General features: G+C 60.5%; 54 protein-coding genes, 1 pseudogene and 1 riboswitch (1 of these 56 cut by a window edge). Of the genes and pseudogenes, 18 read left to right on the top strand and 37 right to left on the bottom strand.

Annotated elements, in window-relative coordinates; translation table 11 throughout:
• The 7 genes from rseP to C4334_RS04715 form a co-directional block, all read right to left on the bottom strand.
• On the bottom strand, positions 1-163 hold the 5' end (the start) of the coding sequence (gene rseP / locus C4334_RS04745) for an RIP metalloprotease RseP (RefSeq protein ID WP_352430937.1). The gene continues 1232 nt to the left of window position 1, outside the view; 163 of the gene's 1395 nt are visible here — the first part of the coding sequence; it begins with the start codon at positions 161-163; the stop codon falls past the left edge of the window.
• Between the two features lie 94 nt (positions 164-257).
• Positions 258-1454 carry a 1-deoxy-D-xylulose-5-phosphate reductoisomerase gene (locus C4334_RS04740; RefSeq protein WP_352430936.1) on the bottom strand — a complete coding sequence of 399 codons (1197 nt, stop codon included), beginning with the start codon at positions 1452-1454 and terminating at the stop codon, positions 258-260.
• A gap of 194 nt (positions 1455-1648) precedes the next feature.
• A complete protein-coding gene (speB, locus tag C4334_RS04735; protein ID WP_352430935.1) occupies positions 1649-2545 on the bottom strand; it encodes an agmatinase in 897 nt (298 codons plus the stop codon).
• A 7-nt stretch (positions 2546-2552) separates the two neighbouring features.
• Positions 2553-3623, bottom strand: a complete 1071-nt coding sequence (locus C4334_RS04730) for a deoxyhypusine synthase family protein (RefSeq protein WP_352430934.1) — start codon at positions 3621-3623, stop codon at positions 2553-2555.
• Between the two features lie 93 nt (positions 3624-3716).
• A complete protein-coding gene (speA, locus tag C4334_RS04725) occupies positions 3717-5654 on the bottom strand; it encodes a biosynthetic arginine decarboxylase (protein ID WP_352430933.1) in 1938 nt (645 codons plus the stop codon).
• 196 nt (positions 5655-5850) lie between these two features.
• A complete protein-coding gene (locus C4334_RS04720) occupies positions 5851-7044 on the bottom strand; it encodes a DUF790 family protein (RefSeq protein ID WP_352430932.1) in 1194 nt (397 codons plus the stop codon).
• Positions 7045-7499: 455 nt separating this feature from the next.
• Entirely contained in the window at positions 7500-8927 is a 1428-nt protein-coding gene (locus C4334_RS04715) for a DEAD/DEAH box helicase (protein ID WP_352430931.1), read from the bottom strand.
• 218 nt (positions 8928-9145) lie between these two features.
• Between C4334_RS04715 and C4334_RS04710 the strand changes: the two genes are divergently transcribed.
• Positions 9146-10183 carry a DUF481 domain-containing protein gene (locus C4334_RS04710; protein WP_352430930.1) on the top strand — a complete coding sequence of 346 codons (1038 nt, stop codon included), beginning with the start codon at positions 9146-9148 and terminating at the stop codon, positions 10181-10183.
• A gap of 21 nt (positions 10184-10204) precedes the next feature.
• Here C4334_RS04710 and C4334_RS04705 read toward each other — a convergent pair whose 3' ends face one another.
• Positions 10205-10942, bottom strand: coding sequence for a DUF4159 domain-containing protein (locus tag C4334_RS04705; protein ID WP_352430929.1), 738 nt, complete (start codon positions 10940-10942; stop codon positions 10205-10207).
• 151 nt (positions 10943-11093) lie between these two features.
• On the opposite strand from C4334_RS04705, the gene C4334_RS04700 reads away from it, so the two are divergent.
• The 4 genes from C4334_RS04700 to C4334_RS04685 all read left to right on the top strand — a co-directional run bounded on the left by C4334_RS04700 (position 11094) and on the right by C4334_RS04685 (position 15372).
• Positions 11094-11348, top strand: coding sequence for a hypothetical protein (locus C4334_RS04700; RefSeq protein ID WP_352430928.1), 255 nt, complete (start codon positions 11094-11096; stop codon positions 11346-11348).
• Positions 11349-11982: 634 nt separating this feature from the next.
• Positions 11983-12543 (top strand): hypoxanthine phosphoribosyltransferase, encoded by a 561-nt coding sequence (hpt, locus tag C4334_RS04695; RefSeq protein ID WP_352430927.1) that lies wholly within the window; start codon positions 11983-11985, stop codon positions 12541-12543.
• Positions 12544-12591: 48 nt separating this feature from the next.
• A riboswitch (SAM riboswitch) is annotated at positions 12592-12667 on the top strand.
• 100 nt (positions 12668-12767) lie between these two features.
• Positions 12768-14663, top strand: coding sequence for a bifunctional homocysteine S-methyltransferase/methylenetetrahydrofolate reductase (locus C4334_RS04690; RefSeq protein WP_352430943.1), 1896 nt, complete (start codon positions 12768-12770; stop codon positions 14661-14663).
• A gap of 196 nt (positions 14664-14859) precedes the next feature.
• Complete coding sequence (locus tag C4334_RS04685) at positions 14860-15372, top strand: DinB family protein (RefSeq protein ID WP_352430926.1); 513 nt, start codon at positions 14860-14862, stop codon at positions 15370-15372.
• A gap of 211 nt (positions 15373-15583) precedes the next feature.
• Here C4334_RS04685 and C4334_RS04680 read toward each other — a convergent pair whose 3' ends face one another.
• The 9 genes from C4334_RS04680 to C4334_RS04640 form a co-directional block, all read right to left on the bottom strand.
• Entirely contained in the window at positions 15584-16504 is a 921-nt protein-coding gene (locus tag C4334_RS04680) for a bactofilin family protein (RefSeq protein ID WP_352430925.1), read from the bottom strand.
• On the bottom strand, positions 16501-17091 hold the full coding sequence (locus tag C4334_RS04675; RefSeq protein WP_352430924.1) for an anti-sigma factor family protein: 591 nt from the start codon (positions 17089-17091) through the stop codon (positions 16501-16503). The genes C4334_RS04680 and C4334_RS04675 overlap by 4 nt, the downstream gene beginning before the upstream one ends.
• 14 nt (positions 17092-17105) lie before the next feature.
• Positions 17106-17690, bottom strand: a complete 585-nt coding sequence (locus C4334_RS04670) for an RNA polymerase sigma factor (RefSeq protein ID WP_352430923.1) — start codon at positions 17688-17690, stop codon at positions 17106-17108.
• A gap of 291 nt (positions 17691-17981) precedes the next feature.
• Positions 17982-18929: a hypothetical protein gene (locus C4334_RS04665; RefSeq protein WP_352430922.1), complete on the bottom strand. Its 948-nt coding sequence runs from the start codon at positions 18927-18929 to the stop codon at positions 17982-17984.
• A 358-nt stretch (positions 18930-19287) separates the two neighbouring features.
• Entirely contained in the window at positions 19288-19701 is a 414-nt protein-coding gene (locus C4334_RS04660) for a type IV pilin protein (protein WP_352430921.1), read from the bottom strand.
• Between the two features lie 153 nt (positions 19702-19854).
• A complete protein-coding gene (locus C4334_RS04655) occupies positions 19855-20478 on the bottom strand; it encodes a pilus assembly FimT family protein (RefSeq protein WP_352430920.1) in 624 nt (207 codons plus the stop codon).
• Between the two features lie 8 nt (positions 20479-20486).
• Positions 20487-22973, bottom strand: a complete 2487-nt coding sequence (locus C4334_RS04650) for a secretin GspD/PilQ domain-containing protein (RefSeq protein ID WP_352430919.1) — start codon at positions 22971-22973, stop codon at positions 20487-20489.
• Between the two features lie 71 nt (positions 22974-23044).
• Complete coding sequence (locus tag C4334_RS04645; protein ID WP_352430942.1) at positions 23045-24676, bottom strand: GspE/PulE family protein; 1632 nt, start codon at positions 24674-24676, stop codon at positions 23045-23047.
• A 144-nt stretch (positions 24677-24820) separates the two neighbouring features.
• Entirely contained in the window at positions 24821-26050 is a 1230-nt protein-coding gene (locus tag C4334_RS04640; protein ID WP_352430918.1) for a type II secretion system F family protein, read from the bottom strand.
• Between the two features lie 688 nt (positions 26051-26738).
• Between C4334_RS04640 and C4334_RS04635 the strand changes: the two genes are divergently transcribed.
• Entirely contained in the window at positions 26739-27722 is a 984-nt protein-coding gene (locus C4334_RS04635; protein WP_352430917.1) for a VWA domain-containing protein, read from the top strand.
• A gap of 193 nt (positions 27723-27915) precedes the next feature.
• Positions 27916-29118 carry a VWA domain-containing protein gene (locus C4334_RS04630; RefSeq protein ID WP_352430916.1) on the top strand — a complete coding sequence of 401 codons (1203 nt, stop codon included), beginning with the start codon at positions 27916-27918 and terminating at the stop codon, positions 29116-29118.
• Between the two features lie 146 nt (positions 29119-29264).
• Here the strand turns inward: C4334_RS04630 and C4334_RS04625 are convergent, their stop codons facing one another.
• The 7 genes and pseudogenes from C4334_RS04625 to C4334_RS04595 form a co-directional block, all read right to left on the bottom strand.
• Positions 29265-29603, bottom strand: coding sequence for a BMC domain-containing protein (locus tag C4334_RS04625; RefSeq protein ID WP_352430915.1), 339 nt, complete (start codon positions 29601-29603; stop codon positions 29265-29267).
• Positions 29604-29790: 187 nt separating this feature from the next.
• Positions 29791-31152 (bottom strand): PFL family protein, encoded by a 1362-nt coding sequence (locus C4334_RS04620; RefSeq protein WP_352430914.1) that lies wholly within the window; start codon positions 31150-31152, stop codon positions 29791-29793.
• Between the two features lie 9 nt (positions 31153-31161).
• Complete coding sequence (locus C4334_RS04615; RefSeq protein ID WP_352430913.1) at positions 31162-31488, bottom strand: zinc-ribbon domain-containing protein; 327 nt, start codon at positions 31486-31488, stop codon at positions 31162-31164.
• Positions 31489-31605: 117 nt separating this feature from the next.
• On the bottom strand, positions 31606-32049 hold the full coding sequence (locus tag C4334_RS04610; RefSeq protein ID WP_352430912.1) for an ACT domain-containing protein: 444 nt from the start codon (positions 32047-32049) through the stop codon (positions 31606-31608).
• A 17-nt stretch (positions 32050-32066) separates the two neighbouring features.
• Positions 32067-32402 carry a EutN/CcmL family microcompartment protein gene (locus C4334_RS04605; RefSeq protein WP_352430911.1) on the bottom strand — a complete coding sequence of 112 codons (336 nt, stop codon included), beginning with the start codon at positions 32400-32402 and terminating at the stop codon, positions 32067-32069.
• A 188-nt stretch (positions 32403-32590) separates the two neighbouring features.
• On the bottom strand, positions 32591-34342 hold the full coding sequence (locus tag C4334_RS04600) for an aldehyde dehydrogenase family protein (protein ID WP_352430910.1): 1752 nt from the start codon (positions 34340-34342) through the stop codon (positions 32591-32593).
• 402 nt (positions 34343-34744) lie between these two features.
• Positions 34745-35014: pseudogene (locus C4334_RS04595) on the bottom strand (BMC domain-containing protein); the annotation flags it as partial.
• Between the two features lie 238 nt (positions 35015-35252).
• Between C4334_RS04595 and C4334_RS04590 the strand changes: the two are divergent.
• The 10 genes from C4334_RS04590 to C4334_RS04545 all read left to right on the top strand — a co-directional run bounded on the left by C4334_RS04590 (position 35253) and on the right by C4334_RS04545 (position 47603).
• Positions 35253-36050 carry a helix-turn-helix domain-containing protein gene (locus C4334_RS04590; protein WP_352430909.1) on the top strand — a complete coding sequence of 266 codons (798 nt, stop codon included), beginning with the start codon at positions 35253-35255 and terminating at the stop codon, positions 36048-36050.
• A 126-nt stretch (positions 36051-36176) separates the two neighbouring features.
• Positions 36177-37646, top strand: a complete 1470-nt coding sequence (guaB, locus tag C4334_RS04585; RefSeq protein ID WP_352430908.1) for an IMP dehydrogenase — start codon at positions 36177-36179, stop codon at positions 37644-37646.
• A 42-nt stretch (positions 37647-37688) separates the two neighbouring features.
• A complete protein-coding gene (locus C4334_RS04580; RefSeq protein WP_352430907.1) occupies positions 37689-38609 on the top strand; it encodes a diacylglycerol/lipid kinase family protein in 921 nt (306 codons plus the stop codon).
• A gap of 148 nt (positions 38610-38757) precedes the next feature.
• Entirely contained in the window at positions 38758-39981 is a 1224-nt protein-coding gene (locus C4334_RS04575) for an alanyl-tRNA editing protein (protein ID WP_352430906.1), read from the top strand.
• A gap of 308 nt (positions 39982-40289) precedes the next feature.
• Positions 40290-41963, top strand: coding sequence for an NAD(P)H-hydrate dehydratase (locus tag C4334_RS04570; protein WP_352430905.1), 1674 nt, complete (start codon positions 40290-40292; stop codon positions 41961-41963).
• 135 nt (positions 41964-42098) lie between these two features.
• Complete coding sequence (pabB, locus tag C4334_RS04565; RefSeq protein WP_352430904.1) at positions 42099-43835, top strand: aminodeoxychorismate synthase component I; 1737 nt, start codon at positions 42099-42101, stop codon at positions 43833-43835.
• A gap of 313 nt (positions 43836-44148) precedes the next feature.
• Positions 44149-44631 (top strand): tRNA (adenosine(37)-N6)-threonylcarbamoyltransferase complex ATPase subunit type 1 TsaE, encoded by a 483-nt coding sequence (gene tsaE, locus C4334_RS04560; RefSeq protein WP_352430903.1) that lies wholly within the window; start codon positions 44149-44151, stop codon positions 44629-44631.
• Positions 44632-44719: 88 nt separating this feature from the next.
• Positions 44720-45874, top strand: coding sequence for a DmpA family aminopeptidase (locus C4334_RS04555; protein WP_352430941.1), 1155 nt, complete (start codon positions 44720-44722; stop codon positions 45872-45874).
• 253 nt (positions 45875-46127) lie between these two features.
• Positions 46128-46766, top strand: a complete 639-nt coding sequence (locus tag C4334_RS04550; protein WP_352430902.1) for a class I SAM-dependent methyltransferase — start codon at positions 46128-46130, stop codon at positions 46764-46766.
• Between the two features lie 3 nt (positions 46767-46769).
• The gene (locus C4334_RS04545; RefSeq protein ID WP_352430901.1) at positions 46770-47603 is read left to right on the top strand and encodes a DUF72 domain-containing protein; all 834 of its coding nucleotides are present in this window, start codon (positions 46770-46772) and stop codon (positions 47601-47603) included.
• Positions 47604-47701: 98 nt separating this feature from the next.
• On the opposite strand, the gene C4334_RS04540 is transcribed toward C4334_RS04545, so the two are convergent.
• The 13 genes from C4334_RS04540 to C4334_RS04480 form a co-directional block, all read right to left on the bottom strand.
• Positions 47702-47998, bottom strand: coding sequence for a hypothetical protein (locus C4334_RS04540; RefSeq protein ID WP_352430900.1), 297 nt, complete (start codon positions 47996-47998; stop codon positions 47702-47704).
• A gap of 65 nt (positions 47999-48063) precedes the next feature.
• The gene (gene ygfZ, locus C4334_RS04535) at positions 48064-49200 is read right to left on the bottom strand and encodes a CAF17-like 4Fe-4S cluster assembly/insertion protein YgfZ (protein WP_352430899.1); all 1137 of its coding nucleotides are present in this window, start codon (positions 49198-49200) and stop codon (positions 48064-48066) included.
• Positions 49197-49580, bottom strand: a complete 384-nt coding sequence (locus C4334_RS04530) for an arsenate reductase family protein (RefSeq protein WP_352430898.1) — start codon at positions 49578-49580, stop codon at positions 49197-49199. Before C4334_RS04530 ends, ygfZ begins: the two co-directional genes overlap by 4 nt.
• Before the next feature lie 85 nt (positions 49581-49665).
• Positions 49666-50268 carry a redoxin domain-containing protein gene (locus C4334_RS04525; protein WP_352430897.1) on the bottom strand — a complete coding sequence of 201 codons (603 nt, stop codon included), beginning with the start codon at positions 50266-50268 and terminating at the stop codon, positions 49666-49668.
• A gap of 23 nt (positions 50269-50291) precedes the next feature.
• Positions 50292-50915, bottom strand: a complete 624-nt coding sequence (locus C4334_RS04520; RefSeq protein ID WP_352430896.1) for a uracil-DNA glycosylase — start codon at positions 50913-50915, stop codon at positions 50292-50294.
• A gap of 15 nt (positions 50916-50930) precedes the next feature.
• Complete coding sequence (locus C4334_RS04515) at positions 50931-51086, bottom strand: hypothetical protein (protein ID WP_352430895.1); 156 nt, start codon at positions 51084-51086, stop codon at positions 50931-50933.
• A gap of 73 nt (positions 51087-51159) precedes the next feature.
• Positions 51160-51906, bottom strand: a complete 747-nt coding sequence (locus C4334_RS04510; RefSeq protein ID WP_352430894.1) for a superoxide dismutase — start codon at positions 51904-51906, stop codon at positions 51160-51162.
• Positions 51907-52025: 119 nt separating this feature from the next.
• Positions 52026-52637 carry a superoxide dismutase gene (locus C4334_RS04505; RefSeq protein ID WP_352430893.1) on the bottom strand — a complete coding sequence of 204 codons (612 nt, stop codon included), beginning with the start codon at positions 52635-52637 and terminating at the stop codon, positions 52026-52028.
• Between the two features lie 82 nt (positions 52638-52719).
• Positions 52720-53046 (bottom strand): TMEM14 family protein, encoded by a 327-nt coding sequence (locus C4334_RS04500; protein WP_352430892.1) that lies wholly within the window; start codon positions 53044-53046, stop codon positions 52720-52722.
• Positions 53047-53172: 126 nt separating this feature from the next.
• Entirely contained in the window at positions 53173-53505 is a 333-nt protein-coding gene (locus C4334_RS04495; RefSeq protein WP_352430891.1) for a 2Fe-2S iron-sulfur cluster-binding protein, read from the bottom strand.
• A gap of 127 nt (positions 53506-53632) precedes the next feature.
• Positions 53633-53989, bottom strand: coding sequence for an iron-sulfur cluster insertion protein ErpA (gene erpA / locus C4334_RS04490; protein WP_352430890.1), 357 nt, complete (start codon positions 53987-53989; stop codon positions 53633-53635).
• A 76-nt stretch (positions 53990-54065) separates the two neighbouring features.
• Complete coding sequence (locus tag C4334_RS04485; RefSeq protein WP_352430889.1) at positions 54066-55148, bottom strand: Mrp/NBP35 family ATP-binding protein; 1083 nt, start codon at positions 55146-55148, stop codon at positions 54066-54068.
• 36 nt (positions 55149-55184) lie between these two features.
• Positions 55185-55394, bottom strand: coding sequence for a hypothetical protein (locus C4334_RS04480; RefSeq protein WP_352430888.1), 210 nt, complete (start codon positions 55392-55394; stop codon positions 55185-55187).
• 358 nt (positions 55395-55752) lie between these two features.
• On the opposite strand from C4334_RS04480, the gene C4334_RS04475 reads away from it, so the two are divergent.
• Positions 55753-56749, top strand: a 997-nt coding sequence (locus C4334_RS04475; RefSeq protein WP_352430887.1) for a HEAT repeat domain-containing protein, incomplete at its 3' end; no start/stop codon positions are given.

Below are 56749 nucleotides of genomic sequence, written 5' to 3'. Positions count from 1 at the left end.
TGGTGCCCCAACGCCAACCGAAAAGGCGCGGGCCGAATCCGAACGAGAAGATTTCGGCGCGGATGCCGAGCAGCTTGGCGACGATGAAATGGCCGAATTCGTGAATGATAACGGCTGCGCCGAGGATGAAGATGAAGGCCAAAGCGCCGATCAAAAAGCTCATTTCGCTCTCTCTTTCTTGCTTCGTGTGCGAACCACTGTTAGCGTTCGGTTGGCAGCGTTCACCATTTGAGTTTACGCGCCGCGCGTGCGATGCGTCAAACCGGTGCGCTCGCGTTGCATCCCAAAGCGCCTATCTCTTCGGTTGCTCGCCGGCGCGCCCAGGCGTCGGCGGCGAGGATTTCGTCGAGCGAGGAGGCCGCGCGCGCGGCGTGCCGTTCCATAACGCGCGCGACAATGCGCGCGATCTCGGTCAACTTGAGGCGTCCTTGGAGAAAAGCGTTGACGGCTTCCTCATTGGCAGCGTTCATCACGGCGGGCATAGTCCCGCCCGTGCGTAGCGCGCGGTAAGCGAGCGTCAGAGACGGAAAACGCTCGACATCCGGGCGCTCGAAACGCAACATCCCGATGCGCGTTAGATCCAACCGCGGCAGCGTGCAGGCAAGGCGTTGCGGGTAGGTGAGCGCGTATTGAATCGCGTGGCGCATGTCTGTGATACCCATTTGCGCGATCACCGAGCCGTCGATGAGTTCGATCATCGAGTGGACCACCGATTCCGGGTGAATGAGAACGTCTATCTGATCGGCATCGAAACCGAAGAGCCAATGGGCTTCGATCACTTCGAGCCCTTTGTTCATCAGCGTCGCCGAATCGATGGTCACTTTGGTTCCCATGTTCCACGTCGGGTGGCGCATCGCTTCTTCGACGGTCGCGCGCTCCATGGCCTCGCGGTCGCAAGCGCGAAACGGTCCGCCCGACGCCGTGAGGATCAATCTTCGCACTTCGGCGCGGTCTTCGCCGCGCAAACACTGGTGTAGAGCGTTGTGCTCGGAATCGATGGGCAGTAGTTCGGCGCCGCTGCGGCGCGCCGTGCGCGTGACGAGTTCCCCAGCCATGACAAGCGTCTCTTTGTTTGCCAGGGCGACGCGCTTGCCCGCTTCGAGCGCGCGCAGAGTCGGCACCAAACCGACGGCGCCGACGGTCGCCGCCACGACGCAGCTCGCCTCTTCGTGCGTAGCGACTTCGATCAGCCCTTGTTCGCCGATGAGCAAGCGCGGCTCGACAGTGGATCCGAGCACACGAAGGCATGCCCTCAATTCTTCGGCGCAACGCTCGTCTTCGACCGAGACCAACAGCGGGCGGTGGCGCACGATCTGTTCGGATAGTTTGGCGACGTTGCGCCGGGCTGCCAGCGCGACGATGCGAAAGGGTTCGCCGAGCGCTTCAACCACGCGTAGCGTGTTGCACCCGATGGAACCGGTCGAACCGAGAACCGCAATCCCTTTGACGCGCATCCGCCACAGATTTTTACCTCATCAGCGTGAAGTTTGTCACGCGCCGTCGCAAGCTTGAAAGCGGAGTCAATCGGTTGATGGTCGGAACTCGGCTTTGCGATGCTGTGGGCGCTGAGGGTGCGGAGAGAGCCGCGTACGATGGGGTTTCGAGCGTGCGCCCCGTTTCATTACGAAAGGCCGGTCAGAAGGCGTGATCAGATCGGCGGGAGCGAATCGGCGAAGATATAGCCGAGCGTTTTGTAGATGAGTTTGGCGCAGAGGAAGGCGGAAGCGCGATAGTCGCCCGAAGGCGCGTATTCGACCAGATCCATGCCGACGATGCGGCGACTTGTAGCGAGCGCGCGCAACAACCCAAGCGTTTCGTACCAACCGAGTCCGCCCGGTTCTGGCGTTCCTGTATGGGGTACGAGCGACGGGTCGAGTCCGTCGATGTCAATGGTCAAATAGACGTGTTCCGTGAGCGTCGAGATGGCTTCGCCCCAGCTTTGTGGTCTTCCGACGACATCTTTGGCCCAGAAGATGCGCGTCGGCAAGCGTTCCTTGATCCGTGCCTCTTCTGCCGAGAGCGAGCGGATGCCGAATTGCACGATGGGAACCCTTAGATCTTCCGCAATGCGTCGCATCACGCAGGCGTGCGAGTGCGGCGTATCGTCGTAGGTTGCGCGCAAGTCAGCATGGGCATCTATCTGGAAAACGGAGAGGCGCGCGTAGCGTTCGGCGTGAGCGCGAACAATGGGTGCCGTGATCGAATGTTCGCCGCCGAGCGAGACGAGGAACTTCTCTATGGAAAGGAGTCGGCGCGCTTCGTCGTAGATATTTTGTTGCATCTGTTCGGGCGTCGGCGCGGGCGGCAAGGTGGGAAGCGTGTGGATGCCTATGCGGTAGGTTTCGCGGTCGAGTTCTTCGTCGTAAAGCTCCATGTTGCGCGAGGCGTCGATGATCGCTTCCGCGCCGCGGCCCGTGCCCGCGCCGTAAGAGACGGTCGCTTCATACGAGATGGGCCAGACGAGAACACGAGCAGCGGTCAGCGAAGAGAAGCGCTCTTCGCTGATGCCGCCGAAGTTCATCGGAAGGTGAGCCGATTCGGACATGGCGTCTTTACGGCACCTCGATCGTCAATTCGCGCGCCAGCGTGAAGTTCGGACGTTTACGCCCTTTCATGTACTTGGCGCCTGTTTGCGACAGGGCCGTGATCAAGATCGGCAGCGCAATGGTCGGATCACAGTTGACGTAGCTTGTGCTTGCGCCGCGTGCGAGTTTGCCGTAGATGAAGGTTTCGTCGTTGATGCTCAAGCCGGAGCGTCCGCCCGTCGGCAAGACTTCAGTGCCGATTTGCACGGCGTATTTGTGGCCGCTGCGCGCCGGCGCTTTGACTACGTCCATGGAGTTTTGCGCTTGTTGGAGAAAGGTGCGTGGCGCCCCGCCGCCGATCTGAATCGTGCCCGTGGCGCGCGCGCGGGCGAAGATCTGCGCGATATCGAGCGCATCTTGCGCGAGATCGAATTGAAAGTTGTTCTTCTTCTCAAAGCGCGCCGTGGCGATACCGGTGACGATCAAGCTATCGGCGACGTCTGGGCAGAAGACGGGGACGCGCGATTTGAAGGCCGCGGTCAAGACGCCGTCGTCCGTGGAGATTTCGGATAGCTCGCGTCCGAGCAGGTGGAGCAATTCGCGCACTGAGTAGGCGCGCGTCTGATCCAGCTGATTGACGAAACCGCTGACCCATTCGGCGGCTTCGCGGTACTCTTCTTCGCTCGCCAGCACGTCCAGCGTGCGCGTGATTTGTGCGGCCTCCAATTCGGCGTCGGGCATGCTCGGATGAGCTTGGTAATGCTGTCGTCCGAGCGTTTCGTGCAGATCGTGGAAGATGAGCGCGCCCGAAAGCACGAGCACATCGACGAATCGATTCTTGACGACGTAGGCGAGCAGACGTCGCATTCCAGCCGGAATGAGCGGCCCCGAGGCGGCGACGAAGATCACCGTGTTATCGCCGAGCATATCGAGCCAGATGCGATGCGCCTCGGCCAATTGGCGCGCGCCGAAACCGGCCCCTTCCATCTTCTCCAGCAACCCGGCGATGGATCGGTCACGGTCCACTTGAATCGGGCGGGTTGGCGTGGTGAGATAGCGCGATGGTCGCGCTTTGCGTTGTGTAACCATAGACGTCATCGTGACCCTCTTTTCTTCTCTTTGGAATCCTCAAACCGTCTTTATCGCACGTGTTAGGTTCGCTGCGGCGAACCCGTCTTTAATCGTTTTCGATCAATCCCGATGATGACGGCGGTTCGGAGTCGAGCCGTTGACCGACAAGTAGGTGTAGGAGCCGATGCGCGATTCGTAATACTCGATCAGTTCCATGCCTTGCGCCTCGCTCAGCTCGCCGCGCCGTATCAATTGTTCGACGCGGCGGCGAAACCCTTCGTGAAGTTGATTTCGGTCGTAGTGGGCGCGTTCGACCGCTTCGCCGATGTTGGTCCCTGGGATGACCTTTTTGATCAAGTACCCGTCTTCGTCGATGTAGATGTGCGCCTCGTTCGGATTACCGAAGAGGTTGTGGTTGCTTCCCATGACTTCCTGGTACGCGCCCACCAGCAAGAAGGCGATGTAGTACGGCTCGCCGGGCGTCAGCGAGTGGAGTTCGAGGATCTGTTTAACATCGTGTAGATCGACGAACTTATCCACGATGCCATCGGAATCGCAAGTTATATCACAAAGCGTTGCGTATTCGGTTGGCTGTTTATTCAGCCGATGGATCGGCACAATGGGAAAGAGCTGATCGATCGCCCAGTGATCCGGGACCGAGCGAAAGACCGAAAAATTGGTCAGGTATTTAGCGCACAGCAGGCGGCGGAGTTCATCGAAGTCCTCCGAGACGTACTCGGTTTGTCGGGCGAACTTGTCGGCGCGTTCGCACACGTCCCAGAAGAGCACTTCGCCTTTGGCGCGATCCTCGAGCGAGATCAGCCCCAAGTTGAAGAGCGTGAAGAGTTCATCACGGTGTTCGAGCGCGTCGTGGTAGTACTCGCGGTAGTTTTTGGCCGAAATGGTCGCGCGCAAGTCGGCCAGCTCGATGATCACCTGCGGATCGTCGTCTTCGATCTCGATCGGTTGAATGTCTTCGACCACCGTTTCGATCTCGTCCTGCACGTTGGTGACGAGCATGGCGTGATAGGCGGTCAGAAAGCGGCCCGATTCCTGAATGATCGTCGGGTGCGGAACGTTTTCGTCTTCGCAGACCTGTTTGATCGTGTAGACGACATCGTTGGCGAACTCCTGCGCCGTGTAGTTGGCCGAAGAGTCAAAGGCCGTACGCGATCCGTCGTAATCGACTGCCATGCCGCCGCCCACGTCGAGCAGATCGATCGGCACTTTCATCTGCCTGATCTTGGCATAAACGCGGGCTGCTTCTTTGATCGCGTTCTTGATCCGTTTGATGTCGGTCAGTTGCGAGCCGATATGAAAGTGGAGCAGCCGCAGCATCTGCAGGCGGTCGGCTTCCTGCATGCGGCGAATGACTTCGAGGATCTCGGTGGTGGTCAACCCGAACTTGGCCGCTTCGCCGCCGGATTTCTCCCATCGTCCGGACCCTTTCGAGTAGAGCTTGACGCGGATGCCGACCATCGGCACCGGCCCATCTTCGTAGCGCTCGGCGAGGCGCAGGACGTGGTCCAGTTCGCTTAGCTTCTCGATGACGACGACGACGCGCTTGCCCGAGCGCGCGCCGACGAAAGCCATTTCGATGAACTCTTCGTCCTTGAAGCCGTTGAGCACCAAGAGGCTGTCGGGCGATTGTTCGAGCGCGAGCGCCGCGTAGAGTTCCGCTTTGGAACCGGCTTCAAGTCCGAAGTCGTAGCGCGACGCTTCGCGCAGATATTCTTCGACCACGGCGCGGTGTTGATTGACCTTCATCGGATAGACGCACATGTGCGCGCCTTGGTACTCGAATTCGCGGATGGAATTGCGAAAAGCGCGTTGCAGCTTGCGCACTTGACTCGTCAAGAGCTGCGGAAAACGCAACAGCACGGGCGTCCCGATGCCGCGTCGCGCTAGATCGTCGATGATCTCTTTGACGTCTGCAGCTCGCGGGTCGTTCTCCGATGGGCGGACGATGAGATTACCCTTGCGATTGATGTCGAAATAACCCGCTCCCCAATTTTCGATCCCGTAGATTTCAAGCGTCTGTTCAATGGCTGTGCTCAACTTGCGGTCTCCTGCCTTGTCCTTTCAGATTCGCGCGGCGCGCGCCGTCCGAGATTCCGAAGTTCCGGTCGCCATCTCCTTCGCGTGTAGGTTTTCGGGTTGGAACACTCGAACGCGCAATGTAACAAAAAAAGGCGAGCCGGTCAAAAACTATTTTCGGGCGACAAGCGGCCCCTTTTGTCGGACGACCGGAAGCCTAGGTTCCGGCAACTACTGTAGCCGCTTCCTCGATCCGACGTGCGTCGAGCGTCGTTTTGCACGAGACGACGTTGGGCGGAAACGTCGGCGGTTGGTCGCGACTGCCGCGCAACTCTTCGCTGAGGGCAATGACGAAGCGGCGGAAGCCACACCTTTGGTACTCATCGAGGCGGGCGCGAAGGGCGCGCGGCGTCCAAAATCCCAAGACCTCAAGGTAGACGCGCTGGCCGCTTGAGTCGAGGAGCAGGAAGTCGGGCGCGAAGATCGTTTCGCCGACCTGAATTAACTCGGTCGTCGGCACCAGCCGCCACGTGCGCGCTTTGCGCTCCCAGTCGGAGGCGAGCTTGGCGGTCAATTCATCGTTCAAGGTTGAAAGCTCCGCTTGCGGCGGACGCAACTGATGCTGAGAGGCGTCGAGTTCGTAGAACGCGCGCTCGCCAGCTTTGGTCTCGATCTCCGCGCGCATGCGCCAGCCGCGACAAGCAAGCAGCGCGGGCAGGAAAGCGGCCATTTGAATGCCGTACTTCTGCGAGCGATGAAAAAGCGAGACCGGACCATCGAGCGTGACGACGTAACCGCGGCGAGCGTCGCCGCTGATGCGGTGGATCAGGCGGTAAGCTTTGATGGCGTTGAAAAGTTCGCGATACGGCGTCGGTTCTTGCGGTTCGATCTCCAGCTTCATCTCGACGCAGCGGTAAAGCAACGCTTGCGCTTGAGCTAGATTGTAGCGGTCGATGAGTTCGCGCGGCGTCGGCTCGTCGAAATCGCGGAGTTTTTGGCGTTGTTCCAGATCGGCGTACAAGCCCTCCAGCAAATCGTCCGTCGAGCAACCGAGAATCGCTGCCGTCTCTTCGAGCGCGTGCCGACGCTCCATTGCATCGAGCCTCGGATGACGTGCGCGCAAAAAGAGCGCGCGACGAAGTGCACTTGGGTCAGTGACAGCCACGGTCTCGAATTGGCAGCGGTCGGTCAGAAGTTTGGCTAATCCGCGGAGCGTCTTGTAGTCCGTCGTCGTGCCTGCGTACTCCTCGACGGAAGCCTCCAATTCGGCGCGCGTCTTGCCCACATGAGCGCGGAAGATGGCGATGAGATCGGCGGCTTCCTTGACCTTCTCCGCGTCGTCCGGGTTGATTCGGCGCGGCCCCGTTCGGTCGCCGCGCCTCCAACTCATGGCCAGCTCAGCAGTCAACATCTCTTGGACGCCTCGTTCGTCGGCGCGCACCTTGCGCTTTCACCAAGGCTGATCCCGAAGCGCCAACAGCACGTCGCAGCCTTGAGCTCGCGGCGCGCTTGCAGCTCACCGACTATTGTTGAGGTTGATCTTGGAAATTTCAATCCGGCGGGGCCGATTTTGCGATCCGCCCAGATGAAGCTTTCGGCTCAAGGTTCGCTTCAAGCTTGGAGTTGGCAATTCCACCCCGAGTCGCAAAGGAAGACCCCGACCGCGCTTTGCTGAACGGACCGGCGCACGATGAACCGTGCTTGTCCACGGTGGTAGTTTAATCGCCGCTGATTCGCCACCGAAAAGAATGGACGCACTGAACATTTTCAGCATATCTTCAGGGGGACTGATGCCAGAATGATGAGCTTCGTCGGATTGGAAGACGATGAGGCGCTTTTGCAAGAGGCGGTGTCGAGGAGGCTTGCTCACCAGAGCCACGGAGCCATAGGATCGCGTTCTCGATCTGCTTGTTGGTCGCTTCGGCGGCGACTGATCCCCTCTTCGGTGGTATCGCGCGTGACCAACTCGTAAAGAACAGCCCTTTTGCCCGGACGTGGGCGCAGGATGCGCCCCAGTCTTTGAATGTGTTCGCGCGATGAGCCGGAACCGGAAAGGACGATAGCCACCGATGCGTCTGGAATGTTAACACCTTCGTTCAACACTTTGGATGTTGCAATCGCCTTGACATCACCGCGATTGAACGCTTCGAGCCAAAACCGCCGCTCTTTAATGGGCGTTTCGTGCGTGATCACGGGCACAAGGAAAAGCTCCGAGATGCGATAGACCATCTCGTTCTCCGCCGTGAAGATCAGTACGCGGTCATCGCGATGGCGAGCGAGCAGTTGCGTCAAAGCGCGCAGTTTAGCGTCAGTGCCGAGAGCGATTCTTTTCGCTTCACGGTAGGCCAGCATGGCGCGGCGTCCGCGTTCGCTGCGCGCACTGGCGGCGATGAAAAGATGCCAGCCCTCGACGTTGCCGAGCGGGATGCGTTCGCTTTCGATGAAAGCACGAAAGATGGAACGCGCCTTCTCGTATTGAGCGCGTTCCTCAGCGGAGAGTTCAACGTGAACCTTCACCAATTGATAATCGGCCAAATAAGCTCCGGCTAAATCCGCGACTTTGCGCCGAAAGACGATCGGTCCGATCAGATCGGCAAGCAGACGTTCGGCCCCGTCGGCGCGTTCCGGCGTCGCCGTCAGGCCGAGACGAAAAGGCGCGATGGCCATTTCCGCTGCATGACGGTAGGAGCTTCCCGGCAGATGGTGACACTCGTCGAAGACCAACAGCCCGAATCTATCTCCCAGCTTTTCCATATGGCGAAAGGCCGAGGCATAGGTGCTGATCGTGATGGCGCCCAGTTCGAAATAGCCCCCGCCGATCAAGCCGATCTCGGCCTCGAAACTCGCCGACAGAATGTCGTACCATTGGTTCATCAAATCGATAGTTGGAACAACGATGAGCGTTGAGCGATTCGCTTCAGCGATGGCCATTTCGGCGACCAAACTTTTGCCTGCGCCAGTAGGCAGCACGATGACGCCGCGGCGACCCGCGCGTTTCCACGCTTCGATGGCTTCGCGTTGGTAGGGACGCGGTTCGGCGACTGAGCGGTGAACGAACTGGAATTCATCGTAACGTCGCGCGCGATCAACGTATGCGATCTTTCGGCGGTGCAGCTCGGTGATAGCGGTGCGATAAGCTGCGGCCGGCGCACGCCAGCGCGCCACACGCGGGTCCCAAGAAAAAGGCGTCGGCGCTACGTCGCGCGCACCAAGGCCGTCGAGCAGCAACGTTCCAGAATCGAACCGCACCATTATCGCTTTGCCCATCTGTTCGTGGTTTGGTTCAGCTCCCATCCTCTTCGCTGCTAGCAAGAACCCCATTGCGCGTTCGGTCGGAAGATCGCTTCCAGCGAACCTTCACGCGCTTCTGGCCTAATGCCGTCTTCGACGATCTTCACGCGCCTCAGCCTGTGGTATATATTAGCAACCGAGTTCGGCGAAGGGGAAATCTTTCTCCTTGTTGCGCGAAGAATTTTCGCTGTCCTACGCAGCGATTGCCCGACGAGGATTTTATGCTGATTCGTCCTTTGATCGCTGTCCTGTTGCTCGTTTTTGTTGTCGAAGCCAGCGCCCAATCAGGTCGCAGGGGCGTCGCGCCGTCAGCCGCAATCAGTTGCCTGTTGACCAACGGCGACCGCATCACGGGACAAACCCTTTCCGTCTCTTCAGATGTGATCGCCATCAGCACGGCCTATGCTGGCACGGTGACGATCCGCACGACGATGATCTCTCGATGTGAAACTGAGGATGAAGCAGTGCGGGCACAGCTAACGGCGGCCAAGGTCGCGTTGTTGGCGCGTTCCGAAACGACGGACAAAACCCCTTCGCCGCAGCCTTCGCCGCAGAGCACGCCATCGCCTATTAGCAAAGATCGCCAGCGTTTCGGTTGGAAACGGACTTTGGCCTTCAACTACACGCTCTCGCGCGGCAACGCCGATATCAGCGATTTGAACGTTTCCGGCAACTTCGTCCGCACGTACGAAGATGGACGGTTCATCATCGGCGGATTACTCCGCCGCGGCATCAAAAACGGGAAAGATTTTGCCGGGCTTTTCACCTCGAACGTGCGCTATGAGCGCCGGCTCGATATGAGTTCGATGCCGCAACGACATCTTTCGTTCTTCGCCGAGGCGGGTTACGAACGGGACGAGATGAGAAGATTGGACAACCGTTTCGTCTGGAACGGCGGCTTGCTCATCCCGCTGTTGAAGAGCGAAGCGCAGGAGGTGGCGATAGACCTCGGTGGCGGCGTGACGCACGAAGAGTACGAGACCGGACTGCGGCGAACGCTCGGCGAAGGCGTGTTGCGTTTTACGAGCGAGCAGAAAGTGCTCGGCAGCGCGCGCTTTCGTCAACAGATCTCGGCCTTTCCGGATTTCGCCGAGATGGGGCGCTATCGTTTTCACGTCGATCTATCCTTGCGCGCGCCGCTCACCAAAGCCCTTTCGTTGCGCATCGGTGCGCTCAATCGTTTCGATAATCGTCCGCAAGAGCAGAACGTCAAACGCAACGATTTTTCGCTCATGAGCGGATTGGCCGTCGAATTCTGAGCCGCGCCAAAGGCACCGTCGTCATCGCGGGCGTGCGGCGTTTCTCAGCGCGTAAACGATGATGTTGACGCCGAAGCGCGTCGTATCATGCGCCATGAAGCAGCCGCTGCGCGGATCGTAATTCCATTCGCAGCCGTAATCCTTGTTTGAATAGAGGACCGCTAGCCGATTGCCGACCCACGCGCCACGCAGATATGGGTGGACCAAGCGGTCGCCCCACCCGTTGACTTCGTGCGAGGTGGTGGGTGGGCCAGCGGGGAAGTCGAAATAGGCGCGATAAAGTTCATGGTCGTTCGGCAGCGCGCGCAACCGCTCTTCCGGATGGTCGAGCACTAGCGATAATTCGGCCTCAAAGCTACGGGCGAATTCGCCGTTGATGTCGTGCTCGCAGTCATCAACGAACAAGAATCCGCCGGAACGTAGATAGTGGCGCAGGCGCTCCCGCTCGCGCGGCGTGAATTGCACGGTGCGGTTGCCGGTCAAATAAAGGAAAGGATGAGCGAATAGATCGTTCGATGTCGCGTCGATGATGCGCTCGCGAGCGTCGAGTCGCAGCCGCGTGTGTGCGGCGAGCGCGTGGAGCAGATTGGTCGGCATGTTCGGGTCGGCGTCCCAGTTGCCGGAGGCATAACGCAACCGGGCAAAGGCGAATTCGCTTGAAGGCAAAGGCAAGAGGGCGCCACCAGTAATGCCTCTTTCGACCGTCATGGCAAAGGCGGCTGCGGCTGTTGAGCGAAGAACGAAATCGCGACGGTTCATCTCTCTCCTTTCGATTTCTGGTCCGACGAACGAGTCGTCACACCTTTTTGACCGAAAATTTACCTTCGCGGCGAACAACTGCGACGCGCATAGCGTACATCAAAACGGCGACATTGCGAAGTGCACGTTGCTGGTGGCAAGGAGGTGGAGAATGGCTACCTATAGAGACCCGGTACGCGTCTTCGCGCCGCTGGAGGTCGTCGAGCGACTGTTGGAGATCCGCGCCGAAGCGGGCTTCGCACCGGTGTTGTTCGTCCAGTCCGCCGCCGATCTGGCAACCACGCTCGACGCCTACGGTTTCGATGTCTATGCTTTTCGGGAGGAGGAGCAGCTCGATTGTGGGCGATATCGCGCCCCGTATGCGCCGGGCGGCGATTGCGCACACCGCTTCGAGCTCGCCCACTAGAACGCGCCGCCGGGAGCCCCGGGCTTGAGCCCTGGGGAGGAGGCGGCGCACGCTCCCTTCTAACATCAAATGGGATGATGTGCACGTGGTGGATATCAACGCTGCTCGGAATATCCGCAACCGCCGTCTCTCGGGGCGGTGGGCCGTGGTCAACCGGCCCCGAAGCGGCGGCCCGGTAACCTGGGCGAGGGCAAGCCCCCGGCTGCGCGCCGTGGAGTAGTTGACTAAAGACAGACGAGAGAGCGCGGAAGGCGCTGATTGTGCAGCATCCCTTCAGCGACGCGAGAAACAAAGCGCTATCGAGAGGGCCGGAAGGCGGGAACCGCTCCCGCTTTTCGGTCTCTTTGTCAACCCTAGGTGATGACAAGGCTCCCGCCTCTTGGCAAGCGGCGCTTTCCATAGACTATGGACCCCCGACAGAGACTATGGACCCCCGACAGCGCTTCACGTACATTTTAAAGCTGATCGTCCACGCCTCGCGTAGGGAGCTAGCGGGCGAGCCCGGTCGTTGACCTCTTTGAAGTAAAAGTTCTAGTATCGGTGCTGTACGCGGTGCGTTCTGCGTTCGGCTTATTTTGGTGGTCCACCGAGGCACGACCGTTCCGCCATCAACCTTGCGAGGGAGAGAAACGCTTTGACTGTGACTTCGACCGCTGCCCCTTCCGAATTCAACAACCCCAAGCTAGTACCGCTCTTTTCCGCCGAGCAGATTCAGACGCGCATTCAGGAGATGGGGACCGAAATCACACGCGATTACGCCGGGCGCGAACCGTTGTTGGTCGGAGTGTTGAAAGGGGCTTGCATCTTCATCAGCGATCTGATGCGCGCCATTGATCTTCCGCTGGCCGTAGAGTTCATGGCGATTTCAAGTTACGGCAGCCAGACTCGCTCATCCGGCGAGGTGCGCATCATCAAAGACTTGGATACGCCCGTCGAAGGGCGCGACATCCTTGTGGTTGAAGATATCGTGGATACGGGCTTGACGCTCTCTTACTTGTTGGCGAGCTTGCACACGCGCGGCGCGCGGAGCGTTCGGCTGGCGGCATTGCTCGATAAGTGGGAGCGGCGCGAACGCCCCGTGCAGATCGATTACCTCGGCTTTCGCATTCCGGACGCTTTCGTCGTCGGCTACGGTCTCGACTATGCCGAGCGCTACCGCAATCTGCCTTACATCGCCATCCTTCAAGATGGGTGAAGAGGCGTTGAGCGCTTGACATGGGCTGCGGGCAAGCGGTATAAGCCACGCTTGGTACGTGGTGATTTATGGCGACTTGCGGCCACGTAAAATAAGCCGCTAAACAGCTCGGTGAGACGCTCACCGTGAAACAATCGAGTTTCATCGTGAAGGTCCCGCGTTGTTTAGCGCGGGATTTTGTTTTGCGCCTCGGTTTGCCGAGGCGATGCGTTGACGAGGTGAACATGGAAGACATACGCGAAGTGGTCGGCAGCGATCGCGTCACCATTTTCGACGGCGCGATGGGGACTATGCTTTATGCCAAAGGCGTTTACATCAACCGCTGCTACGATGAGTTGAGTTTGAGCAACCCGGACCTCGTCCGCGAGATCCACGCCGAGTACGTCCGCGCCGGAGCGGAAATACTGGAAACGAATACGTTCGGCGCTAACCCACATAAACTGCAACAATTCGGACTCGAAGGCAACCTGCGCCTGATCAACATCGCTGCCGTGCGTTTGGCGCGCGAAGCGGCTGGCGGAAGATGCTACGTGGCTGGGGCTATTGGCCCGCTGGGTTTACGCATTGAGCCTTACGGTCCGACCTCTTTCGACGAAGCCAAGGAGATGTTCAAGGAACAGGCTTCGGCGCTGCTCGAAGGCGGCGTCGATCTCTTTGTGCTCGAGACGTTTTCAGACGTCTCCGAAATGCGACAGGCGATACGCGCTGTACGCGAACTGTGCGATTTACCCATCGTCGCACAGATGACGATTCTGCCCGATGGCAACACGAGCTACGGCACGACGCCTGAAATCTTCGCGGCGCGGCTCGACGAGTGGGGCGCTGATGTGGTTGGGCTCAATTGCGGCGTTGGGCCGGCGATCGTTCTTTCGGCCATTGAGAAAATGCGCGTGGTGACCGACAAGCCGCTGTCGGCGCAACCCAACGCTGGATTGCCGCGCGATGTTCAGGGGCGACAGCTCTACATGTGCTCGCCCGAGTACATGGCCAAATACGCCAAACGCTTGATCCAAGCCGGAGCGAAATTCATCGGCGGATGTTGCGGCACGACGCCCGCGCACATCAAGCAGATCGCCGACGCCGTGCGCGCCATTTCGCCGCGCAGGCCGCGCGTCTTTGTACAGGAACCGAAAAGGATAGAGGAATTGACGCCCGCCGACATTCGTGTCGTTCCGCCGGAAGAGCGTTCCCGTTGGTCGCGCAAGATCGCGTGCGGCGAATTCGTCACCACGGTTGAAGTCCTGCCGCCCAAAGGTTGCGATGCGAGCAAGACGCTGGAGCAGATTCGTCTGCTCAAGGAAGCGGGCGTGGATGCGGTGAACATCCCCGATGGTCCGCGCGCACAGACGCGCATGAGCGCGCTGGCGATGGCTTTGCTGGTCGAGCGCGAAATCGGTTTGGAGACGGTGCTCCATTACTGCTGCCGTGACCGCAACCTTCTCGGGATGATGTCGGATCTGCTCGGCGCGGCGGCGCTCGGATTACACAATCTTTTGTTGATCACGGGCGATCCGCCGAAGATGGGCCCCTATCCAGACGCCACAGCCGTGTTCGACATCGATTCCATCGGCTTGACCAACATGGTCAACAAGCTCAACCATGGGCTCGACTTAGGCAACAATCCGATCGGTCAACCGACGGCCTTCTGCATTGGCGTCGGCGTTAATCCGGGCGCGTTGAACCTCGACCATGAGATCAGGCGTTTCGAGTGGAAGGTGGAAGCGGGCGCGCAGTTCGCCATCACGCAACCGGTCTTCGATGCGGACCAATTGCGCGATTTTCTACGCCGCATCGAACACGTGCGTATCCCGATCGTCGCTGGCATCTGGCCGCTCGTTTCCTATCGCAACGCCGAATTTCTGCACAACGAGGTGCCCGGCGTGCGCGTCACGCCCAAGATCATGGAACGCATGCGCAAAGCCTCGGAGCTGGGCAAAGATGCCGCGCGCGAAGAGGGACTGAAGATCGCGCAGGAATCGCTGCTCGAAGTGCGCGACTTGATTCAAGGCGTGCAGGTCTCTGCGCCTTTCGGCAACGTCCGATTGGCGCTTGAAGTCTTCAGCGTGCTGCCGGAGTTCGGCGCGACGCGCGAGGTGAATGCGCTCTCTGCGGGCGATTGAAGCTTCGTTCCGCACCGTTCGTTGGTGTGCAGCGCGATGTGGTGAATTTCGATCGGGGCGTAATCCAAAACGCTTCCGTTACATCTGGGCGGATGTGATTCGGAACGCATTCGTTTCGCATCACTACCTTGCGATCCCAGACGACGAAGGAGGTTCGGTTTTGCTCGTTTTCCAGACCCTCGACGATATCTTCGCGATGCTTCAGAAGTGGCGCGAGCGCTTATGCAAGCGCGTCACCCCTCTGGATGAAGGACAAGCTCGCCGCAAACTGCGTCCTGAAACGTGGTCCGTCGCCGAGATCGTGGAGCATCTGGCGCTCACAGAGCGAGTGAGTTTGCAAATCATTGAAGAGATGTTGCCGGAGGCGGAAGCGAGCGCTGGCACCGCATTCCCGCTGGACGTCACGCCGTTTCTCGCCCTCGACCCCAACGCGCGACTCCGAGCGCCTGAGATCGTGGTTCCACAAGGCCAGCGACCGTTTGCCGAACTGCTCGACGATCTAAAGCGTTCGCGAGTTGCGCTGTTGGCCCTTCGCCCGCGATTTTCAGAAGCGAATCTCGCCGCCGTTTCGCGTCCACATCCCGTTTTCGGTCCGATCACGCTCGGGCAATGGCTCGTCTTCATCGGGCTGCATGAAGCCCGCCACCTTCGACAGATCGAAAACGTATTGCAAGAGGTAGCCCAAAACCATCCGCGTGAAAACACATGACGGCGAGAAGCCTTGCACTGGTCGGGCCTTCTTGGACCAGCCGGTTATTCTTTCGGAAGCTTGCTTCAAGCCATACAGCGGCGTCGAGCCTTCTTCTGGGACAATGGTGCTTAGGATGAAGTGGCGTGGGGATTTACGTTGCGGATCCGCACGGTCGAGCCTTTCCCGATGAGCTTTTTTGCGGGCATGAGCCGCGTGCGACAACTGCCCTTTATGCGCGCCAGCCCGTGCGCCGGATCGTTAAAGCGAGTCCCAAGCTGGCGAGCAGCAGGGCGGAGACGACCGCAGGCCAGACCAGAGGGAGCGTGAGCATAGCGGTCCAGAAGATCGTGCCGAGCAGAATGGCAAGCGATGCGGATTCTTTCCGGCTCCCGAAGATGAGGCGTTGCAACCAACGCCCCGTCTCGAGATGGACCACCACACGCCCGAAGACATAGGAAGCGACGATTAGCAGCAACGCGGTGATGCCAACCAGCGCGCCCACCGTCGTCGGCAAGAAACGCAACGCTGCGGGCACACCAATGGCGATCACTGCCGCTCCAACCGCGCCGAAGACAGCGACGCGCGAGAAGTTGAGTTTGAGGTTGGCGGCGGCGCGTCCGATAGCTCCTGGCACGGCGGCAGAGAGCGCAAGGGCAATGATGAACCAAAAGAGAAGGGCCAGCAAACGTTGTCCGAAGTAAGCGAAGGACCAGCGCGGGACGAGAAGCGACGCAGGATTTCGGCTCAATGCGCGCAGTTCCTCTTCGTATCCGGCGTACATGATGGTGCTGCTGCCGGGTTTGCGACCCAGCGCGTTCTTCGTCGCTTGATACGTGCCGCCGATGACGATGACATCGCCGCCTATGTAAGAGCCATCCTCTTGGCGGATCGAACCGCCGATGGTCGCTGCATCGCCTTCGATCCGCCCCTCTACGAGGAGATCGCCGCCGACGACGAGGACGCCGTGCGCGACTGTGCCGCGCACGACGACGGAGCGTCCGAGTCCGAAAACATCGCTCGTTTGCGTCCCTTCTACGACGAGCGTCGATTTGGCGGACTGACCGCTGGCGAACGCGCTCGCGATGGCTGCTGTCGCCACAAAGCAAGCGATCGCCAACGCTTTCCAGTCTCGACGCAAAAGCAAGCTCATCGGGATAGCCCTTTGCGTGCTGGCTTTTCCATGACTCGCCGTTTCGCTGCCGACCACGCTAAAGCTGCCAAAACGAGCGCGACGAGGAGAAGCGACGCAGGCAAGATCAACTGGCTCGCTAGTCGCCCGAGCACGGCGATGCTGGTCCCCAAGTCAAGCAGCGCGTGCGATGCGAACTTAAGCAAACAGATGGCCGAGCGCGAGGCGGCGCGCAGCGGCTCGAGCGATTCGATGGACGGAGACCAGAGCGACGCGAACGATAAGCCGAGCAGCGCAAACGTAAACCAGAGCGCGCGCCGTCCCTCCTCGCACGAGCGCAGATGATGAACATCAGAGCGGGCCCGCGCCGTCACCACCGAGGCGAAATCGGTCGGCACGACCAGCTTCTGATCGATGCGTTCGAGCGAGGCATCAAGCAAACAGAGCAGACGCTTCTGCTCGTTCAACCGTTCAGCGCAAGAACGGCAATCTGCAATGTGCGCTTCGAAAGCGACGTTGGTTGTTCGATCGAGTTCGCCGTCCAGATAAGCGGCGATCTCCCGTTCCCAACGGCAAGCCCTTTCCATGCTTTTCACGTCTGGTTTCACCCTTGATCGCTCCGTTATGCTTCTGTGATTCCGCGTTCAATGAACATCCGCCGCATCAGCTCGCGCGCACGAAAGATGCGGTTCTTCACCGTGCCGAGCGGTAGCCCCGTCACTTCGGCGATCTCTTCGTAAGATAGATCGTGAGCGTGGCGAAGGATGATGAGTTCGCGGTAAGCTGGCGGGAGTTGCTCGACGACCGATTCGATCTCGGCGCGGCGTTCGTTCCGTTCGCGCTCCTGTTCAGGATTGAGGGCGCGGCTGGAGAGATGCCTTTCGCGCCTTTCGACCTCCTCGCGCACATCGCGCGCTGCCACGCGGCGCAGGTGATCGATGGCCGCATTATGCGCGATGCGGTAAATCCAAGTTGAGAATTTATATTCGGCGCGGTAGCGCCTTAAAGAACCGTAAACCTTGATGAAGACTTCTTGCGTAAGATCGAGCGCTGCATCGTAATCGCCGATGATGCGATAGACGTAAGCGATGATCGGGCGCTGGTAGCGCCGCACCAGTTCTTCGAAACTCTCTTCGCCCCCGGCGGCGGCTCGTTCAACCAGTTCCGCGTCGGTCAAGCTCGTGAGCGATGAAGCGAAAATAGACATACGCTCTTGAAGTTCTACGCACGTCCGCGCGGCAAAGTTTCAACTGTGGAAAAATCCCTCGTCGCTATCGCTTCGCTGTTTTGCAAAGGCAACCGAGGCAGAAAAATACGGGTGTTAAGCGCATAAGTGGATGAGCTGTCTGTCGTGTTGCATGGGCAACCGAAGCGGAAAAATTCAACCGACTTGCCTCTGCTTCGCCATCTGGACTTCAAACGCTGAGCGGCGAAGTCCCAACTGCGGAGGAGCGTCCTTACGAGGGTCGGGTTGCTCCATTGCAGCGGTTGCCGATGATCACTGCCAAGCGAGCGACGCAAGAGCCGCTGGCGCTGCGATCTCACCGAAGTTCGGGCGCGCATCATCCGGCAAGTCTAGCCCTACAAAGGATGGGCCGACAAGCTGCGGCGGCGATTCCAACGCCTCGGTTGCGACGGCCACGGCCTCTTGCAGCTCGCTTCCGATGACGAGCAATCGAGCAGGCGGGACTTCGTCTTCTGCGTCGCGCGTCAGTCGGTCACGGTAGAAGAGCAGAAAACGATGGAGTTCGTCGAGCCGTTCGTCCGCGTCGCAGACGACGCGTCGGACGACGAGCGGTTCGCCCATTCGGATGACGAGGCCGGTGAAGCCTTGCGCGTGAAGGCTGACGAGAAGGGAGTCTTCAGCACGTTCATCGCGCAGCAACCACCACGCCTCGCACAGGTGGCGCGGCAAAATCAACCCTGCTTTCCACCCAAGCGCCGCAAACACCGCCTCGTATTCGTCCAGAACCCGAAGCGTGATGCCCGTGACGAGGTAGCGTTCGCGCCCCTCGCGGTCTGGGCGCAACCGGCGACGCGCGACGCGCATTTCGGCGGGATTCGTGCCGAAAGCGCGCTCGATCTTCCATTGCAACATCTCTTCGAGTTCGTTGCGCGAAGCGGGCTTGGTCTCCAACGCGAGAATGGTTGTGCGGGCCACGTCTTCCGGTAAAGAGACGGACCAACGCACTTGTTTTTCGAGTCCGGTGCGCGTTGCAAGATCGGCCAGCGCGGCGGCGAACTCATCCGGGTCGGAAATGTTTTGCGCATCGAAGTTCGGATCGAAAATTTCGCGATCGAGCGTGACGTGCGCCGCGCGCTGCAACGTCAACCGCGCGCCGCGTTTGCCGAGCAAGACGAGAGTAACGACGCCTCGCTCCAGCCCGATGGCCGTAGGAGGGAAGGATGGACGCAGGACTTTGCCGAAGATTTCGTTCGCTGTCATATGTTCGCCGGAACAGCGCAAGACTATTCACGGTTGCGCGGGACTTTGCCGGAGATCTCGTTCGCTGTCATATGTACGGCGACGCGCGCTCTCCGCGCACGTCGCGCGAAGAACTTGCTGAGCATTCCAACGGAAGCTTTCCGCTCAGAAGATCATTGCGAATATCACCGCGTATGTCAATCGCGTTTCAACGCGCTGCGACTGATGCTTGCCAAATTGAGTTTGCCGTCGGGACGCGCGGGTTATGGGTCGGCGATTGGAATCGTTTCTGCTTGTTCGCGCGAGCACCAGTCGTTGCCGGGGCTCGTTGAGATCTCGGGCGTCGGATGGCACGTTTCTCCCGCCCATCCGCGCGCGATCACCAATCGCTGTAAGGCGTGCCTTCGGAAGAGATATCGCCCGAAGCGCTGCGGACATCGACGACGCCTTGCGTGCCCCCCGGCAGGTTTGGGTCTTCACCGACGATCACTTGCCAGTCACGTTCTCCGGTGATCGGATCGACCGGGATCTCGCGCAAGTAGCCTGCTGTCACCAAGTCGTCGAGCGACTGTGGCAAGCGTCCCTTGTCCGCTGCGTACTGATCGATCATCTTGCGCATTTGAAATAGATCATCGCGCAGCGTCGCTTCGCGCGCCTTTTGCACCGTCCGTTGGTATTGCGGCAGAACGATGGCCGCTAGGATGACGATGATTGAGATGACGATCATCAATTCGAGCAGCGTGAAGCCTTGCGCGCGGTTGTGGAGACCTAGCTGTTTCAAAAGGCCGTTCATCTCTCGTTTTGATCCTACGACGCCCGTCGGTTTGACGGCGACGTCCGAGCCGCGACGCTCGGAATTCAGTGCTCCGCTCAGCGCACTATGTAGGATGTAATAACTTCTGCTTCCGTTTTCGTTGTGCGCTATTTTCACTTCGCCCTTTTGAATCTACCAGTCGCTGTAACGCTCCTTGCCGTTCAACGCCATTTCGTTCGATTTGGAGCGCACGTCGAAGACGTTCTCGCCGCCCCAGCTCCCTGCGTCGGGTGGATCATAGGACGAGCGTAGTTGCCAATCGGCGCGACCGGTCATTGGGTCAATAGGAATGGCGCGCAGATAGATCTTCTTCTTGGTCGCCAGCAGCTGGTTGTCGGTCGCGCGACTGTTCGGATCGCCGCTTCGCACCGTCGCCATGCGTGGAACAACGCTGACGCCGCGCACCAGCGTTTCGAGATCCGGCGGGTAAAGGTCCAGATTCTCCGGCGAGAAGATGGTACAGTCGCTGATCATAACGCGGCTGCGCGGGTCGAGAACTGGCGGCGGTTGCGGTCCCGGAACGATGGGTCCACCGCGCGCGCCTTGCGAACAGATGCCGATGGCATCGCGGTGAAACTCGTCGATCGCCGTGCGTATCTGGCGCAACGCTTCACGCAGCCGTTGCTCGCGTTGACGCTGCACGCTCAATCTGACGAGCGGGATCACGCCGAGCGTCAGAATCGTCAGAACAGCGATCGTGATCACGAGTTCAATCAACGTCCAGCCGCGTTCGGCCAGCCTCTCACTGCGATCCATTGCTGACTTCATTTAGCGATCTGCAGACGAAGCGGAACGGCGAATTGCGGCAGGATCCGTCGTCCATCGATGGCGATCGCTTGTGCGCGTTCGCTGTCGAATCCGACTTCGGTCGTGCCGACGTTCAGCGCTTCGAGTTCAACATAGACGAGCGCGCCTGTGCCGCTCATGCTTCCACCGATCTCCGGCGCGAGCGAGAGCAAGAGCAATCCTGATGGATCGACCGAGTGAGTGACGTGCGATTTGTGACCGGCGAGCATCTCGCCCGGCGCGACCGCACGCACGGCGATAAAGCGCGGATCGAAGCGCAAGGCTGCGACGGCGAAACCAAGCGGCGCGCGCGTCTTCAACGTAAGCGCAATGCGTCGGCGCTCGCCCGGACGCAGGTCCGCCGATCCAGGGGAAGATAGCACCAGTTCGACTTCAGCCGACGTCGCTGCATTGGATGTCACTATTGCGTTGACGGCGCGCGGCGCGTTGTCAGCGCGGGCAACTGCTGGGGTTGCCGCTGGAGAGGAAGTCGTCGGCCCACCAAGCAAGACCTTCGGGGCCGGAATGAACTGCGGCGGCTCATCATTGATCGGCACGAGCGCCGCGCCGCGCGCCGTTTGCGGCGAAGTCGAAGCCGCGGCTACCGTCGTCGCGCCGTTTTGGCGCGTGCGCGCTGCGGCCAACTCTTCGCGCTCGATCTCTTGAATCAAAGAGGCGAGCGATTCCGATACGGGAGCCATCTGCGTCCCGCTTGGGCGCAGCTCTTCATCGCGCGGAGTGACTTGCGGTGCGCGCAGCACGCGCGGCGTCACTGCGATCACGATGTCCGTCTGGACGTTATCGCGGCGCGGCGCGGTGAAGAAACGACCGAGCACTGGGATCAAGCCGAGCAGCGGCAACCCTTGCCGTCCGTTAGATTGACGGTCCTGCGCGATGCTGGCGAGCATCATGGTGCGGTTGTTTTGGATGCGCGCCGTCCCTTTGATCGTCCGCTCGGTGAAGGTCGGCGTCAGCGTCCCCGGATTGAGCACGTCCTTAGACTCGATGGTCATCTTCACTTGCACGTCCATGTTCGGGAAGACTTGCGGCGTGAACTTGAGCGTTAGACCGGTCGCCTCGAAATTGATCACTGGATATCCGCCGGGGAAGACGCCGGGATTGAAGAACCCCCCCGGCTGTTGCGATTGGTTGGGCGTTGGCGTGCCGTAATAGTAAGGGATCTGCGCTGTTTGCACGGGGACGCGCTGCCCAATTCTCGTTTCGGATTCCTCGCCATCGAAAGCATGCACTTGCGTCGAAGCGAGCAGTCGCGTGTGGTCTTTGCGCTGCAGGGCGGCGATTGTTGAAGCTGGGACGACCAGCGCTGCGCCGAGCGCGGTTGGAACGTTGTTGAGACTTTGCGTGACCACCTCGCGGCTCCCGCCGACGACCGTCAAGCCGCGTTGGATGCCGCCGAGATTGACCAGCGTCGCATCGGTCCCAAGTTGATTGCCGAGCTGCAACAGGTCCGAACGCGACACCTCATAGATGTTCACATCCATGACCACTTCGGCGCGATCTTTGTCAATGCTCTCGATGATCTGGCTGATCAAGCGGACGTTCTCAGGCGTGTCGCGCACCGTGAGGCTGTTGGTCGATTGGCTCGGCGCGATAGCCATCACGGGACGACCCGGTTGTGGCGGCAAAGAGGCTTGAATCACCGTGCGCGCGTCTTCCGGTTTGATGTTGCGCAAGTAGAAGGTGCGAACCACTAGCTGTTGATACTGGCCGCGTTTGTTCTGGTCGGCGACGAGAATCGTTCGGCGGTCGAGCTTCTGAAAGAAAAGGCCGTGCGAAAGGAAGATGTAATCGAGCGCTTGCGCCGCCGTCACGTCACGAAGGTTGATGTTGATCGTGCGCCGTTGGTTTTGCAGGTCGCGGTCGAAGACGACGTTCAAGTTCAACTGTTCAGCGAGGCTACGGATAAGCTCCAGCATGTCGCCGTTGAAGTTGATGACCCGCAACTGTTCGGAGCGGAGCGGGACGCCCGGCTCCGACGATTGAATGCGTCCCGTGCCGTTGGCTCCTTGCTGGTACGAAGTGGGCGCAACCGACGCCTCGTTCTGTTTGGGTTCCATGCCGGTCTTTTCGCGTTGCAGGCGAAGCATGCGGTCCATCTCGGATTTCGCCAATTCGTTGGCCGGGTCGTAACCGTAGGCTTGGCGGAAGGCGTTGTACGCGCCGACGTAGTCGCCCCGCTCGGCCAACGCGCGCCCACGCTGCATGAAGACCTGCGAGGCGTTGAAGAGCGCGCGCCGGTAATGCAACTGGTACTCGACGTTGGATGGGTCGGCAGCGACGGCCAAAGCGAACTCTTGCGCCGCCTGCTCCCACTGCTGCGCCGCTTCATATTGCAGGCCGCGTTTGTAATTCTTCTCCCCCTTTTTGGCGAGCGCCGTCATGGGCGCAAAGAGCAAGCAAAAGGCGATGAGCAACACGAAGATCGAGCGAGCATTGGTTCTCATCTTCTCTTTCTCCTTCCGCACAGGCTTTCCGCCTCTCTGGTCGAAGTCGATCGAACTAAGGAAAGGGGCGTTCAGCGCCCGTTGACATCTTCGACGAAGGTCACGCGATTGATCTCGTGCAACGTCGAGATGCCGGCGAAGACCTTCTGCAACGCCGACTCGCGCAGACTGCGCAGCCCTTCCGCTTCAGCAGCGCGGCGCACTTCGGAACCAGGCCGCCGCGCGATGATCATTTCGCGGATATTATCCGACAGGTCGAGCAGTTCGTGAATGGCGGTGCGCCCGCGATAACCCGTGTGGTTGCAGGCATCGCACCCGACGCTCCTGTAGAAGATGCGGTCGCGATGCTCTTCCGGACGCAGACCCGATTCGAGCAGCTCTTCATCTGTCGGATGGTAGGGCCGCTTGCAAATCGTGCATAGCACGCGGATCAGCCTCTGGGCCAGCACGCAGTTCAAACAGGAGACGAAGTTGTATGGTTCGACGCCCATATTCAAGAAACGTCCGATCACGTCGATGACGTTGTTGGCGTGCACGGTGGTGAAGACCAAGTGGCCGGTGAGCGCCGACTGAATGGCGATCTGCGCCGTTTCGGGGTCGCGGATCTCCCCGACCATGATCTTGTCCGGGTCATGACGCAAGATCGAACGCAGTCCGCGGGCAAAGGTCAATCCCTTCTTTTCATTGACGGGGATCTGTGTGATGCCTTGAAGCTGATATTCAACCGGATCCTCGATGGTGATGATCTTGTCCTCTTCGTTTTTGATCTCGTTGAGCGCGGCGTAGAGCGTCGTTGTTTTGCCTGATCCGGTCGGCCCCGTCACCAGCACCATGCCGTAAGGCTCGGCGATGTAGCGGCGGAACTTGCGCAGGTCATCTTCGGCGAACCCGACCACATCGAGCGTCAGGTGACGAAACGCTTCGTTGATCTGCTCTTTGTCGAGGATACGGATCACAGCGTCTTCGCCGTGAATGGTCGGCATGATCGAGACGCGGAAATCGACGTTGCGCCCTTTGTAGCGCGCGCGAAACCGTCCGTCTTGCGGAATGCGCCGCTCAGCGATGTCGAGTTCCGACATCACCTTGATGCGCGAGATCAAAGTTTGATGATAAGCGAGATCGATCGGATCGAGTTTCGGATAGAGCGCGCCATCGATGCGATACTTGACCTGCACGCCGTAATCGCGCGTCTCGATGTGAATATCCGAAGCGCGCGATTCGAGCGCGTTGAAGATGATCGTATCGACCAGCTTGATGATGGGCGACATCTCGGAATCGGTCGCCAGCCGGTCAAGATCGAGCACCTCTTCGCCCTGTTCGGTCTCGCGCACGAGCGAGATGCGAAAGCCTGAGGCCGCTTCCTGCAAGACGCGCTGCGTCGCATCGCCTTTGCGCAACACAGCATCGATGGCGCCCGCCGTGGCGACAGATAGCTCCAAGCGTTCGCGCAGCGCCGTGGCCAATTCGTCCAAGCGTTCGAGATCGGTCGGATCAGCGACGGCCACGTGAAGTTTGCCGTTGGTGCGACGCAATGGAACGAACTGGTAACGCACCATCAAGTCGACCGGCATTTCGGCGAGCAACGAAAAATCGATGGGCGATTCGCCCGTGGGCGGCAAAAGGTCGACGTAAGGCAAGCGGTAACGACGCGCGATCCGTTTCGCTTCTTGCACTTCGGGCGGATCTTCCGGTTGCAAGAGCATCTCTTGCGCAGCGCTTCCGTTTTCTGCCGAAGCGACCATCTCGTTTGTTTCTTCCGCCGGCTTGTTCATCGCTCAAAAGATCTCAAGATGTGTTTCTGGTTTCGCTCTGTTCCCAGCTTGCCCGTGCGCAAAGGGCGTTGGAAATCAGCGTCCGGCAGCGGTCGAAATGGATTGAATGATCGGGAGATAGATGGCGAGCAGGATCGTCGCAATCACGCCACCCATGACCAGAAGGATGGCAGGTTCGAGCGTGCTCGTCAACTGCTCCAACCGCACTTCTGCCTCGGCATCGTAGAAGTTGGCGACCTCTTCTAGCATCTCGCGCAAACTCCCAGACCGCTCGCCAATGCCGATCATATCGAGCGCCAGTGTCGGCACCCAACCCGCCGCCTCTAAACTTTCCGTGAACGATCTTCCTTCACGGATCATGGGCAGCGTCGCAGCGCTTCGTCGGCGGAGTTCGCGATTGGTGATCGCTTCGGCAGCGATCTCCCATGATTCGACGAGCGTGATGCCGCCAGCCAGAAGCGTCGCCAAGCTGCGCGCCGCTTGCGCGATGGCCAGTTGGCGTAGCAACGTCCCAAGCAGCGGCACGCGCAGCGCGAAAGCGTCAACTCGCAGCCTGCCTGCTGGCGTGCGCGCCCAGTAGTAGAGGGCCACCGCTGCCGCGATGATGGTCGGCCCCAGCCACCAGACGTTGGCTGCCAGCCACGTCGAGAGACCAACGACGACGAGCGTCACCATGGGAAGCTGCGCATTGAAACCGGCGAAAAGGTCGGACATGCGCGGGACGACGTAGATCGTCAAAAAGGTGACCATCGCTGCCGAAGCCACCAGCAGCAGCACCGGATAGGCGAGCGCGGCGCGCACGCGCCGCCGCAATTCGACGCCGCGGCGCAGGTAGTTGGCGTAGCGGGCGAGCACTTCATCGAGCGCGCCGCTACGTTCGCCAGCCAGAATCGACGCCGTGTAGATGCGCGGGAAGATAGGCCCTTGCGCGGCAAAGGCTGCCGAAAGTGCGTCGCCATTGCGAATTCGCTCTTCGACGCTGCCGAGCACGGCGCGCAAACGCGCGTTGGTCGCCCGCCGCCGCAGCATCGAGATCGCTTGCAAAATGGGGATGCCAGCGCGCACGAGCGCGGCCAATTGCTGATTGAAAAGCAGGAAATCGCCGGCGCGGACACGCGCGCGTATGCCGACACGCCCGCCGCGCGTGATGGCGGCAACGCCCGCTGTTTTGGGCGGCGTCACGGAGAAGACGCGATACCCTTGGCTCTCAAAACGCGCGCGCGCTTCTTGCGCGCCCGGCGCTTCCACCGTGCGCGTGATCACTTCGCCCGAAGGCGTCCCCACCCGGCAAATGAACTCGGCCATAAAAAGCGTCCTCGCCGAACGCCAAACGAAAAGTATAGCACGCGGAGCGTGCATCTCGCCCTAACGAAAATTCACGCTGAAATGAGCGTCGGCGAGTTGGCGCGTCTCTCGCCCGGACAAGAACTTACACGCTCACGCCGCCCACAAGGTTGCAAACTTCTGCCGCATGCGTTCAAGCGCTCAGGCGCAAACCTCAAAAAAGGGGGATCCGTCGGTTGCAACCCCTGGCGCGCGCACATCCCCCCTTCCGCCGTTCCGCCTCGACGAGAGCTTGTCGCGTCACGAGCCGTTGTCAAAGCGCGCCGTCGTCGAAGGCCCGTTGCCTCACCGCTCAAACGACTGCGTTCGTTTATCCGAAGAATCTACGGCGCTGGCGCGTCGAGCGGTTTGCACCGGCTCGGCGATTCGTCCGCGATTTCATGCGGTTTTCGGCATGACAAACGGCAGCGGCCGAAAGGGATGGCCAAACAAAAACGATAGATGATCGTCGCTTTTTCGAAAAACTCCCTTCTTGCGAAGGCACAAAAGCTATCCTACAATTGACGGCGTAGGTGGCGACTGGCGCGCTCGAAAAAACGCGTCTCCCCAAGACCGTTGCGAAGCGATCTGAAGCGATCTAACGAGGCGTTCGGCTTATCCGACAGGCGGGAGCGCGAACCCGAAGACCAGCAGGAGGGGGTAACCCAAGATGCGGCGCCACGACCGACGGAGATTTTTCATCGCGCTCGTCTCTTGTTTGACGTTTTTCGCTACGGCCATCAACGCGCAGCAGAGTTTCGCTCAGGATCTTTCAACTCCACGCCGACTCCCGATCCCGAACGAAGATCAACCCGTGATCATCAACACCGATCTCGTCACGCTCACCGTCACCGTGACCGACACCTACGGACGGTACGTGACCGGGTTGGACAAAAAACATTTCACCGTCTTCGATGAAAAAGAACCGCAAGATATCGTTTTTTTCAGCGACGATGATGCGCCGGCGAGCGTCGGCGTGATCTTCGACGTTTCCGGCTCGATGAGCGGCGACAAGATCCAACGCGCGCGGCAAGCACTGGCGCGTTTCATCGAGACGAGTCACGAACGGGACGAATATTTTCTCATCGGCTTTAATTCGCGGGCGCAGCTTTTGCTGGATCGCACGCGCGATAGCAACGCCGTGCTCAGCAAGCTGACGTTCGTCGAAACCAAAGGGTACACGGCGCTCTATGACGCTTGCTATCTCGGCGTAGAGAAGCTGGCGCGCAGCACCTATCCGAAACGCGCTATCTTGTTGATCAGCGACGGTCAAGACAACAACTCGCGCTACACTTTCAACGAGCTGCGTCGATTGCTCAAAGAATCGGACGTGATCATCTACGCCATCGGGATCATGGGCAGCAATGATGCGGGCAGTTCTTTGGGAATGCAGGGGCAGGCCATTCTCGACGAACTCGCTTCGGTTTCTGGCGGACGCGCCTTCTTCCCGCAAACGACCGCCGAGATGAACGAGATCTTCGAGCGCATCGCGCTCGAGTTGCGCCACCAGTATTCGATCGGCTATCGCCCGAAAGATTTTGTGCCCGACGGGCGCTGGCGACGCATCAAAGTCAAGGTCAACCCGCCGCGCGGTCTGCCGCGGTTGTACGTCCGTAGCCGCGAGGGTTATTATGCCATCGTCAAGCCTCGTTGACCTTGGTTGGCAACGGCGCGGCTTGCAAATTCATCAACAAGAGGTGCGCGCCGGGTCTTGCTAGGCCCGTTTTGCCCCAGCCGCGCGAAGCGCACACGCAAGCGGCATCACAGGCGCCACGCTCTCCTCCTTCGACGAGGTGCTGAAGCGGGGCGCTTGTCATTCGGAGGCATTTGGAGGGAGTCGGGCAGAGATGAGACATCAAGCCACAGCGCGTTTCGAGCGCGCTTTGTTCGCCGCCCTTTGGGTTGTGTTGCTCGCTTCTTCGCTCTCGGTCGGACAAGCTTCCGATGGCCGCCCGCGGCGCGTACAGCAGAGCACGCCGCCGCAATCTTCCGGCGCGTCGCCGCAACGCCCGACTTCGCCGCCGCTCGTCATCGTTGACCAAGAGCCGCCCCCGCTCAAACCGAAGGAGCCTGCGCCTCCGCCCGGACAAGAGATCAATCCGGATGAGACGATCCGCATCAGCACGGCTGAAGTCAAACTGAGCGTTCGCGTCATCGATCGAAACAACCGCCCAATTCCGAATCTGCGTCCCGAAGACTTTCGCGTCTATGAAGATGGCGTGGAACAGAAGATCACCTACTTCTCCAAAGAAGAGGTTCCGATCAGCTACGGTTTGGTGGTGGATAACTCCGGTTCAATGCGTTACCTGCTCGACAAGGTGATCGAATCGGCGCGCATCATCATCAACAGCAATAAACCCGGCGACGAAACTTTCCTCGTGCGCTTCATCAGCAGCGACAAGATCGAAACGTTGCTCGATTTCACCTCCGATAAACAGGCGCTGTTGGATGCGCTCGATAACCTTTACATCGAGGCTGGACAAACGGCCGTGATCGATGCCGTCTATCTCGCTTCCGAACGAGTCTCAGAGTACAAGCGCGGCGACGACGACGACCGCCGCCGACGCGCCCTGATTCTGATCACCGACGGCGAAGATCGATCGAGCTTCTACAACCAGAATCAACTTTTCCGCCAACTGCGCGAATCGAACGTGCAGATCTACGTCATCGGCTTCGTGGACGAACTGGATCGAGAGGGCGGCTTCATTCGCAAAAGCCCGCGCGACAGGGCGGTCAACCTCATTAACCGTTTAGCCAACGAAACGGGCGGACGCGCCTTCTTCCCGAAGTCGATCAACGAACTGCCGCAGATCGCCGAAGAGATCACGCGCGACCTGCGCACGCAGTACGTCATTGGTTATAGCCCGACCAACAAAGCGCGCGATGGCTCGTTCCGCAACGTGCGCGTTTCGGTCGCCAACGGGCCGGGCGGTGAAAAACGCATCGCTGTCACGCGCCCGGGCTATTATGCGCCGAGCGACCAAGGGCCGAACGGCAATCCAACGCCACGCCGTCCTATGGCCAATGGAGTGCGTAAGCCGCCCAAGTAAGGGCGTGCGCCACTTGGTTAAAGCGCCCCGCCATCGCTCGCCACTTTTGATCTCACTGAGTGCCAGCGTCTCTATGTCGCATTCGATTGTCGTGCTGAAAGAGACTTGTAAACCTTTCTCCGTTCGACGTAATGCTTGGCTGGCCCTCATGTCGGCTGGGCTTTTTTCATCGCGCGAACTGAGCCGCTGATCTTTTTGCGCGTCGTCTCGCCCGTGTGCAAGACGGGGATGCTGCGATCTACCTCCGCATGCGGACGTGGAATGACGTGCGTGGCGACCACTTCGCCGACTTTGCGTCCGGCGGCGGCCCCTGCTTCCACAGCGGCACGCACAGCCGCGACCTCGCCGCGTACAATCGCCGTCACGAGTCCAGCATCGATCTTTTCGTAACCCACCAGCCGCACGTTAGCAGCTTTAACCGCCGCATCAGCCGCTTCGATCATGGCCACAAGGCCGCGACATTCGATCATCCCAAGGGCTTCCATAACGACCTCTCACGCATGATCATAGCACGAAGCTGCGTCTTCAGGCGTCCGATGGCGCAAAGTCACTACGAGCGGGCAGTCGTCATCGGAGCGTTTTTTGCCATTTGGAAAGCGGCCTTCAAACCGGTTATATGGACCCCTTCTCCTCTCGCTCTCAAGGCAGTGTTCAAAGCGCTCGGTTATCGGCCTAGTTACGCAAACTGTGAATGGGCGCTGGAATATGGCCGCCGCGGCGTATGAAGTCGGCGCTCGACAGTTCGCTGACCGGCATGATGGGAGCGCGGCCCAAAAGCCCCCCGAACTCGACCCACTCGCCGACCTCTTTACCGGGCACAGGGATGATGCGCACAGCAGTGGTCTTGTTGTTGAAGACGCCGATCGCCATCTCGTCGGCGATGATGGCCGCGATGGTCTCCGTGGGAGTGGAGCCGGGGACGGCGACCATGTCCAATCCGACGGAACAGACGCTGGTCCACGCTTCGAGTTTGGCGAGCGATAAAGCGCCCGTGCGCGCCGCTTCGATCATGCCGGCATCTTCCGACACGGGGATGAAAGCGCCGCTCATGCCGCCCACGGAACTACTGGCCATGGCGCCGCCCTTTTTGACGGCATCGGTCAGCAGCGCGAGCGCTGCCGTGGTCCCGTGTGCGCCAGCGCGCTCGAAGCCGAAAGCTTCGATGATCTCGGCAATGGAATCGCCGGGCGCGGGCGTCGGCGCCAGACTCAGATCAACGATGCCGAATTCAATTCCGAGTCGGCGCGCTACTTCGCGGCCAACCAACTCGCCGGCGCGCGTCAACTTGAAGCTGAGCTTCTTCACTAGCTCGGCCATGTGGTGCAAGGGCAGGTCGCGTGGCGCGTGGCGCAGCGCGTGGTTAACCACGCCCGGACCGGAGACGCCGACGTTGATCACCGCTTCGGGCTCTCCGAGGCCGTGAAAGGCTCCAGCCATGAACGGGTTGTCTTCCACAGCGTTGGCGAAACAGACGAACTTCGCGCACGCGATCCCGCCGCGGTCGCGCGTCCTTTCCGCCGCCTCTTTGATCAACTCGCCGACGCGCCGCACCGCATCCATGTTGATCCCCGCGCGCGTGGTGGCGACGTTGACCGACGAGCAGAGGCGTTCAGTGGAAGCGAGCGCTTCGGGAAGGGCGGCGAGAAATTCGCGTTCCGCTGCGGTCCACCCTTTATGGACCAGCGCCGAATAGCCGCCGACGAAATCGACGCCGATTTCGCCAGCTAGCTCATCCAGCGCCCGTGCCAGACACAAGTAATCGCCGCGATTGCCGCCCATAAGAAGCGACACGGGCGTAACGGCGAGACGACGGTTAGCGACCGGCACGCCGAACTCTTCGCTCACTTCGTCCACCGTCTGGACCAGTCTCGCGCCCAGGCGACGGATCTTGCGGCGCAGGCGTTCGGCGACCTCGTTGGCCGAACTCGCCACGCAGTCCTGTAAACTCACTCCCAACGTCACCGTGCGAATGTCCATGTGCTCCATCTCGACCATGCGCACGGTTTGGAGTATCTCTGCTTGCGTGTATTCCATGGCAAATCTTCAGGCGAAAACCTTGCTGAGCAGCAGCAGCACGAGAAAGAGCAAGAAGAAGAAGAGCGCGATGACGGTGAAACGAAGGCCCGGATCGTCCGTGGTCTCTTCGAGCAGATCGAGCGCTCTTTCGCGCGCTGACGTCGGTTCCTCTTCAACGAAAAGCGTGCGGGACGCGCTCGCTGCCTGCGACGAAACGTTGCGGGCGCGCTCGGTTGTGCGTTTGGATGCGGCGCGCGCTTGTATGGCTTGTCCGCACTGCGGACAGAAATTGGCCTCGCCGCGCACAGTCGCGCCGCAAGTCAGACACCGACGGGAGATCACCGGGCGAGACATAGCGACACGAAGGTTGAACCAAACTGCAGCGTGCGCTCGACCGTTGAATCAGCGCGCTGCTCGAGACCTCGAAACACGTCTTCAGGCGAACGATGATCTCGGAAGACGCACCGAGCGTCACACACGGTGCATCGCATTGAAGATATCCTCGCGTTGCGCATAAATGCGCACGCCCAATCGTTCGCCCTCTTGCCGAAAGCGGTCGCGAAGCTGCTGCACCGAGTAGCGCGAACGCGCTGCATCGGCGATGAGCACCATGGCGAACTTGCCTTGTACCACCGTTTGGTTGATGTCGATGATGCTGCACTCGGCTTCCGCCAAGATCTGGGCTACTGCGGCGACGATGCCGGGCCGATCGACGCCGAAGACCGAGATGACCAATCGGTCGGAAGAGCTTGGCGCCGCTAGCGGCGCTGCCTCGCGCGGCTCGTTGCCAGTCTGCGGTGCGATGATGCGGTAAAGGTCGAGCACTAGCCGTTCGACCTTGTTCGCCTCAAGATTCACGCCGAGGTTCTCGTAAACGGCGCGCGTGATACGGTAGATGAGTTCTTGATCGGCCATGTGTTAGTCCGGTTGCTTCAACGTCGCCCATCATGCGCGGCGCGGCGCAGTTCATCTGACGCACGCTCGAGCTCTTCCGAAGCGGTCGCGTCTATATCCACGCGGTCGACGATGCCGATCACCGCCGCCTCGATGGCCATCTCCTGATTGCCGATGGCCGAGCGAGCCGCCTTGCCGAAAGCGCACATGACGACCTCGCCGACGCCCGCGCCGAGCCGGTCGGCGACGACCACGAGATTGCGCGTCGGTTCTTTGTCGAGATCGAGCGGATGGACCAGCAAAAAGCGCAACCCCTCGAGATCGGGGCTTTTTTTGGTGGCCCACACCGTGCCGATGACTTTGCCTAGAAACATACGTGGCTCAGCGCTGTTCGCGCCCCACCGTGCTTTGCGCTTTTGACCAGCGCGCTCCTTTTTCCGCGCATCGTTGCAAGCTCGTTCGGCGACGATGCTTCGCGTTGGTTGTCGGCTGCGAGCTTCGACGAGGTTGAAGTCGGTTGCAAAGCCTCCCTTCGCTTCAGGTCGTCGAAACAGTTGCCGCTTCAAATTTTGGCGAACACTTCAGCCGCTTCGCCCATGTCGCGCGCTGCCGGCGTGATGATGGTGCGTGCGTTAACGTATATCTTCTCGCCCCGTTCAATGGCGCGGCGCACGTCCTCTTCGCAAACGAATTCGACGGCGCGTCGCGTGCCGTTGGATGCTGCGCCCGATGCGTCGCTCGGCGCGGTTTGCGCCTCGCCACCGTTGCGCGGCGGCGCGACTGACGCAGGCGGTTCCGTCTTCAGCTGCTCGGTTGTGGTTGTGACTTCGTCCGTCGAGCGCTCGACGCGACGGCGGGCGAGAAATCTATCAACGATGGCGGCGATCTGTTCGCGGTCAAGCGTAGTTGCTGGACCGGCGGGCGCCGTTTGCCCCTCGGCAGATACCGGCACGACGCGCGCGCTGCCCACAGGCCGAATGCCGAAAGCGATCCGTTTGATATCCATCAAATGGAGCGGCGAGATGTTGTCGGAAGTGACGTTGCCGCCCCACGAACCGCACCCCAAGGTCATTGATGGCGGCAGCGCCGTTGAGAATCCGATCGCGCCATGCGTGGTCGGCGAGTTGACGATGATGCGCGAAGCGGGCATCTCCATGCCGAAACGCTTGGCCGTTTCGCGCGAGCGCGTGTGGATGCCAACCGTATGGCCCATGCCGCCGAAACTGAGTATCTCATAGCAGAGTTGCGCTCCGCGTTCCACCCCGTCAACGACGTAAAAGGCGAGAATGGGCGAGAGCTTCTCCATCGAAAGCGGGTAATCGCGCCCGACGCCGCCCACCTCGGCGACCAGACAGCGCGTTTCGGGTGGAACGCTCAGCCCAGCCATTTCGGCGATGACGCGCGCCGGTTTGCCGACGATCGCCGGGTTGAGCGTGCGCTGTGGTGTCGCCACTACGCGCGCTAATTTGTCGGCTTCGTCCGCGGTCAAAAAGTGCGCCCCCTGAAGCGCGAGTTGCTCGCGCACTTCGCGCGCGACGGGCGCATCAGCGACCACCGCTTGCTCAGACGAGCAGATCGTGCCGTTGTCGAAACACTTGCCCGTCAAAATGTTCTGCACGGCGGTCGGCACATCCGCCGTGCGATCGACGAACACGGGAACGTTGCCCGGCCCAACGCCAAAGGCCGGCTTGCCCGAGGAGTAAGCGGCGCGCACCAATCCGATGCCGCCCGTCGCCAAGATGAGCGCCGTCAGCTTGTGCTTCATCAAGGCTTCAGTGCCCTCGATGGTCGCCGTCGTCATGCAACCGATGGCTTCGGGCGGCAAGCCTTCTTTGACAGCGGCCTCGCGCACGATGCGTACTGTTTCGTTGATGCAGTTGACGGCGGAAGGATGGGGCGATAGGACGACGGCGTTGCGCGACTTGATGGCGATCAGACACTTGAAGATGGCCGTCGAGGTCGGATTGGTCGAGGGGATGATGGCCGCGATGACGCCGCGCGGGCTAGCGACTTCGATGATCGCGTCGGTTTCGCGAATGACGCCCACCGTGCGCATATTGCGAAAGTAGTTCCAAACGTCTTCAGCGGCGAAGCGGTTCTTCTCACGCTTGTCGGCAGGAATGCCGTAACCCGTTTCGGCGCTCGCCATCTCGCCCAGCCGTGCTGCCTCACGTAAAGCGGCGCGCGCCATGGCTTCGCAAATGCGATCGATGGTCGCCTGATCGAAACTGGCGACGCGCTTTTGCGCTTGATGAGCCGCCTCCACCAGATCGCGTGCTTCTTGAACGGATTTTAGATCTTTGTGAACCGACATGACGCGCCTCCGTTTCTGCCGGATCGTGACGAGAACGGCCACTGGACGTTTTCGCGCGGCGTCGAGTCGCCGGTCAGCCGACCTTCTCTCGTCCCAGCGTTCGAGACAATCCCTTTGTCGATCTTTGCGCGCAGGTCAGCCGCCCTTCGGGGATTGTTTAACGGACCGTTCGCCGCTGGATGGGCTTGGGCGCCCAACCCTCCTCGCGCGGTTACCGATCACCGCGATCAACGCCGAGGCGGAACTGCGTGCGCTTGGTCATCCGGCCCCTTATTTGTTCCGCTCTTTGTTGTTCTCGCGCGTGCCGGATTGGAGCGAGCGGCCCGTTTCGCCCTCGGTCAACTGCGCTTGTCCGCCGCCTTGCAACGCGCGTTCATCCGGGCTGTAGCCGACGCGCCCGTTGCGCGGCAAGATTCGCTCCACCTCGACGTGTGGACGCGGAATGACGTGAACGCTGACCAATTCGCCCACGCGCCGCGCCGCTGCCGCGCCGGCATCGGTGGCCGCTTTGACTGCGCCGACGTCGCCGCGCACGAAGACCGTCACGTAACCGGCGCCGATGTACTCTTTGCCGATCAGTTGAACGTTGGCCGCTTTGACCATCGCGTCGGCGGCTTCCACGGCCCCGACGAACCCTTTGGTCTCCACCATGCCGAGTGCTTCGAGAGGCATCTTCTCGCGTCTCCTATTACGTTTTAGAAGTTAAAATCTTGCTCTCCGGTGCCAAGCCAAACGTAGCACCGTCGCGCGGCGGAAATCAAGCGGCGATAGCGCCGTTCATCACAGTTTGCGATTGACAGACAAATGGTTGGAGCGCTATAGTCGCTCACGAACATGGTAGGGTCAAGGCGCCGACCGAAGCAGGTGATCAAGGCGCCGTAAAGATCATCACAAACACCTTAAGTGGCACGTGACCCTGAACCTTTCCGAAGACCATCCCGCCGAGGAGAAGCCGCGAGCTGGAGACGCGACGCTTGGCGAGAGGTTGCGACGCGCACGCGAGGCGCGAGGCTTGACCTTGCACGACATCTCGAACGAGACGCGCATCTCGGTCTGTAATCTCGAAGCGATCGAGAAGAACGATTTCAAGAAGTTGCCCGGTGGCATCTTCAATCGCAGCTTTGTACGCGCTTATGCGCGCACGGTTGGATTCGACGAACAGGAAGCAGTTGAACTCTACCTGCGCGCTGCGCGCGAGCAAGGCATTCCGCTTGACGACGTTCCTCCGCTGCGCGCTTCGACCGTTTACACTGATGGTCAGGCCTCTTCTTCATCGTGGCCGACGATCGCCTTGAGCATCATTGTCCTAGCGATCCTTTCGCTAGGCATCTACGCGGCGCTGCACTGGTATCAACGGCGCACGGCGACCGATACTGCGTCCGTAGCCTCACCTACGCCGACGCCCGTGGCCTCGCCTGCAGGCCAAGTCGGTCCGTCTTCGACGGCGGCTTTTCGCGTCGAGATACGTGCCGGAAACGAACAGGTCTGGATCCGCGTTCGAGCCGATGAGGGCGAGGCGGCGGAAGCCATTTTACGTCCGAACGAAAGCAAGGAGTTTCAGCCGACACGTCGCTTGCAGATAGAGTTTTCGCGCAGCAAGATCGGCGCGCTCGAAGTCTTGGTCAACGGACGCCCGACTCAAATTCAGCCTACAGTTGAAAACGGTCTCGCGCAGCTTGTGATCTCACGTCCCGACTCTTCGCCGTGAAAAAGGGCGCGTTGCGCTTCGTCCCCGTCGAAATCAGGTCAGCGCGACTCTTGCTTTTGCCTTGAGTTGTTGATACCTTCTGCTGTTTAAATTAAATCACCGAAAAACTGGCCTCAAAGGAAAGGGATGTTAACTTCCGATCTGAGCGAAGGGTTGACTTTCGATGACGTGCTGCTCGTTCCGGCGCGTTCCGATGTGCTGCCAACCGAAGTTGACACGTCCACGCGCTTGACGCGCACGATCCGTTTGCAGATTCCGCTCTGTTCGGCGGCGATGGATACGGTGACGGAAAGCCGTTTGGCCATCGCCATCGCGCAGCAAGGCGGCATCGGCGTCATTCATCGGAACTTGGCGATCGAACGACAGGCCGAAGAAGTGGACCGCGTCAAGCGTTCCGAATCGGGCATGATCGTTGATCCGGTAACGATCAGACCGGACCGGCCCGTGCGCGAAGCGCTGGCCGTCATGGAGCGATACAAGATCAGCGGCGTGCCCGTTGTGGACGAGGAAGGGTACTTGGTCGGCATCATCACCAACCGCGACCTGAGATTTGAGACGCGGCTCGACATTCCGGTGGCGGAAGCGATGACGCCGCAGCCTCTGATCACCGTTCCGGTTGGGACCACGCTCGAACAAGCCAAAGCCGTTCTACAGAAACATCGCATCGAGAAATTGCCCGTGGTTGATGAGCACCGCAAGCTCAAGGGGCTGATCACGGTCAAGGATATTCAAAAGGCGATCAAGTATCCGAATGCGGCCAAAGACGAGCTGGGCCGGTTGCGCGTGGCTGCCGCCATCGGCGTGACGGGCGATTTTAAAGAGCGAGCCGATGAACTGGTCCGTGCGCGCGTTGATTGCTTAGTGATCGACACCGCGCACGGCCATTCGACGCGCGTCATCGAAGCCGTGCGCGAGATCAAACGCCGTCACCCAGAAGTGTCGCTCGTCGCTGGCAACGTCGCGACCGCCGAAGCGACGCGCGAGCTGATCGAAGCTGGCGTCGATGCCGTCAAGGTTGGGGTCGGCCCTGGAAGTATATGCACGACCCGAGTCGTCACCGGCGCTGGCGTTCCGCAACTAACGGCGATTCATGACTGCGCCACAGCGGCGCGTGGCACGGGGGTGCCGATCATCGCCGATGGCGGCATTAAATTCTCCGGCGACATCGCCAAGGCGATCGCTGCCGGCGCTGATGTGGTCATGATCGGCTCTTTGTTTGCTGGCACAGAAGAAGCGCCGGGCGAGCTGATCCTCTATCAAGGAAGAACCTTCAAGGCTTATCGCGGCATGGGCAGTTTGGGCGCGATGAGCGCTGGAACTTCGCGCGATCGTTACGGTCAGGAAGGCGCGGAGACCGAAGCCAAGCTGGTGCCGGAAGGGATTGAAGGGCGCGTGCCTTACAAGGGCACGTTGGCCGACATGGTGACGCAGCTCGTCGGCGGGTTGCGCGCCGGCATGGGCTACACCGGCTGCCGGACGATTCAGGAGCTGCAAGAGAGAGCGCGTTTCGTCAAGATCAGCTCCGCCGGCCTGCGCGAATCGCACGTTCACGACGTGATCATCACGAAAGAGGCGCCGAACTACCGTTTGGAGTGAACTCATCGTTCGATTCCCGCCCGGCTCGTCGTTCCGCCACGCATGTCTGAAGTATTCATCATTGCCAATCCGTGTGCGCGGCGCGCGACGAGCGCCGGCTCGTCCAGTGTCGAAGCGCTCGCCGCGGCGCTTAGGCGGCGCGCTCGGAAAGTCGCCGTCCGCTGGACCGGCGGGCCCGGTGAAGCGACCCGTTTGACCGCCGCAGCCGTCTCCTCCGGCGCGAAAACCTTGGTTGTAGCGGGCGGCGACGGCACCGTCAACGAAGCGCTGCAATCTTTGATCGGCGCTGGCGTGCGACTCGCCATCTGGCCCATGGGCACGGCCAACGTGCTCGCGCGAACGCTCGCTTTGCCGACGGAAACGGAACGCGCTGCGGCTGCCATCGTCGAAGGACGAACCGAGAAGATCTATCCGGGCGTCGCCATCGACGAGCGGACGGGCGCGCGTCGCTACTTCTTGTTGATGGCGGGCGTCGGTCTCGATGCGTCAGTGGTCGAGCGCGTGCGCCCCGGTCTCAAAAGGCGATTCGGCGAACTGGCCTTTTGGTGGTCCGGTCTCGCTCACCTTGTCGATTGGCGTCCGACGCCGTTTCAAGTCGAGATCAATGGCGCGATCTCGACGGCGACTTTCGCCGCCATCGGGCGCGCGCCGCGCTACGGCGGCGACCTTGCGATCACGCCCGGCGCGAGGTTGAACCAGCCGGAGTTTGAAGTCTGTCTGGTCTCGTCCGAAAGCCGGTGGCGGTACTTGCAGCTGTTGTACGATGCGATGCGCCAACGCTTGCCGGAAAGCGTCGCCGATTTTCGTCTCGTGCGCGCAAGCGAAGTAAGCGCCCGCGGCGATGCTCCGGTTCAAGTCGATGGCGAACTGATCGGGCGTCTGCCGATGAGCTTCAAGGTAGTCGCTTCGCCCGTCGAAATCATCATCTCAGCGGCAGAAGCGTCGTCCGCTGTTCGGCGGTGAAGGTGCGACGAGCGGAGTTGAGGCGCCGGATGAAAGCGAACTTTCGTCGGTCGAAGCGTGCGGAATTTTTCGGGCGCTGGGCCAAAGCCCGTTTGCGCGGAAGGCGACCGAGGCGATATTTTCCCATGCGTGCAGAGTGAGTCTGAAGATGAAAACCGCAAGGCTCTACTACGACGATTCGCGCTTGCTGGAGTTCGAGGCGTGCGTTATCGAGGTGCGCGAGATGGGCGACGGCGGAAAGGCGGTCGTGTTGGATCGGACCGCCTTCTATCCGACCGGCGGGGGGCAACCGTCCGACGTCGGCACGCTCGACGACGCGCGCGTTATCGAATGCATAGACGAAGAGGATTTGGTCCTGCACGTCGTCCAAGGGGGCGACCTGCTGCCGGGCCAGCAGGTCGTCGGGCGAGTGGATCGCGCGCGCCGCTTAGAACACATGCAGCAGCACACGGCGCAGCACATCCTCTCGCAATCATTGTGGCGATTGTTCAGCGCCGAAACGCGCGGATTTCGCATCATGGACCGCTTCTCCGAGATCGATGTCGCGCTCGATCAGCCGACGAACGAGCGCATTGCGCAAGCGGTGGAGCTGGCCAACGAGATCGTTTGGCAGGATCGCCCGATCAAGATCGGCTACGTTTCATCCGACGAAGTTTCGCGTCTGGCGCTGCGTCGAGAGCCGACACGCAGCGGCACGCTGCGCATAGTCGAGATCGAAGGATTCGACGCGACGCCGTGCGGCGGCACACACGCGCGCCGAACGGGCGAAGTCGGCATCATCTTGGTTCGTTCGTGGGAGCGAGCCAAGCGCATGACGCGCGTGAGATTCGTCGCTGGCGTGCGCGCTCTGCGCGATTATGAGATCTTGAATCGCGCGGCGGAGCGCGTCGCTTTGATGTTGAGCAGCGAGCGCGAGATGATCGCTCACAGGCTCGAACGCTGGATCGAGGAGCAGCGCGAGCTGGCCAAGCGCGTTCGGGAATTGGAAGAACAGCGAGCGAAGTGGGAAGCGCACTCGCTCTGCGAGCGCGCTAGCGCGCGTGCGGATGGGGCTAGGATCGTCGCGCATCTGCTTCGCGACGAAGATGCGGAAGCGCTCAAACGTTTGGCGCTTGCTGCCGCTTCTCGCCCGCTGACGGTCGCACTGCTGGCCGTTCACGAGGGAGAGTCGGTGCGCTTAGCCTTCGCGCGTTCAGCCGATCTCAGTGAGGACATGGGCGCGTTGATGCGCCGCGCTTGCGCGCAGATCGGCGGGCGCGGCGGCGGGCGCACAGAGTTCGCGCAAGGCGGCGGAAAGTGCACGGCGGAGGAAGCGCAGAACTTACTCGAATCCCTCGCGCGAGAACTCATCGCGCAACGACCGAATTGCTGAGCGCTAATTCGATCGTCGCCGCTAGCGAAAGAAAGACTTGCTCTCGGCGGCGGGCTTTTCTCCGCAAGTTCCGTTGAAAATCGAGTTCAATCGGTTCTCAGCGCGGCGCAGATGGAAAAATTCGGCTCGCACGTGCGCCGTGCGTTAGGTAAGCGAACGGGGCAGCTTCTAGAGCGACTCGTTCGCTTGGGTTTGAAACTCTGCCGACTTCGCGCATCGGCGAAAATCGATTTGATAGCGGGGCGATTCGATTTCTCACCGCCTTCGCCCGTTGACCCTCGCGCGCCACTCTTTTTATCATCGCTTTCGTGCAAAAGGTCATCTCAGCCGAACAGATGCGTTCCATTGACAGCGCAACCACGGAGCGCTACGCGACGCCATCGTTGTTGCTAATGGAAGCCGCTGCTGCGTGCGTGGCGCGGGAAGCGTTTCGTCTGCTCACGGCAGAAGGCTCATCCCCGATCGATCTCAAGCGCAAAAAGGTTTTCATCATCTGCGGGCGCGGCAACAACGGCGGCGATGGGGCTGCTGCTGGTCGGGCCCTGTGGCGGGAGGGCGTGCGCGTACACATCGTGCTCTGCGGTCGTTTGGCAGACGCCAAAGGCGATGCGCGCATCAACTTCGAGATCGTGCGTCAACTCGCTTCGGGTGCGGAGCGCACGCTTGAGTTCACCGAGTGCGACACGCTCGCCGCATGGAACGAGGTCGCCGCACGGCTGGTCGATTGCGACCTGATCATCGATGCGCTTTTCGGCACAGGACTGAAACGTCCCGTCGAAGGCGCGCACAAAGCCGTCGTTGAGCGACTCGTGCAAGTGCGCGAAGCGCGCGAGCGCGCCGAGTCTCAACATCCGTCCATCCTCGCCGTTGATCTGCCTTCCGGTCTAGATGCCGACCGCGCGCAGCCGATCGGCCCAACGGTCGAGGCCGATGTGACCGTCTCTTTCACCGCGCCTAAGCCGGCTAACGTCTTGCCGCCCGCAGCGCGATTCAACGGACGGCTCGTCATCGCGCACATCGGTTCGCCCGTTGACTTGGTTGAAGACACGCCCTCGCAGTTATTCCTTCTCGAAGAGACAGATGCGCGAGCGTGGTTGCAGCGCACGCGCTATGCGCCCGGCTCGTACAAGAACGCGCACGGTCACGTGCTCATCATCGCTGGCTCACGACGCTTCACGGGCGCGGCGGCCTTGACCGCCAACGCTGCCATGCGCGCGGGGGCTGGACTCGTCACGCTCGCGGCGCCGCGTTCGGCGCTCGGACCAATCGCCGCGCGTTTGCTGCCCGAGGTGATCACCGTGCCAATCGCCGAGACGGAGCAGGGCACAATCGACGGCGCAGCCGCCAAAGAGATCCGCGCCCTCGTTGAACGCTCGACGGTGATCGCTATCGGGCCGGGACTCGGCGCGGAGCCGGAAACTGGCCGTCTAGTCCGCGAATTGGCATCGAGCGTTCGTTTGCCGATGGTGATCGATGCCGATGGGTTGAACGCGCTTGCGCCGTGGCCCGATGGATTGCGCGGCGAGGACAAGGCGCCGCGCATTTTGACGCCGCACCCCGGCGAGATGAAAAGGTTGATCGGCGCGAACAAGGATGAAGAGCTGACTGACCGCGTGGCGGTTGTACGCGAGTTCGCCGTCGCACACGCGCTCCACTTAGTGCTCAAAGGCGAACGGGCGCTCATCGCTTCTCCCGACGGTTCGGTCTTCATCAATCCGACGGGCAATGCAGGCTTGGGGCGCGCCGGGTCAGGTGATACTCTAACGGGCATCATCGCCGCTTTTCTCGCGCAAGAGTTCGCCGCCAAGGAGAGCACGCCGGATACCGTTGCGGCTCTGAATGCAGCTCTTTTCATCGGCGGCATGGCCGGTGATCTGGCGGCGCGGACGCGCGGCATGCGCACGATGACCGCGTCGGATGTGCGCGAACATTTGAGTCGGGCGATCGCCGCGCTTGATCCTCGCGGCGAGATGAAAGGGTGATCAAGGCCCGACCGGCAAGCGAAATCATCGCCGCACAAATGCGCCCTTGCCGCAACCCTCTCGTTCGATATCGCCGCGCGACGACGGGCGCTACGGTCAAGCGAACGCGAGCTCTGTGATGTGAGAAGCACGACGGTGAGCGGAAAGGTGATTCTGCACAACGCGCGGCGGCGCGAGTGGTGGCGCTTCGATGAGCCGGTGGAGACGTTCGAGGCGCATCATCTTGAAGACGTGCTTGCGTGTTTGCATCGCATCGAAGCGCTGGTCGAGAGGCGAAATCTTTACGCTGCTGGCTTCATCGCCTACGAAGCGGCGCCCGCTTTCGATCCGGCTCTCTGCGTGCGCGCCGCTGCGGACCCCTTTCCGCTGTTGTGGTTCGGCATCTATCGCAAGCCTGCGATCCTCGCGCGCGTCGCTTGCGCGCGACAAACGGCGCGCGTGCTGGCTTGGCAGCCATCGATCAATGAGGCGGGCTATGCGCGTGCCGTCACGCGCATCAGAGACGAAATAGCGTGCGGCAACACGTATCAAGCGAACTACACGTGGCGCTTGCGCGCGCCGTTCGACGGCGATCCATGGGAGTTGTTTGCGGCTTTGGTCGCTGCGCAGCCGGTCGATTACGCGGCCTTTGTGGATGCCGGCAGGTACGTCATCTGTTCGGCTTCGCCGGAGCTTTTCTTCGAACGCCAGGGCAATCTCGTGATCGCCAAGCCGATGAAAGGCACGGCTCCGCGCGGAAGGTTTACGGTCGAAGACTTGCATCGTGCCGAGAGGCTGCGAAGTTCCGCAAAGGATCGCGCTGAGAACGTCATGATCGTTGATATGGTGCGCAACGATCTCGGACGTGTGGCGAAGATCGGCAGCGTGCGCGTCGAGCGGTTATGGGAAGTAGAACGCTACGCCACGCTTTGGCAGATGACTTCGACGGTGGTAGCTGAAACCGAACGGTCAACGGTGAACTTGCTGGCGGCGCTCTTCCCTTGCGCGTCGGTCACGGGCGCGCCCAAAGTGAGCACGATGCGCCTGCTCGCGGAACTCGAGACAGCGCCGCGTCGCGTCTATACGGGAAGCGTCGGCTTCATCGCGCCGGGGAGACGGGCGCAATTCAACGTCGCCATTCGCACTGTGACCGTTGACCGGCAACGCAGCCAGATCGAGTACGGCACGGGTAGCGGCATCACGTGGGATTCGTCTGCGGACGAAGAGTATGCCGAATGCGTGGAAAAAGCGCGCGTTTTGCGCGGGCCGGAACCGGCTTTCTGTCTTGTCGAGACGCTGCGTTGGACGCCCATCGGAGATTACTTTCTGCTCGCGCGCCACTTGGAACGGTTGCGCGATTCGGCAGCCTACTTCGACTTCGCCTTCGATGAAGAACGCATCCGTCATGCGCTTCGCAGAGCTTCACGGGCTTTTGCCGTTCCGCAACGCGTTCGCTTGCAGCTTGCGCAGAACGGGGAGGTGAACATCGAGGCGTCGCCGCTCGTGCGTTCGCGCCGCAGCCGGATCCGTTTGCGGCTATCGCCTTTTCCTGCGGATTCGCGCGACCGCTTTCTCTTTCATAAAACGACGCGCCGCGACCAATACGAGCGCGCGCTTTCGGCCTGTTCGGATGCGGATGACGCGCTTTTGTGGAACGAGCGCGGCGAGATCACCGAAACGACCATCGGGAACATCGTCCTTCGTTTGGGTGAAGAATTGGTGACTCCACCGGTAGAATGCGGATTGTTGCCGGGGACAATGCGCGCCGAGCTTCTGGCGCGCGGGCGCGTGCGCGAGCGAAAAGTCACGCTCGATTCGCTTGGCCCGCGCACAAAACTTTATCGGATCAACTCCGTGCGTGGCTGCGAACGCGCCGTACTAATCTCAAGCTAGCTGCGACGAGTCTAAATGCGGCGCCTTATACCAAGCGCATGCGACGCGAACAGATCACGTAAAAGTCTAGTGGCGCAAGCGGCGTGCTATAATCGGCGCTGCGCTCAACAGCGCTGCTGAGCGCGCGATAAGCGGAGACGCTCGCGCTCAACGAGAAGCCGCAAAGAACTGGAGCCGGCTGACGACCCATGAAGTTGATCGCCATCGAATCGGCGCCGAGAGAGCGCGTACAAAGAGACCGGCGAGCGTGTGCATCTTTAAACCTCTCTGCCCGATTAGGTGGATGCCCTTTTCCTCTTCGACCGACGGACCGATGACGAAAGAAAACGGGATACCAACGGGAAGCTGGATTTCGCGCGAACCAGCAGAGACTGAAGCGCTCGGCGAGAGAGTTGGGCGCGCACTGCGTGGCGGCGAAGTCTTTTTGCTCGATGGACCGCTCGGCGCGGGCAAGACGCTCTTCATCAAAGGCATGGCTAATGCGCTCGGCGTTGCCGAGGAAGAGGTAAGCAGCCCTTCCTTCACGCTGGTCAACCGTTATCAGGGTCGCTTGACGTTCTATCATCTTGACCTCTATCGCTTGCCTGAAGGTGCCGTGGCAACCTTCGCCGTCGATCTCGAAGAGCTGCTGAGCGATGCTCAAGCCGTAATCGCCATTGAATGGGCTGAGCGCGTGGGCTCTTTCCCCCTGCCGCCGACGACGTGGCGCGTGCGCATCGAAGGCGATGGCGAAGAACCGCGTCGCATCACCATCGCCGGACTTGAAAACGATGTTCCCTCGAGCGGTCGGTCGTAAATGCGGCGCGTATCGTGCGCTTCTGTGCGCGGCGAAAGCCTGCGCGCTTGCCGTCGCGCTCCCGCTCGCTCTTTTCACGATCAACGCCATGGCGCAGGAAAATAGACCGCGCGTGCGCGAAGCGGGCATCATCGTCGGCATTCTTCCCACCGGGCCGCTCAACGCGATCACCGATGTCGTTGGCGTCGCCGTCGGCCACACGACCATCGTGCGAGGCGACGACGTGCGCACGGGGGTGACCGCGATCTTGCCGCATGCGGGCAACATCTTTCGCGAAAAGGTTCCAGGCGCGGTCTTCGTCGGCAACGGCTTCGGCAAACTCATCGGCTCGACGCAAGTGGACGAACTAGGCGAGATCGAAACGCCGATCATCTTGACTTCGACGCTAAGCGTGCCGCGCGTGGCCGATGCGGTGCTCGATTACATCCTCGCGCTTCCCGGCAACCAAGACGTGCAATCGGTCAACCCGCTCGTCGCTGAAACCAACGACGGCCTTTTGAACGACGTTCGCGGACGACACGTAGCGCGCGAAGACGTGCTGGCCGCCATTCGCCATGCGCGCAGTGGGCCAGTTGAAGAGGGAGCCGTCGGCGCTGGTACGGGCACCGTCGCTTTCGGATTCAAGGGAGGCATCGGCACGGCGTCGCGTCGCTTGCCGCCAGATCTCGGCGGTTACACGGTCGGCGTCCTCGTGCAGACCAATTTCGGCGGCGTGTTGACGATCAACGGCGCGCCGGTTGGACGCGAACTCGGACGCTACTACCTGCGCGATGAACTGCAGAAGTCAATGCGCCATCAGGGACGAAAAACGTCTGCCGACGAACGCGCGCCGGAGGAGGTGGCCGATGGTTCGGTGATCATCGTCATCGCCACGGACGCCCCAGTCGATGCGCGCAATCTCCGACGCATGGCCGCACGCGCGATGATGGGGCTTGCGCGCACGGGAGCGGCAGGCACCAACGGCAGCGGAGACTATGCCATCGCTTTTTCGACGGCGCCGGAGGTGCGTGTTCGACTGGACCAAGTTCGTGCTGCAAGATACTCTCCGCTGGCAACGAAGCTGCTGTCGAACGAAGCGATGTCGCCGCTCTTTTTGGCCGTTATCGAGGCGACGGAAGAGGCGATTTACAACTCCCTGTTTCGCGCCACAACGACGCGAGGACGCGGGCGAATCGTGGAGGCTTTGCCCATCGAGCGCACGCTGGAGATCCTACGCCGACACGGCGCGATCAACGCGCGATGATGGAGCGCCATGCGCTTCCAGCTCGTCGAGCCATTGTTCGACAGCGGAGCGCGATCACCGACAAAGCGCATGGAAAGCGTTTTGCGCGCTCGCAGGCTCTTGCGAGACCATGCGAAGATGCGCTAGATCGGCGAAGTGGCACAGAAACGAGAAGAATGCCCGGTGTTCTCTGCGGTCCAATGATCCCCTTCGACAGGGATCAACTTAAAGCGAGAGAACGCACACCTGGCCACAAGCGACGAGGAGACCAGTGATGTCTGATTCGACTAGCGGCCGATTTCCCGATTACGCCTCTTCGCGCCAAAGGGCGATCTACGATCGGTTCGCGCCGCGTTTCGATCGCTTCATGCAGCCGCTTGAAGAGCGTTTCTTGCGGCAACTCCGAGCGCAAGCTGTGGCGTGCCTGCCGCCGACGGGGCGCGTTCTCGAAATCGGTGCCGGAACAGGAGCGAATTTCGGCCTCTATTCGTGTGAGACGATGGTTGCGGCCAGCGAACCCAACGGCGAGATGATCGCGTTGGCGCGGCAGAAGGCGAAGGGGAAGAGGATCGCTCTCGTTCGCAGCATCGCTGAGAGGTTGCCATTTGCTGATGCGACGTTCGATGGTGCGCTGGCCACTTTGGTCTTCTGCTCCGTGCGTTCGCCGCAGCTAGCGCTCGCCGAACTCAAGCGCGTCGTCAAACGTGGAGGCCCCATCGTCATGGTCGAACACGTCCGGCCCGATGGTTGGCTTGGGCCGGTCTTCGACCTCATCAGTCTGTTGACTGTGCCCATTTTCGACGATCACTTCAATCGGCGCACCGCGCGCGAAGCGGAAAAAGCCGGATTGCGCGTGCAACGCATCGAACGGCGCGCGCGCGGCATCTTCCAACTGATCGTATGTCGGGTTTGAGCGATGGAAACGAGCCGCATCGAGATCGGTTGTCAGGGCTGGAACTACGATGACTGGATCGGGCGTCCGAGCGCGCGTTCCTTTTATCCGCAAGGGACGCGCTCATCCGAGATGCTCGATCTTTATGCGCGCGCCTTCGGCACCGTTGAAGTGGATTCGACCTTCTACGCGATCCCGGCTGAAACGACCGTTCGCAACTGGTGCGCGCGAACGCCGAACGGATTCACCTTCGCGTTGAAACTCGTGCAGCGGATCACGCACGAGCGAGAACTGGTCGGAAGCGAAGCGGAGCTGATGGAGTTTTGCGCGCGGGCGCGCGCGCTGGGCGAAAAACTGGCCGCCGTGCTCGTGCAACTCCCGCCGACCTTCGATGCCTCGCCATCGCGCGCCGCTGCGCTGCGTCGTTTCCTCGAGGCATTACCTTCCGACATGAGATTCTGCATCGAGTTCCGTCATTCGGACTGGGCCAGCGTGAACACGCTCGCCATGCTCAATGAGAGGGGCGTCGCCTTTGCTCTGGTCGAAAGTCCATGGATCGCGCGCGAAATCATGTGGCGATTGGCCACTGCGCAGACGCTCGATTTCGCCTACGTGAGGTGGATGGGGGCGCGCGACCTCGTCCATTTCGACCGCGTGCAACGTCCGCAAGACGACAACCTGCGCGCGTGGAGCGAGTTGTTGCGCGACCTTGCGCGCCGCAACGTGCGCGTCTTCGGTTATTTCAGCAACTTCTACGAAGGGCATGCGCCCGCAAGCGCGAACAAGTTGAAACGCCTCCTCGGGCAGAAGACGACCGGTCCAGAAGATCTGGAAACACAACCTTCGCTCTTCGATTGACTCGCTGCGCACACGAGAGACGTTTCCCGACGCAAGCTTCTTCTGCGTTGTGGCCGTTGGGGTCGGAAATCGCTTCGGCGGCGTGCCTTCAAAAAGGACTACTCCGTAGCGGGCGGTTCTCCCGAAAGTCGAATCATGATTTCGGTGAACTCTTCGATCTCTTGGCGGGCGCGCTCCATCGCTCTTCTGCTCTCCAGATAAGCTAGCCAATAAGGAGTGTTGGTCAAGGCAGAGAGGGTCTCTTGATCGAAGGCTTGAGCCATGAGCGCGATCATGTCGTTGGCTGCGCGCGCGTGCGCAAGCAACGTCTCGATGATCGAGTAAGCGAGGCGCGCTTGCAAAGGCGTCAAATCACCCGTCGTGAAATCTTCTCGGCTGTTCGATTCGTCCTTCATCTTCTCACGCGATGGCGAATCTTGGTTCACGAAACGGGGCCAATCGTTCGGCGCATCTTCTCTCCTCAATCTTCAACGAACCAACCGCCGCGCACTAGCGGTAGCGCCGCCACGTGCGCTTCGATTTCGCGCCCCGGCAGGACGATGCGCGCGCGCGTGCCGGGTTCGAGATAGGCGTAGCGAACGTAGGCGAGCGCGACGGTGCGTTGTAGCTGTGGTGAGTGAGCGCTCGACGTAATGCGTCCCATCTCGCGTCCGTCGGGCGCGATGAGCGTCGCTTTCGGCAGCGCGCTTCGTTCCGCATCGTTCGGTTCATCTTGAAGGACGAGGCCCATCAGCTTCTTGGCGACGTGACCGCGCCAATGTATGCGCGCGATGATCTCTTGCCCGAGGTAACATCCTTTGGTGAAGCTGACGGCGTGGTCCAGCCCCGTCTCGAGCACGATCACCGTTTCATCCATGTCGATGCCGTGGCGCGGGATGCCTGCCTCGATGCGCAACGTTTCCAGCGCTTCGAACCCGATGGGACGTGCTCCGCCCTTTTGCAGCGCGCGCCAGAGATCGGGGGCTCTCTCCGTTTCGATGAAGATATCGAATCCGTCTTCGCCAGTGTGCGTATCGCGCAAGAGAAGGGCGCGCGCGCCTTTCCAATCGATTTGCGCTGTGCGCCATCTTTCGAGTCGCGCGGCTGATGTGCCGAAGATGGCGGCGATGACCTGCGACGCGCCAGCGCCTTGAACTGAAAGGCGCGCACAGCGATCTGTCACATCCTGCACGTGGAAATCTCCGGCCAAAGTGTAACGTTCGAGCATCTGGCGCACGCGGTCGCGCGTCGCTGCCTCGGCGTCGAGCAGAAAGGTCCTTTGATCGAGACGTATGATGCGGACGAAAGCGATCAGTCTCCCTTGAACGTTCGGAAAAGCGGCGAGCAGCCACGCCCCTTGATCCAGTTTCTTGACGTCGTTGGTGACCAGCCCGTTCAGAAAGGCTTCAGCTTCCGCGCCGCGCACCTCAATGCGCCCACCAGCGCAAAGGTCGAGCAACCCTGCGCTGCCGCCGCGAACCGCCTGATACTCCGCTAACCGATCCCCGTACCGCGCTGGCACGAGCCATCCGTCGAGTTCGCGCAGTTCTGCTCCGGCGGCGCGATGAATCGTCGCCAGCGGCGTTTGCAAGGGCGGAGCGACCTTTTCTTCCATCATCGGTTGATCAACGCGTCGTAAGCCTTAGGTGTGAAACCGGCAACGGCGCGATCTCCGACGACGAGCACGGGACGCTTGATGAACGTGTATTCCTCGGTCATCAAACGGAGCATCTCTTCGTCGGAAAGTTCGCGTTTGTCAAGCCCCATAGCTCGATACCGACGCGCGCGTTTCGAGAAGAGCTGTTGTGGTCCACCGACGAGCTGCGCTAACCGCTCGACTTCGGCGCGATCAAGTGGTTGTGCTTTCAGGTCGCGCCGGTTCTCGATTGCGATGCCGCGCTCTTCCAGATACTGCGCCGCTCGCTGGCACGTCGTGCAATGCGGCAACCAATAGAATTCCACCGACTCGTTCATCGCAAGAAAGACATGGGCGATCATCCGTTTCGTCGCTCGTTGCGACGGAGCCGCGGTCGCGCGCCGTCCGTCTCGCTGCGGGTCGGCGCAAAGTTGCAACCGTTTGCGTCTATTTTTGCGCCGCCTCTTCCGCTTTGAGCTTTTCGAGTTCGGCGCGCAAGCGGTCGTAGTCCTCTTTGCTGCCGGCGCGAAACGCCATGTTAGCGTAGCGAATGCGCCCTTGTTTATCGATCAAGAAGACGGTCCGTTTGTTGAACCCGCTCGCTTCATCGTAGCTGGCGTACATGCGCGCCACTTTGTGATCGTGATCGGACAGCAAAGGGAACTGAAGCTTGTGGTACTTTGCCCACTCGTGATGCGAAAAGACGTAATCGCCGCTGATGCCGAGCACGGTCGCATCCAGTTTGGCGAGGTCGGCGAAAGTATCGCGCAGGGTGCAGACCTCTTTGGTGCAACCGCCGGACCAATCAGCAGGGTAGAAAGCGAGGATCACGTTCTTGCCGCGCAAGCTCGAGAGCGTCAACTGCTCCTCCGGACGAATGAATACCCTCTCTTGCGTCGCGTAAGGGAGCTTGAAATCGGGGGCCATCTCGCCGATTTTGAGGGCGTTGGCCGCGACCTTGACGCTCGCGCTTGCCGTGATGGTTTGGGCGCCAGCGACGATGGCAAGCGCCAAGAGCGAAACGAGCAACAAGGGTAATCTCATAAGCATCTTCTTTTTTCCTCCGAGAATCTTCAGCGGTCCTCGCCGCATGATCGTAATGCGCGACCGATGGCCCGGTAGTCTCGCATCTGTTCACGCTCGGTTCGATGCGAGATGAGCACTTGCGGGCTAGGATGATAGAGCGGCACGAGAAGCCGCCCGTTCCAATGACAGATTCGACCGACGTGCTCGCGAAGCGAAAATCGATGATACTCGATGCGTCCGAGGGCAGCAAGCGCAACCCGTCCGAGCGTAACGACGATCGTTGGGTCGATCGTTTCGATCTGGCGACGCAGAAAGTCCGAGCAATTGGCGATCTCCCGTGCCGTCGGGCGGCGATTTGCTCCCGACGGCTTGCGCGGGTTGCATAGAACGGCGTTGGTGATGAAGATGCGATCGCGCTCCAGTCCTGTTGATGCGAGCAAGCGCGCGAAGTTGCGCCCTGATTGATCGCCTGAAAATGGCACGCGCGTCTGATCGGCGCCGTGTCTTCCCGGCGCTTCGCCGATGAAGAGGATGCGCGCATTCGTTGGGCCGTTCTTTTCGCTCAAAACGGGGCGACGGTCACACATCATCGAGCAACGATGGCATGCCGCCGCCTCGCTGACGAGGCGGGCGAAACGCTCATCGCGAAGCTGCTCGGTCGCGCGTGGCATCTTGCTGAGCCGATCTCAGTGCTTGCCTTCATGCGCCGTTTTCGACGCTTCGTTTTTGGCTGTCGGCTTCTCTTTCTTCTCTTTGGCGATGGTGTGGTTGTAGTTATCGACGTACGAGGCGCAGCCGGAAGCGAAAACGGCCAGCGCCGCCAGTAACATCAGACGTTTCATTCTCGACTTTCTCTCCCCTCGATTTCTCACCGTTCGCTGCACGCGCCCATTGCCTTGGGACGCGACTTCCCCGTCAAGTTTGACGCCCGCCGCGTGGCCGACGCGACTGCTCGTTACGGCGCGCGATCTCCTCCCAGTTGACGACGTTCCACCACGCTTCCAGATATTCGTTGCGCCGATTGCGATAGCGCAAGTAGTAAGCGTGTTCCCACACGTCGTTGCCCATGATCGGGTAATGGCCCTCCATGAGCGGATTATCCTGATTGGGAGTGGAGATGATCTGCAAACGGCCCGTTCGGTCGCGCACCAGCCAGACCCAGCCCGAACCGAAGCGCTTCATGCCGGCGTCGTTGAACTGCTTCTTGAAAGCCTCGAAGCTGCCGAACGTTCGGCGAATCTCGTCGGCCAGCGAGCCGGTCGGCTCGCCTCCGCCCTTCGGCTTCATGATCTGCCAGAACATTGTATGGTTGACGTGTCCGCCGCCGTTGTTGCGGACTTGCTCGCGAATAGCCACTGGCACGCTCGCCAGATTGCGGATCAGATCCTCAGCCGAACGCTTGGCGAGATCGGGATACTTGGCGATGGCGGCGTTCAAGTTGCTGACGTACGCTCCATGATGCCGGTCGTGATGAATTTGCATCGTTTCGGTGTCGATGTACGGTTCGAGCGCGTTGTACTCGTAGGGCAGCGGCGGCAACGTGTGCGGTCCCGAAGTCGGTTGCTGCGGCATGTAATCGGTCTTGGCCGCCGCGACTCTGGTCCAGAGAGCGGCGGCTGCTGGCGCGCACAGAGCGTAGCGTAGGAATTCGCGTTTGTTCATCTTCTCGGCCCTCCTCGATGAGAACGGTTGCGACGGCAAAAGGCGCACGTAGCGAAAGGTTCGTCTTTGTGCGCCTCTTGCGCGCTCGGGATGGCGACACCGTCACGTTCGCGCGTCTCTCATTTGGCCTGTTCCAGGCGGCGGTTGATCTCCTCCCAGTTGACGACGTTCCACCAGGCTTCCAAATATTCGTTGCGCCGGTTCTGGTATTTCAGGTAGTAAGCGTGTTCCCACACGTCGTTGCCCATGATCGGGTAATGGCCCTCCATGAGCGGATTATCCTGATTGGGAGTGGAGATGATCTGATATTGCCCGCCGCTCGATTTGACGAGCCAGACCCAACCCGAACCGAAGCGCTTCATGCCGGCGTCGTTGAACTGCTTCTTGAAATCGGCGAACGAGCCGAAGTTGTCGCGGATCAAGTCGGCGATCGGCCCGGTCGGATCGCCGCCGCCTTGCGGTTTCATGATTCGCCAGAACATGGTGTGGTTGACGTGTCCGCCACCGTTGTTGCGCACCGCCGTGCGAATCTCTTCCGGCACGCTGTTCAGATCCCGGATCAAATCCTCCGCGCTCTTGCTTTGAAGTTCAGGGTATTTCTCCAAAGCCGCGTTCAGGTTGTTGACGTAAGCTCCGTGATGTTTGTCGTGGTGTATCTGCATCGTTTGCGCGTCGATGTACGGTTCGAGTGCATCGTATGGATAAGGCAAAGGCGGTAGTTCGTGAGCCATGGTCTTTCCTCCTTCCAAGAGTGTGTGATTCGCTGTCAGCAAGATCGCCTGAGCGGTCGCGCTAGATGGTTGATGGACCTCATCAAGCGCCCGGACCGCGACGGCCAATGAGCAACATGATGATGGCCGCCAGACTCAGGATGATCATCAAACCGCCAGGCATCCACTTGAAACTTTTGAAAGATGCAAAGGCGAACCTCGCCAGCAGCAAGAGCGCGACGACGAGCGAGATCCACCATCCGACTTGATACGCGCCGCGCATCATCGCAATGGCGGACCCGACGAGCACCACGCCTGCGCCAATCCCTGCCACCAACGACGGCACGCTCTGCGCTTTTGCGTAACCGTAGATGCCCCCTAGGGCGACCAGTGCGCCGTAGATCAGAATGGCTAGCGTCGTTGCAGTCATAATCTTGCGGTCTTCCTCGTCCGAAACGTCGCGCTCCGAACCCATATTCGGGCGCGATGCGCCTCTTTTGTTGAACCGTAGTCAAAGCTTAGCACCTTTCTTTCGGGGTGTGCAAAAGAGGCTAGTCTATTCGGCAGGGCGCGGACCCGGATCGAGATGGCGCACGCACGCTTGGTTGATGACGCGCACTTTCAAATCATCCTGCACGCGGATTTGGCATGAAAGCCTGATGTGCGGCGCGAGTTCTTTCTCCATCGCCAACCGGTTGCGTTCGGCTTCGCCCATCTCGCTGGCATCTCCTTCGAGGATCTCGACGCGGCACGTTGTGCAGCGCGCGTTTCCGCCGCAACGGTGCAGAATGTCTATTCCGGCGTCTTCCAACGCGAGCACGAGTTTGCGGCCTAACGGCGCCTCGAAAGTCTTCAGTCCAGTGGCGGTTTCAGCTTGGATGGTCGGCATGGATTCCCTCTAAAGAATCGGTTGGCAAGAGCTTGGAACAGGGGCTTGGAAGATGAACGCACATAAGACGGCGCAACACGCCGAGCCGACGTGCTGCGCCGCCAAACCATCGTCGCTCGGTTCACACTCAGACCGTGAACGAAGAGCCACAGCCGCAAGAGCCGGTGGCGTTCGGATTCTTGAACGTGAAGCCGGATCCCATTACGGTCGAGACGTAGTCGATCTCGACGCCGTTCAGATATTGCGCGCTGAACATATCGACGAAAAGACGCACGCCGTTTGAATCGAGCACGTAGTCGCCTTGACGTGAGTCCTCCTCGATGTTCAAGCTGTACTGAAAGCCCGAACAGCCGCCCGGCACAACGCGCACGCGGAGCCCCGCCGTTTCAGGCAAGTCCTCTTCGCCCGCCATGAACTTCTTGATCTCTTCGGCGGCTTTGTCCGTGATGTTGATCGTCAAAGTTGGAGTCGTGGTTGCTGACATTATTCTTCTCCTCGACCGATGATCGCTCGTTAAAGATTTACCATATTTTGGGCCGATGCCCAAGGACGCGCGCGCTTCAAACGTTGGTTTTAAGAACCGTCAATTCAGGCTTCATCGCTTCGATTGAAACCTGACGCGCGACCTCTTCGGCTACGCGACGAAAAGCCTGCGCTTGCGCCGATTCCGGCTGCGCGATGACCACGGGCACGCCCCGGTCGCCGCTTTCGCGCACCTCAATGCTCAATGGTATCTCACCGAGAAAAGGCACGCCGTATTGTTCGGCCAGTTGGCGTCCGCCGCCTTCGCCGAAGATGCGGTAGCATCGGCCCGTATCGGGCGCGATGAAATAGCTCATGTTCTCAACGATGCCGAGAATGGGCACAGCCACAGTTTCGAACATGCGCAACGCGCGCCGCACGTCGGCTAGCGAAACTTCCTGCGGCGTTGTCACCAAGACCGCGCCTTGCACGGGGACGAGCTGCGCGAGGCTCAATTGAACGTCGCCTGTGCCCGGCGGCATATCGACGATCAAGTAGTCGAGTTCGCCCCATTCGACATCGCGCAGGAACTGTTGTACGACGCCGTGCAGAATTGGACCGCGCACGATCATCGGCTGGTCGCCCGGATTGATGAGCGCCATGGAGATCATGCGCACGCCGTAAGCTTCCGTCGGCAACAGTTTGTTGCGGTCGATCACGGGACGCACGCCCGCTGCGCCGAGCATGAGCGGGACGTTTGGCCCGTAGATGTCGGCATCCATCAACCCGACGCGCGCCCCGTCGGCTGCCAGCGCGACCGCCAGATTCACGGCGACGGTGGATTTACCGACGCCGCCTTTGCCCGAAGAGACGGCGATGATGTTGCGCACGCCGGGAAGGCTCGAACGCATGTTGAAGCCACGTCCGCGCGGCACTTCGGCGTCCATCGTGACGTTGACCTGTCGAACGCCCGGAATAGATGCGACGACGCGCTCAGCCGCTTCGCGCATTTGCTCTTTGACCGGGCAGGCTGGCGTCGTCAGCACGAGGCGAAAAGAGACCTCGTCGGCGTCGATTCTAAGATCGCGGACGAAGCCGAGCGTAACGATGTCCTTGCGCAGATCCGGGTCTTGGATCTGACGCAGCGCTTCAAGCACTTGTTGTTCGGAGATATGGGTCATGATCTCATCTTCTCGTGTGACCTCGACGTTCGGACCTCACAGGACCGAGCGCGCAGCGAGTGCGGCTGGTGCGTTGTCGGCAACGGGCATTTGTCGAAGCAGCGGCGTGCCGAAGTTCCTGCGGCGGAAGTTCCCAACCTCAGTGCGCACGACGATCTTCGCCGCGGAGGTTCCCCGCGTCGGGCGTGCGCGATGCATCAACGCCGAGGCCGACAACATCGAGATGTTCTCCAGATCGATGCGCACACGATCCCAGAAGCCGAAGCGGAATGCACCAAATCCAGTTCGAGCGCGATCTCGGCGCGCGAGCATCCATCGGTTGGTTGTCCTTGGGAACACATTGAATCTTACGGTTCAACTGACGGCTTTGTCAAATAAAAGATTATCTCATGACGCGCGCGACGAGCGCGCGACTTTTGTCAATTCTCCTCTATCAAGCTCTTTTGTCTGATTTCGTTCTGTTTTCTTGCGATTCTGTCGTCGTGTGCGTGCTGGCGACCGACAAACGAAGCGCGCGAGTCGAGGATGGTTTTGGGCACGGGGATCGCGTAGGATAAAGAAGATGGTGACGATAACTTCGATTCGATACGTCGCGAAGAAGACGATGCGAACTGCACCTCACGCCTTGCGCGTCGGGCGCGCAATCCGTTCGGCGTTCATCCTTTCGCTCGTCGTTGCGTGCTTTGCGACAAAGAGCGCGGCGCAAAGCAAACGTCGGAGCGAAGTGCCGCTTTCGATCATGCTTCGCATCGTGCGCGCTGAAGACGCGCGTCGGTGGGATGAAAGTTTGCAAAGCCTGTTCGGCGATTCGCGCGCGTCGGTCAGAGGCAGAGCAGCGCTTGCTGCCGGGCGCATCGGCGACCAGCGTGCCGTTGAGCCGCTCATCGCCCTGCTGCGCGGCGACCGAAACGAGCAAGTGCGTGCCGTCGCCGCTTTCGCTTTGGGCGAGATCGAATCCGAGCGTGCAAGCGGAGCGCTCGCGCAAGCCTTGAAAAGGGAGGTGGCCGCAGTGCGCGCGCGGGCATTGGAAGCTTTGGGCAAGATCGCCGCCGCGCTCGCACCGGAGAGGGCGGAAGAGAAGGAGAGAATCGCTGCCCTCGTTCTCGAAGCGCTCGATGCCGAGCGAGTCAAAGGAGACGGAGCTGCGCGCGAAGTGTTGTTGCTCGGCATCACCGCTGCCATGCGCACGCAGAATCGTCGCGCCTCGGATCATCTCGTGCCCCTGCTTACGCACCGCGAAGCGCGCGTGCGCGCTGACGCCGCCAATGCGCTGGCGAGACTACGGGCACGCAGTCCGACCGAAAAGCTCGCTGCGTTGCTCGACGATGACGATCCAGTTGTGCGCGCCAATGCCGTGCGCGCCCTCGGCGCAGCCGAAGACGTGACGCGCGTGCCGTTCATTCTTCGTCTTGCCGTTGAGGATGGCGATCCGCGCGTGCGCGCCAATGCCGTGCGCGCGCTCGCTGCGCTCGGCGACAAAAGGGCGTGCGCGCCTTTGCGAAATCGCCTGCGCGTTCTGTTGGCGAAGTACAAAACCGCGCGCTTGCGCACAACGCGCCCGCCGCAGACCAACGAGTTGTTAGAGTTAAGCACGGCGTTGG

The sequence above is a fragment of the Pyrinomonas sp. genome, from assembly GCF_040289685.1.
Taxonomy (GTDB): domain Bacteria; phylum Acidobacteriota; class Blastocatellia; order Pyrinomonadales; family Pyrinomonadaceae; genus Pyrinomonas.
The sequence above is the reverse complement of the archived record's forward strand: the minus strand, read 5'-3'. Positions and strand labels throughout refer to the sequence as shown.

What these genes read in the sequence shown, in the direction of transcription:
- C4334_RS04740 (WP_352430936.1), bottom strand. Translation starts at nt 1,454, where the DNA reads ATGCGCGTCAAAGGGATTGCGGTTCTCGGTTCGACCGGTTCCATCGGG.
- speB (WP_352430935.1), bottom strand. Translation starts at nt 2,545, where the DNA reads ATGTCCGAATCGGCTCACCTTCCGATGAACTTCGGCGGCATCAGCGAA.
- C4334_RS04730 (WP_352430934.1), bottom strand. Translation starts at nt 3,623, where the DNA reads ATGACGTCTATGGTTACACAACGCAAAGCGCGACCATCGCGCTATCTC.
- C4334_RS04720 (WP_352430932.1), bottom strand. Translation starts at nt 7,044, where the DNA reads ATGTTGACTGCTGAGCTGGCCATGAGTTGGAGGCGCGGCGACCGAACG.
- C4334_RS04715 (WP_352430931.1), bottom strand. Translation starts at nt 8,927, where the DNA reads ATGGGAGCTGAACCAAACCACGAACAGATGGGCAAAGCGATAATGGTG.
- C4334_RS04710 (WP_352430930.1), top strand. Translation starts at nt 9,146, where the DNA reads ATGCTGATTCGTCCTTTGATCGCTGTCCTGTTGCTCGTTTTTGTTGTC.
- C4334_RS04705 (WP_352430929.1), bottom strand. Translation starts at nt 10,942, where the DNA reads ATGAACCGTCGCGATTTCGTTCTTCGCTCAACAGCCGCAGCCGCCTTT.
- C4334_RS04700 (WP_352430928.1), top strand. Translation starts at nt 11,094, where the DNA reads ATGGCTACCTATAGAGACCCGGTACGCGTCTTCGCGCCGCTGGAGGTC.
- C4334_RS04690 (WP_352430943.1), top strand. Translation starts at nt 12,768, where the DNA reads ATGGAAGACATACGCGAAGTGGTCGGCAGCGATCGCGTCACCATTTTC.
- C4334_RS04685 (WP_352430926.1), top strand. Translation starts at nt 14,860, where the DNA reads ATGCTTCAGAAGTGGCGCGAGCGCTTATGCAAGCGCGTCACCCCTCTG.
- C4334_RS04680 (WP_352430925.1), bottom strand. Translation starts at nt 16,504, where the DNA reads ATGAGCTTGCTTTTGCGTCGAGACTGGAAAGCGTTGGCGATCGCTTGC.
- C4334_RS04670 (WP_352430923.1), bottom strand. Translation starts at nt 17,690, where the DNA reads ATGTCTATTTTCGCTTCATCGCTCACGAGCTTGACCGACGCGGAACTG.
- C4334_RS04665 (WP_352430922.1), bottom strand. Translation starts at nt 18,929, where the DNA reads ATGACAGCGAACGAAATCTTCGGCAAAGTCCTGCGTCCATCCTTCCCT.
- C4334_RS04660 (WP_352430921.1), bottom strand. Translation starts at nt 19,701, where the DNA reads ATGAACGGCCTTTTGAAACAGCTAGGTCTCCACAACCGCGCGCAAGGC.
- C4334_RS04655 (WP_352430920.1), bottom strand. Translation starts at nt 20,478, where the DNA reads ATGGATCGCAGTGAGAGGCTGGCCGAACGCGGCTGGACGTTGATTGAA.
- C4334_RS04650 (WP_352430919.1), bottom strand. Translation starts at nt 22,973, where the DNA reads ATGAGAACCAATGCTCGCTCGATCTTCGTGTTGCTCATCGCCTTTTGC.
- C4334_RS04645 (WP_352430942.1), bottom strand. Translation starts at nt 24,676, where the DNA reads ATGCTCTTGCAACCGGAAGATCCGCCCGAAGTGCAAGAAGCGAAACGG.
- C4334_RS04640 (WP_352430918.1), bottom strand. Translation starts at nt 26,050, where the DNA reads ATGGCCGAGTTCATTTGCCGGGTGGGGACGCCTTCGGGCGAAGTGATC.
- C4334_RS04635 (WP_352430917.1), top strand. Translation starts at nt 26,739, where the DNA reads ATGCGGCGCCACGACCGACGGAGATTTTTCATCGCGCTCGTCTCTTGT.
- C4334_RS04630 (WP_352430916.1), top strand. Translation starts at nt 27,916, where the DNA reads ATGAGACATCAAGCCACAGCGCGTTTCGAGCGCGCTTTGTTCGCCGCC.
- C4334_RS04625 (WP_352430915.1), bottom strand. Translation starts at nt 29,603, where the DNA reads ATGGAAGCCCTTGGGATGATCGAATGTCGCGGCCTTGTGGCCATGATC.
- C4334_RS04620 (WP_352430914.1), bottom strand. Translation starts at nt 31,152, where the DNA reads ATGGAATACACGCAAGCAGAGATACTCCAAACCGTGCGCATGGTCGAG.
- C4334_RS04615 (WP_352430913.1), bottom strand. Translation starts at nt 31,488, where the DNA reads ATGTCTCGCCCGGTGATCTCCCGTCGGTGTCTGACTTGCGGCGCGACT.
- C4334_RS04610 (WP_352430912.1), bottom strand. Translation starts at nt 32,049, where the DNA reads ATGGCCGATCAAGAACTCATCTACCGTATCACGCGCGCCGTTTACGAG.
- C4334_RS04605 (WP_352430911.1), bottom strand. Translation starts at nt 32,402, where the DNA reads ATGTTTCTAGGCAAAGTCATCGGCACGGTGTGGGCCACCAAAAAAAGC.
- C4334_RS04600 (WP_352430910.1), bottom strand. Translation starts at nt 34,342, where the DNA reads ATGTCGGTTCACAAAGATCTAAAATCCGTTCAAGAAGCACGCGATCTG.
- guaB (WP_352430908.1), top strand. Translation starts at nt 36,177, where the DNA reads ATGTTAACTTCCGATCTGAGCGAAGGGTTGACTTTCGATGACGTGCTG.
- C4334_RS04580 (WP_352430907.1), top strand. Translation starts at nt 37,689, where the DNA reads ATGTCTGAAGTATTCATCATTGCCAATCCGTGTGCGCGGCGCGCGACG.
- C4334_RS04575 (WP_352430906.1), top strand. Translation starts at nt 38,758, where the DNA reads ATGAAAACCGCAAGGCTCTACTACGACGATTCGCGCTTGCTGGAGTTC.
- tsaE (WP_352430903.1), top strand. Translation starts at nt 44,149, where the DNA reads ATGACGAAAGAAAACGGGATACCAACGGGAAGCTGGATTTCGCGCGAA.
- C4334_RS04555 (WP_352430941.1), top strand. Translation starts at nt 44,720, where the DNA reads ATGGCGCAGGAAAATAGACCGCGCGTGCGCGAAGCGGGCATCATCGTC.
- C4334_RS04550 (WP_352430902.1), top strand. Translation starts at nt 46,128, where the DNA reads ATGTCTGATTCGACTAGCGGCCGATTTCCCGATTACGCCTCTTCGCGC.
- C4334_RS04545 (WP_352430901.1), top strand. Translation starts at nt 46,770, where the DNA reads ATGGAAACGAGCCGCATCGAGATCGGTTGTCAGGGCTGGAACTACGAT.
- C4334_RS04540 (WP_352430900.1), bottom strand. Translation starts at nt 47,998, where the DNA reads ATGAAGGACGAATCGAACAGCCGAGAAGATTTCACGACGGGTGATTTG.
- ygfZ (WP_352430899.1), bottom strand. Translation starts at nt 49,200, where the DNA reads ATGATGGAAGAAAAGGTCGCTCCGCCCTTGCAAACGCCGCTGGCGACG.
- C4334_RS04530 (WP_352430898.1), bottom strand. Translation starts at nt 49,580, where the DNA reads ATGATCGCCCATGTCTTTCTTGCGATGAACGAGTCGGTGGAATTCTAT.
- C4334_RS04525 (WP_352430897.1), bottom strand. Translation starts at nt 50,268, where the DNA reads ATGCTTATGAGATTACCCTTGTTGCTCGTTTCGCTCTTGGCGCTTGCC.
- C4334_RS04520 (WP_352430896.1), bottom strand. Translation starts at nt 50,915, where the DNA reads ATGCCACGCGCGACCGAGCAGCTTCGCGATGAGCGTTTCGCCCGCCTC.
- C4334_RS04515 (WP_352430895.1), bottom strand. Translation starts at nt 51,086, where the DNA reads ATGAAACGTCTGATGTTACTGGCGGCGCTGGCCGTTTTCGCTTCCGGC.
- C4334_RS04510 (WP_352430894.1), bottom strand. Translation starts at nt 51,906, where the DNA reads ATGAACAAACGCGAATTCCTACGCTACGCTCTGTGCGCGCCAGCAGCC.
- C4334_RS04505 (WP_352430893.1), bottom strand. Translation starts at nt 52,637, where the DNA reads ATGGCTCACGAACTACCGCCTTTGCCTTATCCATACGATGCACTCGAA.
- C4334_RS04500 (WP_352430892.1), bottom strand. Translation starts at nt 53,046, where the DNA reads ATGACTGCAACGACGCTAGCCATTCTGATCTACGGCGCACTGGTCGCC.
- C4334_RS04495 (WP_352430891.1), bottom strand. Translation starts at nt 53,505, where the DNA reads ATGCCGACCATCCAAGCTGAAACCGCCACTGGACTGAAGACTTTCGAG.
- erpA (WP_352430890.1), bottom strand. Translation starts at nt 53,989, where the DNA reads ATGTCAGCAACCACGACTCCAACTTTGACGATCAACATCACGGACAAA.
- C4334_RS04485 (WP_352430889.1), bottom strand. Translation starts at nt 55,148, where the DNA reads ATGACCCATATCTCCGAACAACAAGTGCTTGAAGCGCTGCGTCAGATC.